This window comes from Streptosporangium sp. OZ121 (assembly GCF_051918885.1).
Classification (GTDB): Bacteria; Actinomycetota; Actinomycetes; order Streptosporangiales; family Streptosporangiaceae; genus Streptosporangium.
In genome coordinates this window covers 57,672-112,976 of the sequence record NZ_JBPXMC010000016.1, presented here as the reverse complement: position 1 = coordinate 112,976, position 55,305 = coordinate 57,672, and the positions used below count along the sequence as shown (strand labels likewise).

Here is a 55,305-nt window from a genome sequence, read left to right as displayed (position 1 = left end):
TCCCACCGTACGGCGTAGGAGACCTCGTTGCCGCGGATGCGGACCACGGCGATGGCCTTGCCGTTCTTGTCGCCGACGGCGGGACCGCCGCTGACCGGCACCTCGTTCTTACCGAGCAGGGTGCCCGCGAAGTAGGCGTCGGCTGTGCTCGCGGTATCAGACTGCGTGGCCGAGGCTGTGCCGGCCTGTGCGGCCTGCGCGGCCGGGGCGAGGGCCGAGGAGAGCAGGGCCGCGGCGATGGCCACGCCGGAGACGGTGAGGGTGCGCTTGGACATCGTGAACCTCTCGTAGCTGTAAGGGGCTGCTGCGTGCTTCTGCCGGTGGTACGGCGCCACGGCTACATATGGTTCAATCTTCAAATACGTAAAAAAGCACATGGGGAAACGGCCCCGGAGAGGCGCTCCCGTTCCGGGGAAGGGCTAGGATGCCCCGCTCAGACCATGACGGTGAGCAGCGTGTCGCCGCCGGTCGTGCGCACCTCGAAGCGGTCTATCCCGGCCGGCCCCCAGGCGACCCCGCCGTGCACGTAGAGCGGTTCGGGAGAGCCCGGCACCCCGTAGCCCCGCTCGGGCACCGCCCATCCGGTGACCACGCGCCGCTCGCCGCTCCGGGAGACGGCGACCAGCTCGCACTCCAGCGGCCCCTTGACGCCCCTGAGCTCCAGGGCGGCGTGGGTGCCCCAGCCCTTCGTCTCCAGCACCAGGCCGCCGGTGACACCGGAGGCACCCGTGCCCGCGAGCGGCGTGCCGGACCGGTAGGCGTCCTCGGCGGGGCCGTGCGCGGAGTGGCCGACGGGGGCGCTCCCGCTCTCGCCGGAGATCGAGGTGCCCACCGCGATCCCACCGGCGACCAGGGTGACGGCCGCGGCGGCGCCGATCACGAACGTGCCCCTGCGGGCGCGCCGGTCGGCCGCCTTGCGGCGGCGCAGCAGGTTGACCACCTCGGCGGGACCCCGGTCGCCGGTGTCGGCGTCGTCGCGCTCGTCTTCCAGGGGTCCGATGCCGGCGAGGGCGCCCGCCACCCCGGACAGCTCCTGAAGCTCTGCGGTGCAGGACGGGCACGAGGCCAGGTGGTTCGAGAAAGCCGTCCGGTCGGGCTCTTCGAGGATGCCCAGGGCGTACGCGCCCACGTCGGTGTGCTCCACCTGCGAGGTCATGCCGTCACCCCTCTCTCCTCAAGGGCGACGCGCAGCGCGCGGAGGGCGTAGTACGCCCTCGACTTCACCGTGCCCACCGGGATGCCGAGCGTCTCGGCGGCCTCGTTCACCGACCGGTCGCGCAGGACCGTCTCCCTGAGGATCTCGCGGTGGGCGGGAGACAGCGAGTCGAGCGCGTCCGACACGACGACCTGTCGCAAGAGATCTTCCATCTGATCGGGCATGGGCACACTCTCCAGTGGTCCCTCACCCGCCTCGTGGGGACGCGCGTCCTTACGGCGTTGGTCGTCGATCACGATATGCCTGGCGACCGTCGCCAGCCAAGGCATCAGGGACGACACGTCGGCGTCGAACCGGTCCGCGCTGCGCCACGCCCGGACCATGGTCTCCTGCACCACGTCCTCGGCCCACTGCACGTCACCGCGGGTGAGCCGTACGACGAAGGAGAGCAGCGGCCGGTGGTACGCCCGGTACAGCTCCGCGACGATCAGCTCGTCGTCGGGGGCGTCGACCGGTCGCAGACGGCGGGACCGGTTCCGCCGGTCACCGGGCCAGGAGGAGGCTTTCACGTCGAGGTTCTCTCCGGAGAAATCGGCCGGCGGGGAGGGGCAGGCGTCCTGCCGCGTCATCACGCGCGCCCCGCGGTTCGCGCCGGGGGGTCGTGACGGGTGCACGGGGCGGTATCGCCTGCCTCATCGTGGGCGCGGATGCCGGACGGCGGTTCCGCGATCACCGCGGTGCCCGCTGGAGCGGGCCGCCGCAGGGCGTTCACGATCACGCTGTGCCCTCCGGGGGTCGGCCGCCGGACGATTTTCCGGTGTCGGCAGGCAGTACGGCGCCGGATCCCAGGAGGTTCAACGGATCGCGTGGATTTTCGATTATTAGCCGAACTAGCCTCTCATAAGAGGAAAAATCGGTTAATTCCCGGCAAAGGCATCTCTCCGAACCGGTGAGCCACCATGGTGTCTCCCGGCCGGGCACGGCGGGTACGGGGTGCGGGACCGGCCCTCGTACGGGGCGCGACAGATCGTCGTGCGGACATCGGGTGGCCGGTCTCGTGCGGCGTGCCGCTCGGGCCGCGGCACGCCGTGAGGGGCGGGCCGCGGTGATGTCACAGGACCGGGCGGACGTGGGTGATGAGGCGGCCGCCGTCGAAGACGTGCATGGCGATCTGCGGCGGCAGGTCGTAGTCGACGGGGACCGGGGCGTCGAGCTCCTGGTTGAGCCGCAACGTGGAGACGACCCCCGGGGCGACCGACAGCGGCAGGCCCGCGAAGGTGGTGCTCGCCGCGGTGTGGGCGTGACCGGTGATGACGGCCACCACCTGCGGGTGCCGCCGCACGACCGCCTCCAGCCGCTCCGGGTTCCGCAGCCGGATCGAGTCCACGTACGGGGTGCCCAGCGACACCGGCGGGTGGTGCATGCCCACGATGACCGGGGTGTCCGGGGTCTCGGCGAGCACGCCGTTCAGCCAGGTGACCGTCTCGTCCTCCAGGAAGCCCTCCGGCCGCCCGGGGACGCTGGAGTCGCACAGCACGACGGTGAGCCCGTCGAGCCTGAGGACCTGGTTGATCGGTCCGTCGCCGTCCTCGTCGAGGTCGAGCAGCGCCTTGCGGAACGCCGAACGGACGTCGTGGTTACCCGGGCAGATGATCGTCGGATGGCGCGTGGTCAGCAGCTCGCGCGCGATCTCGTACTCCTCGATCAGGCCGTTGTCGGCGATGTCGCCGGTCACCACGACCGCGTCCAGGGGGCCGGGCAGGTTCTCCAGGTGTCGCATGACGGATCGGGTCCTGTCGATGCTGCGGGGGGAACCGTCGATGTGGACGTCACTTACGTGCGCCAGGATCAGCATCAATCAAGAGTGACATATCCGGCTTCCTGTCGCCGGGCATCCGGAACGGAGGCCGGGAACGCACCGGGCGAGGAAAGCCGGTGTGAGAGGGAGAGCCGGCGGAACGGGGGACGACGCGAGTCGGGCGGCGTCCGGATCGAACTCCTTCGTCCTCACCATGAAGGAAACGAGAACAACCTGGAATGATCGGTCGAACGAGCCGTGGCCCGTCTCTGCCCCTGGTAAGAGACGGGCCACAGCGGATCGGAGGCGGTGCCCACCGGCTACTCCCAACGGAAGAGCCGCGTGGCCAGTCCGACCGTGACCAGAACGGTCACCGCCATCACCACCAGGTGCAGCGGCTGCGGAGCCTGTCCGGCCCACGTGTCACGGAGCGCGTCGGCGAACGGCGCCATCGGCAGGAAGTCCCCGATCCGCCGCACCACCTCGGGCATGAGGTCCCGGGGGATCCACATCCCCGCCATGAACATCAGCGGGAACATCAGCAGCGAGCCGATGCCCGGCGCCACCTTCGCGTTGGGCGCCAACGCGGCGATCAGCAACCCCAGGCCCAGCATCGAAGCCGTGCCGAGCACGAACACCCCCGCGAAGGCGAGCGGGCTCTTGGGCGGGACCGAGCCGAGGACGAGATAGCCCAGGCCGACCAGGAGGAGGGTGGCGACGATCGCCACCGCGAGGTTGTTGACGATCTGGGCGACCAGCAGCCGGACCGGGTTGACCGGGGTGGTGGACATCCGGCGCAGCACGCCGCTCTCCCGGTAGGTCACCAGCGTCGCCGGCAGGACGGTCAGCGCCATCGTCACCACCGCCAGGATCACCATCATGGCGGGCAGTTGGGTGTCGATGACCCGCTCCCCGCCCAGCTCCGGGACCTTCTCCTGGTAGCCGGGGATCTGCCCGAGCGCGAGCAGGAGGACGAGGGGCAGCATTATCGAGAAGATCGGGCCGCCCGGGTCCCGCAGGAAGAGCTTGGCCTCGGTCAGGAGCATCTTGTTCATCGGATACCTCCAGCGTGGAGACCCCGGGGGGTAGCCCTGGGGAGGAAACGCGGCACGGTGCCGCTCGATTCGGTAACCTGCTCGACGGTGGCGATAACCAAGCCGCTGTTCACATGATCAGAAGCATTCTCGCCGCCGGGCTGGCGGAGAGGCGAAACGCCTGTGGAGGGCTGACAGGACCCGACCTGCGAAAGCAGCGAGGGCACGGCTCCGTGAAACAGGAAGCCCAACCCGCGAGGGTTGGAATCCCCTGGCATCGGCCGTGGGGAAGATGTCAAGAGGAGATCTTCTTTCCGGTGAGGCTGAGGAAGGCGTCGTCGAGGGTGGCCTGCTCCAGTCGCAGGTCGGTGGGCACGGCACCGGCGGCGGAGAGGACGGTCGTGACCGCGAGGAGCAGGTTGCCGGTGCCGGTGACCGCGACCTGCTCGCCGCTTCGGCTCACCCTGGTCACCTCGGGCAGGGCCTTGAGCCGGGAGTCGTCGAGCGGTCCGGACAGCCGGAACCTGATGGTCTGCTGCCCGCCGACCTGGGCGATCAGGCCGGACGGGCTGTCCATCGCGACCACCCGGCCGGAGTCGATCAGCGCGAGCCGGTCGCAGAGCCGCTCGGCCTCCTCCATGAAGTGGGTGACGAGCAGGATCGTCACACCGTCCTCGCGGACCTGCTCGATGAGCTCCCAGGTGTCCCTGCGCGCCTGGGGGTCCAGGCCGGTGGTGAGCTCGTCCAGGATCGCCACGCGGGGGTTGCCGATCAGTGCCAGCGCGATCGAGAGCCGCTGCTGCTGGCCGCCGGAGAGCTTGCCGTAGGGGGTGTCGCGCTTGCCGGTGAGCCCGACGCGCTCCAGCAGTTCCTCCCAGTTCGCCGGATTCCGGTAGAAGGAGGCGTACAGGTCGAGCGCCTCCGACACCTTGAGCTTCTCCGGCAGCGTGGAGCTCTGCAGCTGGACCCCCAGCTGCTCCTTGAGCTCGGCGCGGTGCAGACCCCCGAGCACGCTGACGGTGCCGGAGTCGGGGACGCGCAGGCCGGCGACGCACTCCACGGTGGTCGTCTTGCCGGCGCCGTTGGGGCCGAGAACTCCAAAGATCTCGCCCTCTTCCACGGTGAACGAGACGTCGTCCACCGCCAGCTGGTCGCGGTACTGCTTGCGGAGGTTGCTGACCTCGATGACCTTCATGCTCACCGACGCTACGAGCCGCGACGCGCCCGGAGAATCCGTCTAAACCCCCGGCGGGGACGGGCCAGGCACCCACCGGGGGTGTGGTTACCCCCACCCCCTCACGGCACCCGTCACCACTGGGCACGCCCGGCCGGATCACCGACACTTGACCCATGAAGACGTACGCGGTGACGGCCGGCAGGGCACTGGCCCTGGGAGCGATGGCGCTGCTGGACACGGTCCTGGTCGTCGTGACCCTGGTCGCGTTCGTGCTGGCGTTCGGCCTGGGGATGGTCTTCATGTTCCCCCCGGCGGCCCAGCTGATCAGGCACCGCACCGCGCTCGCCAGGAGGCTGAACGGCACATGGCTCGGGACCGCCGTGCCGGCGCCCTACCTGCCCCCGCCGCTGCCGACACGGCCCCAGCCCGACGGCTGGTACCGCCACGAGCGCCAGCTCTACAAGACGCCGCGGTGGCCCGACTGGAACAACCGCTGGAAGTGGATCGTCGGCGACCCGGCCACCTGGCGGGACGGGCTCTGGCTCTACCTCAACCCGGTGGTCGTCTGCGCCCTCCCGCTGCTGCCCCTCACCCTGGCCGGATGCGCCGTCCTGGCGGCGTGGTCCGCGGCTCCCCCGGCGCTGCCCCTGGTCCTGGGATGCGCCTCGGCCGTCGCGCTGGCCGCGACGCCGCGCCTGCTGCGGGGGTACGCGTGGTGGAACCAGCAGCTGCTGTCTCCCACGGACAAGTCCGTGCTCGCGGCGCGGATCCAGCGACTCGACCAGGCGCGCCTGGCGACGGTCGACTCCCAGGCCTCCGAGCTGCGGCGGATCGAGCGCGACCTGCACGACGGGGCGCAGGCGAGGCTCGTCGCGATGGGCATGACGCTCGGCGCGGTCGAGGAGCTGATGGACAAGGACCCCGCCGCGGCCAAGGCCCTGCTCACCAAGGTCAGGGAGGCCTCCTCCACGGCGCTCGTCGAGCTGCGCGACCTCGTCAAGGGCATCCACCCGCCGGTCCTGGCCGAGCGCGGCCTCGGCGACGCCGTGCGCGCCCTGGCGCTGGACAGCCCGCTGAAGGTCACGGTCACCGTGGACCTGGACAGCCGCCCCGACTCGCCCGTGGAGTCGGCCGCCTACTTCTCCATCAGCGAGCTCCTCACCAACGCGGCCCGCCACGGCGGCGCCGAGCGGGTGTGGATCGACATCAGCAGCAACGACCACGCGCTGCGCGTGGTCGTCACCGACGACGGCTCGGGGGGCGCCGACCCGTCCCTGGGCAGCGGCCTGCGCGGCATCGAGCGCAGGCTGGCGGCCTTCGACGGGGTGCTCGCGGTCAGCAGCCCGCGGGGCGGCCCGACCACGGCCACGTTCGACCTGCCCTACGCCCTTCTGAGCGAGAAGGGGCCGGACTGCAAGCCGTCCCTGCCCCGCGGCAAGGCCGCCGTCGTCGGGATCTGCTGGGGGATCGGCTGGCTCCCGCTCTTCCCGCAGGGACTGGTGACGATGATCATGAAGCTCGTCGACACCGACAACCGCAGCTGGTTCCTCGCGCTCTACCTGCCCGAGCTCCTGCAGTGGCCGCTGATCGTCTTCAACATCCTCCTGGGCCTGTCCATGTACGCCGCGGGCATGCTCATTCCCGTCATGCACGCCCGCCAGCAGCGGCTGGCGGATGCCCTGCCGGTCCGCCTATGGTTGGGCCGGTGAGCCTGAGAGTCGTCATCGCCGAAGACCTGTATCTCCTGCGGGACGGCCTGGTCCACCTGCTCCAGGCACACGACTTCGAGGTGGTGGCCGCCGTGGAGTCGGGGCCCGAGCTGCTGGGGGCGCTGACCGGGCTGCGGCCCGACGTGGCGGTGGTGGACGTGCGCCTGCCGCCCACGTTCACCGACGAGGGGCTCCAGGCCGCGCTGGCGGCGCGCCGGGCCGTCCCCGGCCTGCCGGTGCTCGTGCTGTCCCAGCACGTCGAGCAGCTGTACGCGCGAGAGCTGCTGGCCGACGGCTCGGGGGCGATCGGCTACCTCCTCAAGGACCGGGTCTTCAACGCCGAGCAGTTCGTCGACGCGGTCCGCCGGGTCGCCGCGGGGGGCACCGCGATGGACCCGGAGGTGATCGCCAAGCTGCTGGCCAGCACCGCCCGGCACCAGCCGCTCGGCGCGCTGACCCCGCGTGAGCGCGAGGTGCTGGAGCTGATGGCCGAGGGCCGCTCCAACGCGGCCATCTCCCAGCGCCTGTTCCTCAGCGAGAGCGCGGTCGGCAAGCACACGGCCAGCATCTTCGCCAAGCTCGACCTCGCCCCCTCCGACGACGACAACCGCCGCGTGCTCGCCGTCCTGACCTACCTCAACGCCGCCCGCGGCTGAGGCTGCCCGTTCCCTTTTCCCCGACCGGGTAGCGGTTCTGTCGGTCTCAGCGGATAACGTGCTGTTGAAGTACGGCTTCCGCGTGTGGGGGTGCCGTTCGGGACGAAGGGATGATCAGGTGAAGTTCCGGGTTAACCGTGATGTCCTGGCCGACGCGGTGGCCTGGGTGGCCCGGGTGCTGCCGAACCGGCCGGCCATTCCCGTGCTCTCCGGCCTGCTCCTGGAGGCCGACGACGCAGACCTCGTGCTGTCGGCCTTCGACTACGACGTCTCCGCCCGCGTCTCGATCGACGCGGTCGTGGCGGAGCCCGGCCGGGTGCTGATCCCGGGCCGGATCCTCGCGGAGATCACCCGCAGCCTGCCCGGCGAGGTGGTGGAGGTTCTCACCAGCGGTTCCGAAGCGGTCCTGACCTGTGGCAGCGCGGAGTTCGGCCTGCTGACCATGCCGGTCGAGGACTTCCCCTCCCTCCCCGAGATGCCGCCGAAGATCGGCGCGGTCGGCGGCGTGGTCTTCGCGAGCGCGGTCGGCCAGGTGGCTCCGGCGGCCAGCCGCGACGAGAGCCTTCCCATGCTGACCGGCATCCGGGTCGACATCTCCGGTGACGACGTGACCATGGCCGCCACCGACCGCTACCGCATCGCGGCCAGGGAGTTCGGCTGGCGCCCCGAGGTGGCCGGTGCCACGGCCGCCGCGATGGTGCCCGCGCGGGTCCTCGTCGACGTGGCCAGGTCGCTGCGCGGCGGCGAGGTGTCGGTGGCGCTGGGCGACGGCGTGGCCGGTTTCGAGAGCGTCGGCCGGGCCACCACGGTCCGCCTGCTCGACGAGCAGTTCATCGACTACCGCTCGCGGCTGACCGACGACTGGTCGATCCGGGCCGACCTGCCGGTGGCGCCGTTCATCGACGCGATCAAGCGGGTGACGCTGGTCGCCGAGCGCAACACCGCGGTCCGGCTCTCCTTCGGCCAGGGACAGGTCCTCATCCAGGCGGGCGACGGTGACATCGGCCGGGGCACCGAGGTCGTCGACGCCGAGCTGTCCGGCGCCGACATCCAGATCGCCTTCCAGTCCCAGTTCCTGCTCGACGGCCTGAGCGGGGTCGAGACCGAGCTCGTCCGGCTCAACATGGAGTCGCCGAGCCGCCCGGCCCTCATCACGGAGGTTCCCGGCGACGCCGCCCCCTCCTTCCGCTACCTCGTGATGTCCCTGCGCCTGACCTGACCCGTCCGGTGCCTCGGGCGCGAGGCAACGGACGGTGCTTCTCATGATGTGGGCCCCCTCACCGGCGGTGAGGGGGCCCACATCATGAGAAGGCGAAGGAGGACAGGGTCAGAGGGAGAGCTCCTGCTCCTCCGTCAGGGCGATCAGGATGTGCTCCATGCACGCGTGACCCGCGCGCTCGGCGGCGGCGGCGTCACCGACGGCGATCGCGCGGGCGATCGCCTCGTGCGGGATGTACGTGCTGTTCAGGGTGCTGTTCAGTGAGGTGCCCGCGGCGGTGATGCTGGCGCGCAGCGCCGCCGAGAAGTCCTCGTAGAGATCGATCAGCACGAGGTTGTGGGTGGCGCGAACGACCGCCATGTGGAAGGCGAGGTCGGCCTCGACGAACGCGTCGGGCTCTCCCCTCTCCCAGGCCCGCTCCCGCTCGGCCAGCGCCGCCTCGATCCCCGTGATGTCGGCGTCGGTGCGCCGGGTGGCGGCCAGCCTGGCGGCCTCCACCTCCAGCGCGCGCCGCACCTCCAGGATCTCGAGCTGCTCGGCGGTGCGCAGCCGCCGCAGCATGGCCCCGGAGAGCTCGCTCGTGGCACGGACGTACGTCCCGTCGCCCTGGCGACATTCCAGCAACCCGGCGTGTGTGAGGGCACGCACCGCCTCGCGCACGGTGTTGCGCCCCACCCCGAGCTGCTCGGCGAGCACGGTCTCGGTAGGAATCTTCGCGTGCATCTGCCAGGAGTTAGAAGTGATCTGCTCCTTGAGTTGGTCGATCACTTGGTCGACGAGGGATGCTCGCTGCGCCGTACGCAGACTCACCGTCCGCCTCCTCCGGAGAAACCAATCATCCTACGAGTCAATGACTGGTAGACCCTAGTTATTCCGGAGGTGCAAAAACAAATCTGGAACTCCAGAAGTGGGACCGTCTTAACGGACCAGAGCCGAATCGACTGTCATGCCCACCATCGCATCGCGCACTCCGGCAGTCTCAAGAGCCCTACGATACGCACTGGTCTGCTCCTCGACCACACCGGCCTGGCCGTACAGGTCTCCCAGGTCACGCCAGGTCCGCGCGGCCTCCCGGTCGGGACCGGAAAGCTCGTGCCGGACGCCGCTCAGCATCTGCTTGGCGGCGCTCAGGGCCGTCGTGGCGGCGTCGTCCTCGCCGCGGGTGAGCGCGGCACGGGCGAGGACCAGCTGCACGCCGGCCCCGACGGCACCCGCCTGGTCACCCAGCGTGTCGAGGGCGGTTCCGGCCAGGGCGGTGGCGCCCAGCACGTCTCCGGCCCCCAGCTGGAGGTGGGCGCGCACGACGAGACTCCTGACGTACTCGTGGACGTGCTCGGGGAACACGGCGAAGACCTCGCTCGCGGCGGTCGCGAGCTCGCGGGCCTCGTCGAGCGGCTCGTCACCGCCGGCGGCGGCGAGACGGGCCCAGTCCGTCGCGATGAGGGCGAGCTGCGAGGCCATCCGCGCCGGGCGGCCGGTCGCGATCGCGTCGTCGGCGAGGCGGACGGCCAGCGCCGAGTCCTCGCCGTCGGCGGCGGTGATGCTCGCCTGCCAGAGGGCGTGGATCTCCGCGGTGCGGTTGACCACGGCGGGAACGCCGTTGACCGACAGGATGTTCCGGACGTAGGACATGCTCGGCGAACCGGACCCGCGGGTGCCGCCGATCCCCACCAGGGAGGCGGCCAGCTCGATGGCGATCTCTCCCTGCGCCAGGGGCAGCCGGTTGATCTCCCCGAGCGCGTGGACGGCCAGGTCGCGGGCGCGGAGGATGTCTCCGGCGCGCTGGTAGCAGCGGCTCAGCGCCACCGCCAGCGGCAGGTCGGCCAGACGCTCGGGATGGGTGGCCGCCTCGCGCCGGAGGCGCTCGAACGCCTTCACCGCCGGGCCGATCCTGCCCTGGACCTCCAGGGCACGGGCCCGGCCGAACCGCGCGTGCGCGGCCAGCATGGCGTTCTCCTCGCCGGCGACCTTGACGATCTCGCCGAAGCGGTCCGCCGCGACGGACGGATTCCCGTGGAGGAGCTCCAGCTCCGCGTGGCGCAGGCCGAGTTCGGTGTCGATGCGCTGGCGCGGCTCGATCCCGTGCAGCAGGAACTCGGTGGTGCATCCCAGGCGCTCGGCCAGCAGGCGGGCGACCACGGGGGTCGGGGTCCGCTTGCCGGACTCGATGAGGGAGACGTAGCTGTCGGAAAGGTCCGGCCCTGCGAGCTGGGCCTGGGACATGCGCCTGCTCAGGCGCAGTCCGCGGACGCGGTCACCGATGGTTCCCTGACTCGGCATCTGATCTCTCAGGGCGGGGGATGGTCAATGTTCTCGCCATGATTGCATGAAGCGGTCGAATCAGGTAACCCCGAGTGAAAAATCTTCACCGGAAAGTGTCAACAGCCCTCATGCCCCGCGGATCCATGATTCCTGCGCCATTGCGGACGCAGGACGCTAATCATCTGAATCGTTACCCCCGGGGAAGAGCATCTGGCAGACCTCCAGATAGAGGGTCTCCGGGTACGGAATGTAATTGACCCTCGACAGGGCCTGGTCCTGGCCGGCCGACTCCAGGACGAACTCGCCGTAGCCCAGCATGCGGCCGAGAATCGAGCGCTGGAAACTCATGTCGGTGACCTTGCCGAGCGGCATCATGTCGACCTTGCGGGTGATGAGCCCCGTGGTGAGCAACATTCGCTTGGAGGTGACGACGAAGTAGTCGACGGACCACTCGGCGACCTTCCAGACAAAGCGGATCAGCAACAGCAGCCAGGCCCACCAGACGACGACGAGCGCGCCGCCACCGCCCTGGTCGCCGAACCACTTGCTCAGCAGTCCGGCGAGGATCAGGCCGCCGAAAACCTCGGCGACCGCGCGAAGCAGCACGGCCGGGTGGCGCCGCACCATGATGACCTGGTGTTCGTGGGGGAGCAGGTAGCGGTTGACCGACGAGGGAGCGGAGTCCCCGTGGGTCACGAGCCTCATGACAGATGTGAGACGAATTGGGCCAGAGAATCGGCCGCCGTGTAAACCGTGTCCATGGCACCTTTCACAGCGTTGGCCGCGTCACCTGGTCGTGTGAACAGGAAAAACGCCACGAATCCGACAGCGCCGTACGTCAGCACCTTTTTGACCTGCACCTTGGCCTCCTACTACCGCTCACCCACTGCACCCGCCATATACATTACCCAGGGCCATGCCGAGGTAAAGCGCATCGGCCGATTCGGTCTCGTGCGCGTCGCGAGAATCCTGTCCGGGGTCCTCGCGGGTCACGTTCCGCCGGCGCGCCCGCCATCAGTCCGCCGCCCGCGTCACCCGCGCTCGCTCGCGACCAGCGCGAGGACCTCGAGGTGCTTGCGGGCGATCCGCTCGACCAGTGCCGGATGGGCGTGGCCGACGACCTCCAGCGCTCCGTAGTGGGCCGCCTCTATGCAACGGGTCACCGTGGTCGCCGGATGGATCTCCGAGAACTCGTCCCTGAGCGCGGCGCTGAAGTCCGCGTACGGGTCCGGCTCGGTGTCCGGGATGATTCGCTCGCTCATGGTTCTCCCTGGTGTGCGCCCGCGGCCTCGGCGGACCGGGGACACAGAAGAGATGTCTTCGCCACGCTTAGTACCCGGGGAACCGCATTATGTAACGGTCGGTGGGTAGAAGAACCATCCTTTAAGGGAAAAGGATGGTGCTGGAATCTCGGAGGCGGGAGCCGCGGCGTCCGGACGGGCGCCGGACGGGATGCCGGGAGCGCTTCAGACGACGCCGTAGAGGCGGTCTCCCGCGTCGCCCAGCCCGGGGACGATGTAGCCGTTCTCGTTCAGCCGCTCGTCCAGGGCCGCGGTCACCAGGCGGATCGGCTTGCCGGTGCCGGCGAAGGCCTCGTCGAGGTGGGCGATCCCCTCGGGCGCGGCCAGCAGGCACAGCGCGGTCACGTCGTCGGCGCCCCGGTCGAAGAGGAACTTGATCGCGGCCGCGAGGGTGCCGCCGGTGGCCAGCATCGGGTCGACCACGTAGACCTGGCGGCCCGAGAGGTCCTCGGGCAGGCGGGTGGCGTAGGTCTCCGCCTCCAGCGTGGACTCGTTGCGGATCATCCCGAGGAAACCCACCTCGGCCGTCGGCAGCAGCCGGGTCATGCCGTCCAGCATCCCCAGCCCCGCGCGCAGGATCGGGACCACCAGCGGATACGGGTGCGCCAGCCGCACGCCCCTGGCGGGGGCCACCGGGGTCTCCACCGACCACTCGGTGACGCGGACCTGCCTGGTCGCCTCGTAGGCCAGCAGGGTCACCAGCTCGTCGGCGAGACGCCGGAAAGTGGGGGAGTCGGTGTTCACGTCCCGCAGCGCGGTCAGCTTGTGGGCCACCAGGGGATGGTCGACGACCAGGGTTTCCATGGTGGTCAAAGGTATCCTGGGCCGGCGGGCGGCGATGAGCCGGGGGGAAGACGGGCCACACCTGTTCGACATCGCCCGCTCACTCGGATTTGATCACAATTTGGTCGGAGAGGCCCACGTCGGTGCTTCGCTTCTGAAAGCATTGACCTCCGTAGAGAAAGCATTCGGTGGGGATGGCCATGTCAGACGAAGACTCGCTGGACTTTGCCATCGTGATCTACCGGGAGGACGACCGCTGGGAGGCGGAGATGCTCCCGGTGTCACTCACCTCCGACCTCGAGGGTCTCATCCACGCCCTGCGCCAGCAGCCGAGCATGAACGGCACGATTGGCCTGGTCGCCGTTGGGGATGAGTTCTTCGTGGCGCTACGGGTGTTCGGGGAGAGGGTCGAGGTGTTCCTCTCCGACATCGCCGCGTCCTGGGATTTCCCGCTCGCGCAGCAGGCGCTGGAATACCTGGACGTGCCGGTTCCCGACGAGGACGAACTCGACGCGATCCTCCAGGACGAGGAGACGGCGCTCCCCGCGGGCGACCTGTCCATCTTCGCCGACCTGGGCCTCGACGAGATGGAGCTCGGCATCCTGTCAGGGGATATCGACCTCCTCCCCGAGGACGTCCTGTCAAGCATCGCCGCGCGGCTGGGGTTCTCCGAGCCGTTCGAACGCGCCATCGACTCTGTGTTCGGCTGACCTCGGGAGATCGGCCATGCCCTCCAGACCATCCAACAGTGTGTTCTCCGCCGCCTTCGTCCGCACGACGGACGGTTGGAACGGTGCGGAGGTCGACCTCAGCGAGGCGGAGATCGCCGACGATCTCGGCGACGCCGTCCAGGAGCATCTGGGACTCACCGGTGACGAGCTGGCCCTGTTGTGCGTGGAGGTGGAGGACGAGTGGTTCGCGATCGTTCGCTATCAGGGAGACCTGGAGCCGCGCACGTTCCTGTCCGACGCCCACGCGGGTCTCTCCGACGACCTGGGTGAGCTCTTCACCGAGCTCGCCGGGGTGGCGGTCGACAAGGACACCCCCGACCTGGGCGTGCGGCCGGCGGGCGACTTCGAGCTGCTGAACGACCTCGGGCTGAGCTCCGAGGAGCTCGTCGAGCTCAGCATGGAGGAGGGAGCCCTCCCCGCGGACACGCTCTCGGTGATCGCCGAGCGGCTGGCCTTCGCCGACGAGCTCGACCGGCTGCGCTGACGGCGCGCCGTGACCAGCCCGATGTCGGCGGATGCACGCTGAACGGCCCGGCGCCGGTGGGCGTACGGTGACCGGCTCGGTGCCCGTGGGGTACGTCCGGGAGATGAGGCTCGCCCTGGCGCAGGCCGTCGAGGCCGGAGCCCGTGGAGAGGTGCCCGTCGGCGCGGTCGTCCTCGGTCCCGACGGCTCCGTGGTGGCGCACGCGGGAAACGACAGGGAGGTCTCGGCCGACCCCACCGCGCACGCCGAGATGCTCGCCCTGCGGCAGGCCGCGAGAGCGCGCGGCCAGTGGCGGTTGAGCGGCTGCACGCTGGTGGTCACCCTGGAGCCCTGCACCATGTGCGCGGGGGCCGCCGTGCTCGCCCGGGTCGATCGCGTCGTCTACGGTGCGGCGGACCCCAAGGGCGGCGCCGCGGGATCGCTCTGGGACGTGCTCAGGGACCGCCGCCTCAACCACCGTCCCGAGGTCCTCGGAGGAGTCCTGGCCGGTGAATGCGCGGCGGTTCTCACCGAGTTCTTCACCGCTCGCCGGATGCGCGAGCAATAGCGGTTATCCGGTAAGCTGCTCCGCGGTGGAGTCGCCTAGTGGCCGAGGGCGCACGCCTCGAAAGCGTGTGATGGGGCAACCTATCCGTGGGTTCAAATCCCACCTCCACCGCCACAGAAAGAGCCCCTGAGCCGCGTACGCGGCTCAGGGGCTCTTCGCGTATCACCGCCATGCTCGGGCGGCACCGATCCCGTCCGCCCGCGGAGGGGATCGGTTTTCCGCGGGCGGGTCCAGGATTCGCCCGCGGAGGGTTCAGCTTTCCGCGGGCAGTTCCAGGACCCGCGCGTGCAGGACCGAGCGCTGGTGCAGGGCCGAGCGCAGCGCCCGGTGCAGGCCGTCCTCCAGATAGAGGTCGCCGCGCCACTGGACCACGTGCGGGAACAGGTCGCCGTAGAAGGTGGAGTCCTTGGCGAGCAGGGAATGCAGGTCGAGCACCGCTTTCGTGGTGATCAGGGTGTCGAGCCGGACCTGTCGCGGCGGTATCTGCGCCCACTCGCGATGCGAGAGGCCGTGTTCGGGATAGGGCCGTTCGTCGCCGACCAACTTAAAGATCACGGTATGTAGTTTAGGAGAGAAACCCGCCTCCTGCCCGGCGGGTTTCTCTCGTCGCAGCTCACAGGCCGTTTTCAGATGCTCCCGGCGAAAGTGTCGCACCTGGCGGGGTCGCCGCTCTGGTAACCGGTGGTGAACCACTTGACACGCTGCGCCGACGTCCCGTGGGTGAAGCCCTCGGGATTGACCCGGCCCTGGGTCCGCTCCTGGATGCTGTCGTCGCCCACGGCCGAGGCCGCGCTGAGCGCCTCCTCGATGTCCGTCTTCGTGAACGGCTTCTCGAACAGGCCGGTCTCGTACGCGTTCTTGGCCCAGGCGCCCGAGTAGCAGTCGGCCTGCAGCTCCAGCCGGACCGAGCCGCTCTCCGGGCCCTGCTCCGGACCTTCCTGGGCCTTGGCGTTGGTACCGAGAAGGTTCTGGACGTGGTGACCGTACTCGTGGCCGATCACGTAAGCCTGGGCGAAGGGACCGCCCTTGGCGCCGAACTTGCTCTCCAGTTCCTTGAAGAAGCTGAGATCCAGGTAGACCTGGCGGTCGGCCGGGCAGTAGAACGGCCCGACGGACGAGTCGGCGGCACCGCACGCGGTGTCGACCTGACCGGAGAACATGACGGTCTTGGCCGGCTCGTACCCCTGGACCGCCTTCGGCCAGTAGTCCTGGATGCTGTTGACGACGCCGACCACCCGGCACTCCTCGTTCTGGTCGGCGTCCTGCCCCGTCTTGCACTGGGCGGTGAGATCGGAGCTCGGACCCACCGGGGCCGGTTGGGAGGAGCCGCCGGTGATGTCCCCGGGGTTGATCCCGAATATCAGGGCCACGATGAGCGCGATGATCCCCGCCGCGCCGCCGCCGATCGCGAGCCCACCACCGGGGATCCTCCCCCCACCGCCGCGACTCTCGACCTGCGAGCTGTCCAGCTGGGCGTCATCCTTGAAATCCATCGCCGACGTCCCTTCGATCCGCTTGAGACCCTCCGACTGCCCAGGGGAGGGCCGGCCATGCCGACGGGGCCGGACACCCCCTCGGGGAAGGCACCGTGGCTCGGGTGATGAGGTGATCGGGTGACCGGGGCGGGGCGCCCGCGGGTCCCGTCTCGTCCGCCGGGCCGCGATCGGGCGACCGGGCGGAGCGGACTTCTCCCTTCGCTGTCCTGGACGTTCCCCGCACGCGTTCGTCTACGCGGGCAACCGGCTGGTCAGGGCCTGCGAGGCGGCCGGAACGCGGCCGGAACGCGGCCCCGCCGGGCGGTTCGGGGGCCGTTACCGGTTTCGGCACTTTCCCGGCACGAGGGTTCGCCTATTTTCTGCTCGCCCGCACGGTACGGGGCCTCCCGGGCCGTGCATCGGTCGCACGGCGGCAGGGGCCGCCGGCGACGGCCTCGCCCGTGGCCCCTCCGGAAGAGAAGATGAAGACGTCCCAGCTGCGCGTATCGCCTGCCGTCCCGCCGGAAACCCTCCAGGGGAGGTCCCCGTCACCGGAAACCTCGCGGGAGCACCACCTCGGCGTACTCGTACGCGAACACGAGAAGGCGCTGTTGGCCTACACCGAGAAACTGCTGCACGACCGCCACCTGGCCGAGGACATCGTGCAGGAGACCTTGATCCGCGCGTGGCACCACGCGGAGCGCCTGCACGACTCGCAGGGGTCGGTGCGCGGCTGGCTGCTCACGGTCGCCAGGAACCTGGTGATCGACCGGTCCCGGAGTGGTTTCCACCGCTACGAGGTGATCGGCACCGAGACCCTGGACGTGCTGCAGCGTGACCACGCGGACATGGTGGTGGCGGCGGTGGCGGTCACCGAGATGCTCGACTCGCTCTCCGTGGAGCACCGCGAGGTGCTCGTCCACACCTACCTGCGGGGACGCACCGTCAGCGAGGCGGCCAAGGTCCTCGGCATACCGGTCGGCACGGTGAAGTCCCGGCAGTACTACGCGCTGAACCACCTGCGGACGCACGGGAGGTACGAGAGGCCGCGGGCGGCGGCCTGAAGGCGGGGCGGGCGGCCCGCCCGCGTCCGCCCTCGGCGGGTGGCCGGCCTGCCGTGTTCACAGCGGTCGCGGTTCCCCGCGGCCGAGGTTTCCCGCGGTCACGGTTTCGTACGGCCGAGGTTTCCCGCGGTCACGCCGGGGCCGTCACCGCCAGGCGCAGGACGGGAATCTCCACCGAGCCGTCCGGGCTCGCCCGCCAGCGCCAGTGGGCGCCGTCGGCGTCCCCGCACACCAGGGCGGTCCAGCCGGCCCCTCCGGGACCGCTCAGCGCGGCCAGGTCCGCGTTCTCCCGCGCCGCGGGCGTGCCGGGTACGACCAGCAGCGCCTCCAGCGGGCGGGGGTGGGCCGTGGCCCGCAGCGTGCCGGTCCCGCGCGCCGCGGCCGGGACGTCCGCGGTACGCCGGCCGGGGGGCTCGACCCTCGGCATGGTGGGGGGGAGGGCGACGGCCAGGCCGTCCGCCACCTGGATCACGGCCACCGGCACCGTCGGCCTGCCGCGGGCCACCCCGGCGAGCAGTCCCTGCACGACGTCGCGGGCCACCCCGCGGTCACCGGTGACGCTCAGCGCCCCGTCCAGCCGGCCGAGGTCCACGAAGACCTTCCCGCCCCGCTCGTCCACGCCCACCGCCACCAGGCACGGCGCGGGGACGTCCGGGCGGGGGGCGGCGGGACGTGCGAAGGCGCCGGCCGGGCGCCACCAGCGCGCCTCGCCCAGATCCTGCCAGGGGGCCGGCGGAGCGCCGGTGGTCGCCACCCACGCGGTGACCCCCTCGTCGCCGACGGAGACCGCGTGCACGGCGTGCTCCCCGGAGCCGGTGAGTTCGGCCAGGGCCCCGTAGGCCAGCCGCGGGGACTCGCCGTCCCCCGCGAAGGCCGTCGTCAGCGACCTCCTGAACCTGAGCCTGCGCGCCCGGCGGGCCGGTTCCCCGAGGCGATGGATCGCGCGCGCCACCGCGCCGAACGCGCGCCGCACCTGCCGCCTGGCCATGATCCCGGCGGTCAGCAGCGCCAGCAGCAGGGTGCCCAGCCCCGCGAGCACGGCCGGGAGCGGGAGCACGATCGCGGCGGAGTCCCGCTGCGGGGACCGGGCCCCGGCCGGTGCCGTGCCCGCGGTGTCCCCGGGCTGTGTGCCCGCGGTGTCCCCGGGCTGTCCCGTGTCGTCGGGGCGCCCCGAGGCGTCCGGCTGTCCCGCGTCGCCGGGCTGTCCCGTGCCGCCACCGGTCTCCCTGGCCAGCCGCACGTCGGGGCCGCGCGCGTCCGCGGGGAGCCTCAGGATCCAGCCGGCCCTGAGGTCGGCGGGGTTCCGCAGGGCGGATCCGTCGGCCTGGACGCGCCCGCGGTTGAGTTCGAAGATCTCGCCGGCCCGGTTCGGGTCGCCCAGGGTGCGCGCGGCGGCGTTCGCCAGGGTGTCCGGCGCCCCGCCGTTCTGCTCGGCCGTCTTGACCACGTACACCTTGACGAGGTCGTCGCCGTCCGCGGCGACCGCCGCCCCGGCGAGGCAACTGAGGTACAGGGCGGACCCCAGGGCCAGCAGCACGACGGCCGCCACCCGTCGCAGGGCCGCCCGTCCACGCCGTCCCGCCCGTCCGGACCCCGTACGGGACCGGTGGACCGCGCCGGAGCCGCCGCTCCTCACCATGTGGTTCCACCCATCTTCTCGGCGCCCGTCGTGCCCTGGTCCGGCACCCGGGGGACTGGACGCCCCACCGCGCCTCACAGGGCACACGTGGCGGACGGGAAAAGGGTTCGACGCGATTTCACTTAAGTCGGTTTTGAACCTTTTGCGGTAGAGAGTCCGTGTACGTCGGGCAAGCAGTCATCATCCGGGGGGATCAGGTGCCGCGACGACACAGCTCAGGGTTCGACGTGCTCGGCATGTCGGAGGACCCCACCCCGGGGGATCCCGACGAGATCCGGCGCCTCGCGGACCGCTACCGGCAGGTCGGCCGGCAGGCCGAGACCGCCAACCGGATCCTGGGAAGCGGCGGCGCCGTGGAGCAGGGCTCGGGAAAGGCCATGGACGCGCTGCGCAAGCAGCTGAAGTCACTGCCCGACAAGCTGAACAAGACGGCACAGTCCTTCTCCCAGGCGGCCGGCGCGTACGAGACCTACGCCGGGCAGCTGCAGGAGGCGCAGTCGCAGGTGGACAGGGCGATGGACCAGGCCGGACCCGTGGCGGGCACGGCCGGCCAGAGCGTCCCCACGCTCGCGCCGGACGCCACCGACCAGCAGCGGGCGGACGCGCGCCGGCAGCAGGACGGCATCGACGCCGCCCAGCAGACGATGTCGGCCGCCAGGCGCCTGGCCGAGGACGCCAGGAACCTCCGCGAGCAGGCGTCCCGGCGGGCGGGCCAGGAACTCGACGACGCGGCGGCGAAGGCGATCCCCGAGCGCAACTTCTTTCAGAAGATCGCGGACTTCTTCGCGGACTTCCCGTTCGTCAAGATCCTCATCGACATCCTCGTCGCGGTGGTCGCCGTCTTCTTCCCCGTGGCCGGTTTTCTCCTGGGCGCGGCGTTATTCGCCTTCCAGACCGCCCAACAGATCGTCACCGGTGATTTCAAAGCCGGTGACTTCGCGGCGGGGATCCTCGCCCTCGTTCCGGGCGCCGCTCTCTTCAAACTGGGCGGCAGGGCGGCCGGAGGCTTCGGCAAGCTCACCCCCGCGCTGGCCGGCGGGGCCTCGGCGCCGGGAGGCTTCGTCCGCGTGGTTCCCGGGAGCATCACCAAGTTCGCGGAAACGATCACCAGCTCCAGGGCGGTCGCGGTGGTCTTCGAGAGCCCGGCCGGGAAGCTGGCCGTGGGAACGGTCGGCGAGTTCGGCGTGCGGGTCGGCCAGGAGGCGGTCGTCAAGAAGCTCAACGGCGAAGAGATCACCGCCGGCAACCTGCTGGCGGGTGCCGCCGCGGGAGCCCTGGTCGGGGCGGGCATCAAGGGAGGGCGTGCCGCCAAGAACGGGGAGTTCGCCGGGGGCGCCTTCACTCCCCCGCCCGCGAGCGCCGCGAGCCCCGCCGGTGCGGCAGGTGCCACGGGTGCGGCAGGCTCCGCGGGGGCCGCCGGTGCCGCGGCCGGGGGTGCCGGGAAGGTCCAGGCTCCGGAGCCGCCTCCCAGCCTGGGCGACAAGGCCACCGAACAGGGGCTCGGCCTGATCCAGGAAGGCGCCTCCAGCGGTGCCAAGGTCGGTGTCGCGGTCGCGGAGGGCCAGGATCCCAATGCCGCGATCCTCAACGAGGCGGGCAACTTCCTCCCGCTGGCGGCCGGCCCGGTGGGCAAGCGCGCCGCCTCGCAGGGCATCGACTCGCTCATCCCGATCAAGGGCACCCCGCCACCGGCGCCCGCCGCCGCCAATCCGGCGGATGTTTCGTCGCCTCCGTCGCCGACGGGTGGGTCCAGACCTACTTCGGTCGATCCGGCGGATGTTTCGTTGCCTCCGTCGCCGACGAGCCCGAGTCCGCCTCCGTCGCCGACGGGTGGGTCCAGGCCCGCTTCGGTCGATCCGGCGAACGTCCCGTTGCCTCCGTCGCCGACGAGCCCGAGTCCGCCTCCGTCGCCGACGAGCCCGAGTCCGCCTCCGTCGCCGACGGGTGGGTCCAGGCCCGCTTCGGTCGATCCGGCGAACGTCCCGTTGCCTTCGTCGCCGACGAGCCCGAGTCCGCCCCCGTCGCCGACGAGCCCGCCCAAGTCCTCCCAACCTTCCCAGGGCGCCTCGGACTCCACCTAGCCGCAGAACACCCCCTCCCGCTCTCGCCGACCACTCCCTGAAGCTCCCATCGGGCAGCCCGGCAGGGCCTCACAGACCTCCACCGCCGGTGGACGGATGACAAACGAATCACAACAGGAGAAACCAATGCCCAACTTCGCAGTCAACTCCGACGAGACCGCCTCGACCTCCACTGCGCTCCTCAACGACTTCTCCCAGTTGCAGGACAAGCTCACCGAGGTGCGCGGCAAGATCCAGAACCTGCTGGCCCAGGGGTACAGCACCCCGGCGGCCCAGCAGAAGTTCCAGCCCTTCTTCGACGAGTTCGCCCGGGGCTTCGACCAGGTGAACCAGTCGCTGCAGGGCATCGGCCAGTACGTCAAGGCCGTCGGTGACGCGTTCTCCCAGACCGACGAGCAGCTGGGTTCCAACCTGTCGTAACGGGACCGGCCCGGTGTCCCGGGCCGGGACACGGCCGGCCGCGCGTCGTCGTCGAGGCACGCCACACCACTCACAGCGCCACACCACTCACATACGAGGAATCGATTGCCGTGCGTTTGAACATCAGCGTCCGGAACCCGCGGGACGACGGGGCCTCCACGGCCGTCGTCGTGGACGCCGAACCCTCCGCGCGAGTGGGGCGGCTGGCCGTGGAGTTGGCGCGGGCCGTCGATCCCGAGGGTGACGGGGGCCCTTCGGGAACCGGGCCGGTCCTCTACATCGGCTCCGACCCGGCCGACCCCGAGGCCACCCTGTACGCCGCCGGCGTGCGAGACGGCCTGGACCTCGGGCTCGGCGCCCCGGTACCCCGGGAGCCGGAGCCCGAGGGCCTGGTGGAGTTGAGGGTGGTCAGCGGCCCGGGGGCGGGAACGGCCTTCCGGCTGCCGCCCGGCGAGTACGAGATCGGCGGTGCGGCCACCTGCCGGATCCCGCTGCCGCCCGGAGCGCCGGCCATCGCCGCCAGGGTGCGCGTCCGGGTCGACCGGACCGTACGGGTGACGGCGGTCGAGCACGTCCTGCTGGACGGCAGGGAGTTGTCCGGCGCCGAGGACTGGGCCGACTGGTCCGAGGGAAGCCAGCTCGCCGCCGGTGACACCCTGCTGGAACTGGCCGTGCCGACGACCGCGCGGGTGCCCCTCACCCCGGCGGCGGACGGACTGGGGCTGGAGTTCAACCGGCCGCCGCGTTTTCGCGCCACCAGCGGTGCCGCCCGCTTCCGGCTGCCGGGCGCGCCGATCAAACCAGAGAAAAGGCCCATCCCGCTGTTGCCGATCCTGCTGGTCCCGGCGGGCGGGGCCCTGGTCTCCATCCTGGTCACCGGCAACTGGGCGTTCATCTTCCTCGCGCTGCTGTCGCCGATCGGCGCGCTGGCGGCCCAGTTCGGCAGCCGCAAGCAGACGCAGCTCAGCTACGAACAGAAACTCCGCGAGTACGAGGAGTCCATGACGCGGGTGCGCGCCGACGTGGACACCGCCGTGCTGCGGGAGCAGCATGTGCTCCGGCTGTCCCATCCCGACCCGGCGTCCCTGCTCCAGATGGCCTCCCAGCCCTCGGAACGGCTGTGGGAACGCCGGTGGCAGGACCCGGACTTCCTCGAGGTGCGGGTGGGCACCGCCGATCTGCCCTCCTCGCTGACCGTGGAGGACCCCGCGCTGGACGAGCACCGCCGTACCACGGTGCCGTCGCTGACCCAGGTCCCGGTGCCGATCTCGCTGCGCGGCGCCGGGGTGACCGGCGTCGCGGGCCGGGACGCCGCGAACCTGGCCGGCTGGATGGCGGCCCAGGCCGCTGCCCTGCACAGCCCCGCCGATCTGCGGATCCTGGTGCTCGCCGGTCCCGACGGCGAGGAGGGCTGGTCATGGGTGCGCTGGCTGCCGCACTGCCGGCCGCAGGGCGAGGACGCCTACGCGCTGGTCGGCAGCACCGCCGACTCGATGGCCCGCAGGATCGGCGAGCTGGGCCAGCTGGTCGCCGCCCGGATGGCGGCGGGTCCCGGGGTGCCCAGGGGCGGTGCCGCGGGCTCCCCGGACATCCTGGTGGTGCTCGACCAGGCCCGCCGGGCGCGGTCGCTGCCGGGAGTCGTCGCGCTGCTGCGCGACGGCCCCTCGGTGGGCGTCTACACGATCTGCCTGGACCGCGAGGAGCGGTTGCTGCCGGAGGAGTGCACCGCGGTGGTGGCCGCCGGCCCCGAGGGCGTCCTGGTGCGCACCGGTCCGGGAGCGCCGCCGGAGAACGTGCGCGTCGACTCTCCCGACGCCGGCTGGTACGAGCACCTGGCCCGGGCACTCGCGCCGCTGCGGGGGGTCGGGGACGGCGACGAGAGCGCGCTGCCCGGTTCGGTGCGGCTGCTGGACCTGCTGGGGATCGAGCCGCCGACCGCCGGTGCCGTCGCCGCGGGCTGGGCACTGGGCGGCCGTAGCACCCGGGCGATCCTGGGCGCCGGGTACGACGGCGACTTCTCGGTGGACCTGGTCCGCGACGGGCCGCACGCGCTGGTGGCCGGGACGACCGGCTCCGGCAAGTCGGAACTGCTGCAGACCCTGGTCGCCACGCTCGCCGTGGTGAACCGGCCCGACGAGATGACGTTCGTCCTGGTCGACTACAAGGGCGGCAGCGCCTTCGCCGAGTGCGCCGACCTGCCGCACACCGTCGGCCTGGTCACCGACCTGGACACCCACCTGGTGGAGCGCGCCCTGGTCTCCCTGGGGGCGGAGCTGCGCCGCCGCGAGCAGTTGCTGGCGGCGGCGGGCGCGAAGGACATCGAGGACTACCTGGACAAGCGGGCGCGGGGCGGCGACGTGCTCGGCCCGCTGCCCCGGCTGCTGCTGGTGATCGACGAGTTCGCGTCCATGGCCCGCGAGCTGCCCGACTTCATCTCCGGCCTGGTCAACATCGCCCAGCGGGGCCGGTCGCTCGGCATCCACCTGGTCCTGGCGACCCAGCGGCCCAGCGGCGCGGTGACGGCGGACATCCGCGCCAACACCAACCTGCGGATCGCGCTGCGCACGACCGACGCGGGCGAGAGCCGCGACATCATCGACGCGCCCGACTCAGGCGACATCTCCCCCGGCACGCCGGGGCGGGCGTACGCGAGGCTGGGCCCGTCGGCGCTGCTGCCCTTCCAAGCGGGCCGGGTGGGCGGCCGGCGGCCGTCCGGACTGGTCGCCGCGCAGGTGGAGGCGCCGGTACGGGTCCACGAGATCAGCTGGCGTGAGCTGGGCGGGCCGGTGCCGCGCGGTGCCGGGACCGCCGGTGCCGCGAGCGCACAGGAGGCCGTCACCGACCTGGCGGTCCTGGCCGGGGTCGTCGCGGAGGCAGCCCTGGTGGCCGGCGTGCCCCGGCAGCCCAGCCCGTGGCTGCCGCCGCTGCCGGAGGTGCTGCGCTGGACAGAACCGGCCGGGCCCAAACCATCGGGGGAACGGGATCCGGCCCTGCCGGCCGTGGAGTACGGCCTGGTCGACCTGCCCGCCGACCAGGCGCGCAGCGCGCTCGTCCTCGACCTCGACCGGTCCGGCCACCTGCACATCATCGGCTCGCCGCGCAGCGGGCGCTCCCAGACCCTGCGCACCCTGGCCGCCGCTCTCGGCCGGGCCCACGGTGTGGAGGACGTCCATCTCTACGGCATCGACTGCGGCAACGGATCCCTCAACGCGCTGACCGCCCTCCCGCACTGCGGCGCGGTCATCGACCGCAACCAGACGGAGCGGCTGGGCCGGCTGCTGGACCGCCTCACCGCCGAGCTGAGCGCCCGCCAGTCGCTGCTCGGCGCGCGAGGCACCGCCGACCTGGCCGAGTACCGCAGGATGGCGCCGGCCGGCGAGCGGCCGCCGCACATCGTCGTCATGGTGGACCGCTTCGAGGTCTTCGAGCGGGAGTTCGTCTCCTTCGACAACGGCAGCTACCTGGAACGGCTGATGCGCCTGCTGCGGGACGGCGCGGGGGTGGGCATCCACCTGGTGCTGGCCGGTGACCGCGTCCTGGGCTCGGCCCGTTTCGCGGGCACCACCGAGGACAAGATCGTGTTGCGGCTCAACGACCGTACCGACTACTCGGCGGTGGGCCTCACGCAGCGGAAGGCCCCGTCGGACCCGCCCCCCGGGCGGGGCATCAGGACGCAGGACACCAGCGAGGTGCAGATCGCGGTCCTCGGCCCGGATCTCTCCGGCACCGCGCAGGCGGCCGTCCTTGTCGCGCTGGGTGAGGAACTGGCGCTCCGCGAGGCCGGGGTCCCGCAGTCGCGCCGGCCGATGCGCCTGGACGTGCTTCCCGACCAGGTCTCCTACCCGGCCGCGTTCGCGCTGCGGGCGAACCCCGGGCCGATGCGTCCGCTGGCCGGTGTCGGGGGCGACACCCTGGCGGGGCTGGGACCCGATCTGGCGGACGTGCCGACGTTCGTCGTCGCGGGGCCGCCCCGTACGGGTCGCAGCACGGCGCTCGTCACGATGGCCCGCTCCCTGCTGGAACAGGGGACGGGGTTGATCGTGCTCGCGCCGCGGAGGTCGCCGCTGCGCGACCTGGAGGGCATGCCGGGGGTGGCGGCCGTCATCATCGACTCCGAGGTGTCCGCCGCCGCCTTCCGCGCGGTGCTCGGCGACGTGCCGCAGGAGAACGCGGTGATCATGGTGGACGACGCGGAGCTGTTCATGCAGTCGGAGATCGACGCCGACCTCGCGCTCCTGGCCCGCGGCGGCGCCGGGAACGGGTGGGGGCTGGTCCTCGCGGGCAACGCCGAGGCGCTCTCCTACGGCCTCGCCGGCTGGGTCGGGCAGGTCAAGCGCAACCGCTCCGGGATGCTCCTGTCCCCGCAGAGCCTGAGCGACGGCGAGGTGATCGGCGTCAAGCTCTCTCGCGGCCTGGTCGGACGGGCCCCCCAGCCCGGCCGGGGCCTGCTGCACCTGGGCGACGGGACTCTGATCACCGTGCAGGTGCCGAACACGGCGATCACCGGGTGAACGCGCCGGACGGGGGCCGGGGCGATCCCGCCGTCCCCGCCCCCGTCCGGCCCCCGGGGGGAGTCAGGCGCCCGCGGACGCCTCGGCGGGCAGGAACCGGAAGGTGCCGCTGATCGCGTCGAACAGCTCGTAGACCTCCTCGGCGAGCGGGAGGTTCGGGCTCGCGCAGGTGACGATCAGGTAGTCGCGCGCCGACTCGGGGATGGGCACCACGGTGTGCATGGTCAGCATCCGGATCGAGATGTCGGCGGTGAGCGGCGCCTCTTCGACGCCGGTGATCCTGGCCACCTGCCCGATGTCCGGAAGCGTCACCGCGGAGACGGTACGGTCCGCGGGCTCCTTGCCGCCCCCCTTCGGGGCGTTGCGGCTTTTCGGCCCGTTCGCGGCGGGCGACGACAGCTGGGCCGCTAGCACCGGAAGCGTCAGCTCGCGGCCCGGCGGCACGGTGACGGCGAAGACCATCGCGTAGCCGAGGAAGAGCCCGTCGTCGAACATGACGGCCGTACCGGCGGCGAACAGGGCGCCGCGACGGCGGGCGGCCCGGCTGATCTCGCGGGCCTGCCGGAACAGGTCGTTGACCGCCACCTGCTCGCGCGGGCTGCCGGCGAGGGCGAGGGCGGCGGCGCGGGTCTCGGCGAGCACGCTCCCGGACAGGTCGAGGTCGGTCCAGGAGTCCGGGACGTCCAGCACGAAGCGGTCGACGGTCGTCATCAGCCACCTTCCAGGTGGGCCACGGCCTTGTCGTCGGTGTCCTTGAACGTCTCCAGGATCTGGTCGACGGCCTTCTTGATGGCCTCGCACTGCCGGTGCAGCTGCTTGCGGCCGTCGTTCCAGCGGCTCTCGAAGTGCTCACCCTGGTCGACCAGCGGGTAGCCCACCGCCCTGTCGATGTCGATCCCGGACCTGTCGGTGTCGATGTGGTCGAGGACGAACCCGAGTGATCTCGACACCTCCTCGAGCTCCGATCCCGGAATCTTGATGTCGGCCATCGTGGCTCCCCTCGTGCGGTCGTGAGTGCGGTCGTGAGTGCGGTCTCCATGCGGAACACGAAAAAGAACGTGATTAGGTTCATAAAGGTCATATCCCCTTGAACCAAAGGGGCTGTTCGTCGCGTGTTCCGCAGGTGACACTCGAAAGCAACAGCAGCACGGCGCGCAGGCCGTACGCCCGCGCGCTGATCGTGACCACCCTTCTCTGCGGCCTGGCGGGTGCCGCCGGCTGCGGCAAGGTCATCACGATCGGTGACGCCGCGCCGGCCGGCGGGTCGCCGGCGGCCTCGGCGCCCGCGACCCCCCAGGCTCCGGCCCCCTCGACCCCCCCGGCCTCCTCCGCCCCGGCGGCCGGCGACACCGCGCCGCCGTCCAGTGGCGCGGCGCCGCAGCTGGTCAACGGTTCGGCCGCGGACAACGGCCTGAGCGGCGACGGCGGGACGGTGAGGGGGGCGGCGGTCCAGGAGCGGCCGCCGGTCTGGGTGGAGCTCTCGGCCGTCGCCTCCCCCGCGCTGGGCGCCCACCTGGTCGACGTCAACCGGTCGACGCTCTACAGGTTCGACAAGGACACGGCGGACCCCTCCCGGTCGAACTGCGAGGGCGACTGCGCCGTCACCTGGCCTCCGGTGACCGTCAAGGAGGGAGGCCGCGTCTACGTGGCCGGCGTCGACCCGTCGCGTGTCGGGGCGATCCGCCGGAGCGACGGCGGGGTGCAGCTCACCATCGGCGGGTGGCCTATCTACCGCTTCTCCGGGGACGAGAAGCCCGGTGACGCGAACGGCCAGGGCGTCGGCGGATCGTGGTTCGCGGTGGCGCCCCACGGCGCCAAGGCGACGCCGCAGTAGCCTCTCGCTTCCGAAAATATGGATAAATCACCCATAATGGACATGGTTGGGAAGGGAGGCCGCGCTCCGGACATCTCTGTGAGCGGGCGCTGACATCAGGGAAACCGATGCCGGGGAGCTGGGATGACGCCCACAGAGTCCGCGCGCGAGCCCGTGCGGTTCGCGATCCTGGGACCCGTGCTGGGCCGGCGGGGGGATGTGGAGCTGGACCTGGGACCGCCCCGGCAGCGGGCGCTGCTGGCCGTGCTGCTCGCCTGCGCCGGTCGCCCCATCGGCCTGGCCGAGATCGTCGACATCCTGTGGGGCGAGGACCCGCCGGACAGCGCGGTCAACGTGGTCCAGCGGCACATCGGCGCGTTGCGGCGGCTGCTCGAACCCGGCCTGCCACGCAGGGCGGTGGGACGGTGGCTGACACGCAGCGGCGGCGGCTACCGGCTGGACGTCGACGCCGACACGCTTGACCTCCTGCGGTTCCGTCACCTCGTCGAGAAGGCCAGGGAGGCAGGGCCGGACGGGCCACGGGCCGGACGGCTGCTCGTCGACGCCCTGGAGCTGTGGCGAAGACCGGCCGCCGAGGGGATCGCCGCCGAGGTACGGGCCCACCCGGTTTTCGTGGCGCTGGACCAGGAACACCTCGCCGTGCTGAAAGAGGCGGCCGACACGGTGCTGCGCGGCGGCCCGGTGACCCCGCTGGTGCCGATGCTCCAGCAGGCCGCGGCGCTCAACCCCTTCGACGAGCCGCTCCACGCCCGGCTGGTGCTCGCCCTGGCGGCCACCGGCCACCGGGCCGAGGCACTGAGCACCTACCGGGCCGCGTACTCACGGCTGGCCGAGAAACTGGGCATCAGCCCCGGCCCCGAGCTGAGCTTCGCCCACGAGCAGGTGCTCGGGCAGACGGCGTCCGAGGCGCCCCCGGCCACGCCGGTCGTCACGGGTCCGCCGCGCCCGGCCCAGCTCCCCGCCGACCTGCCCGCCTTCGCCGGCCGGAAAAAGGAACTCGCCCAGGTCTCCGACCTGCTCCCGGAGGGGCCGCGGCTCGCGGCGGCCGTGACGATCATCGCGATCGAGGGGATGGCCGGGGTCGGCAAGACCACCCTCGCCGTGCACTGGGCCCGCCGGGTCGCCCACCTCTTCCCCGATGGCCAGCTGTACGTCAACCTGCGAGGATTCGACGCCGGCGGGACGGTTCTGGACCCGACCGAGGCGATCCGCGGGTTCCTGGCGGCGCTGTGCGTCCCGTCGCGGGACATCCCCGCCCGCCTGGACGACCAGGCCGCGCTGTACCGCAGCCTGCTGGCCGACCGGAGGATGCTGATCCTGCTGGACAACGCCCGCGACACCGAGCAGGTACGGCCCCTGCTTCCCGGCGCGCCCGGCTGCCTGGTCATCGTCACCGGCCGCCACCAGCTCTCCGGCCTGGTGGCCGCGGAAGGCGCCCGCTCGCTCACTCTCGGCCTGCTCTCCGACGCCGAGGCGCGGGAGTTCCTCACGTTGCGGCTCGGCGCGGACCGGGTGGCGTCCGACCCCGCCGCCGTACAGGAGATCACCGACCTGTGCGCCAGGCTGCCCCTCGCGCTGTCGGTCGCCGCCGCGCGGGCCGCGAGCCGGCCGGCCTTCCCGCTCGCCGTCATCGCCGCCGAACTGCGGGCGGTCCACGGCAGCCTCGACGCCTTCACAGGCGGTGACGGCCCCGACGTCGGCGCGGTCTTCTCCTGGTCGTACCGTGCGCTCACCCCGGCCTCCGCCCGGTTGTTCCGCCTCATCGCACTGCATCCCGGCCCCTGCCTCAGCGTGCCCGCCGCCGCCGCGCTCGGAGCCGTCCCCGTCCACCGGGCGCGCCTCCTGCTCGACGAGCTGACCCGCGCCCACCTCCTCGTCGAGCGCGCCCCCGGCCGCTACGGCTGCCACGACCTGCTCCGCTCATACGCCGCCGAGCGCAGCCGGGACCAGGAGACCGAGAGCCAGCGCCACGCGGCGGTCCGCCGCCTGCTGGACCACTACCTGCACACCGCGCACCGCGCCGCCCTGCTGTTCTCCCCGCACCGGAACCCGATCCCCCTGACGGCCCCGGCGCCGGGGGTCTTTCCCGAGGATCTCGCCGGCTGCGAGCAGGCGAGAGCCTGGTTCGCCGCCGAGCACCCCACTCTGCTGGCGGTCCTCGGGTCGGTCGCCGACACCGAGTTCGGCGCCTACGCCTGGCGGCTGGCCTGGACCATGGAGCACTTCATGGACCGGCATGGGCACTGGCACGACCTGGTGACCTCGCAGCGCATCGCGCTGAGGACCGCGCGGCGGCTCGGCGACCCCGTCGGGACGGCCCACGCCCACCGGGGGCTCGCCCGCGCCGAGGCCGACCTGGGCCGCCACGAGGAGGCACGGCTCCACCTCGAACGCGCGCTGGCGCTGTTCGCCGAGGCCGGAGACGTCGACGACCAGGCGCACACCCACCGCCGGCTCAGCTGGGTGTTCGAACAGCAGGGCAGGTACGGCGGCGCGCTCGTCCACGCCCAGCGGGCCCTCACCCTGTTCCGGGAGGCGGGCCGGCGGGCCGGGCAGGCCGCGGCGCTCAACGCGGTCGGCTGGTACCACGCCCTGCTCGGCCACCACGAGCAGGCCCTCGGCCACTGCCGGCAGGCCCTCGTCCTGCTGGAGGAACTCGACGACCACTACGGCCAGGCCGACACCTGGGACAGCCTGGGGTACGCCCACCACCACCTCGGCCACCACGAGCAGGCCATCGCCGGCTACCGGTGTGCCCTGGAGTTGTACCGGCGGCTGGGGGTCCGCTACGCCGAGGCGGACACGCTCACCCGGCTCAGCACGACCTATCTCGCGGACGGCCGCCCCCGGGAGGCCCGCGCCGCCCTGGAGCGGGCACTGGCGATCTTCGACGACCTCGGCCACTCCGACGCCGAGCGGGTCCGCACCAGGCTGCGCGACCTCGACGGATCTCTCAGCAGGGACCGGAGGTGAGGCCACCTCTCCAGGCCGGGACCGGAGGCTCTCTCGACCAGGGCCGGAGGCGGGGCCGCCACGCAAGGGGAGGGCAACGCCAGAGGGGCCGGAACCGCGTGCGCGGTCCGGCCCCTCTCAGGTGGCGGAGGATAGGAGATTCGAACTCCTGAGGGGTTGCCCCCAACACGCTTTCCAAGCGTGCGCCCTAGGCCAACTAGGCGAATCCTCCGTGGAGAAGCTTACCCAACTTTCCGAGCGGCACGGACCATTAATTTCCGACACCGACCACTCTGATCTTTTCCGATACCGACCACTCGGATCTGAGGCTAGACTGGGGGCCGACCCCTCGCGCGGCGTCATCCTGTGAACCTCCCCAGGGCCGGAAGGCAGCAAGGATAAGCGGGCTCTGGCGGGTGTGCGAGGGGTCTCTTCGTTTGAGACCCCTCGCAGGTGGGATCGCCGCATGAGTCTTGCGCTGTACCGCAAGTACCGGCCCGGGACCTTCGCCGAGGTCAAGGGTCAGGAGCACGTCACCGATCCGCTGCGCCAGGCGCTGCGCAGCGGGCGCATCAACCACGCCTACCTGTTCAGCGGGCCCAGGGGCTGCGGCAAGACGTCCAGCGCGCGCATCCTGGCCCGCTCCCTGAACTGTGAGAAGGGCCCGACCCCCGACCCGTGCGGGGAGTGCGAGTCCTGCGTGGCGCTGGCGCCCACCGGCCCGGGCCACCTCGACGTCATCGAGATCGACGCCGCCTCGCACGGTGGCGTGGACGACGCCCGCGACCTGCGCGAGCGGGCCTTCTTCGCGCCGGTGTCGTCGCGCTTCAAGATCTACATCATCGACGAGGCGCACATGGTGACCCGCGAGGGTTTCAACGCGCTGCTCAAGCTCGTCGAGGAGCCTCCCCCGCACCTGAAGTTCGTCTTCGCGACCACCGAGCCGGAGAAGGTCATCGGGACGATCAAGTCCCGGACCCACCACTACCCGTTCCGGCTGATCCCCCCGGCCGCGCTGCGCGCGCTCATGGAGGAGATCCTCACCTCGGAGAAGGTCCCGTTCGAGCCCGCCGCGCTCCCGCTGGTGGTCAGGGCGGGCGCGGGTTCGGCCCGCGACTCGCTGTCGATCCTCGACCAGCTGTTCGCCGGTTCCGACGAGGCGGGCATCACGTACGCCCGCGCGGTCTCCCTCCTCGGCTACACCGACGGGGACCTGCTCGACGACGTGGTCGCGGCCTTCGCCGGTCGTGACGGGGCGCTGGTGTTCCAGGTCGTGAACCGGGTGATCGAGGGCGGCCACGACCCCCGGCGGTTCGCGATGGACCTGCTGGAGCGCTTCCGCGACCTGGTGATCCTGGCCAACGTGCCGGAGGCGGCCACCAGCGGGCTGCTCGACAGGCCCGGCGACGAGCTGGAACGGCTCCAGGTCCAGGCGGCCTCGATGGGCCCGGCCGAGCTGACCCGCGCGGCGGAGATCCTCAACGCCGGCCTGACCGAGATGCGCGGGGCGGCCTCGCCCCGGCTGCTGCTCGAACTCATGTGCGCCAGGATCCTCCTTCCCGGCGCCGCCCAGGGTGAGGCGGCGCTGCTCACCCGCCTGGAGCGGCTGGAGAGGGGGGGAGCCGTCGCGGCTCCCGCTCCCGCGTCCCTCCCGCACCAGGCTCCCGCCCCCGCGCCCGTGGTCCACGCGGCCTCCCCGCCGCAGGCGGAGGCACCCGCCGTCGCGCCCGCCATGCCCGTCGCGCCCGCCGAGCGGTCCGGCGGCCAGGGCGACGACTGGCCCGTGGCGGTCAGGCCCGGCGCGCCGGCTCAGGAACAGCAGGCACAACAGGCACGGGGAGAGCGGGCACCGGCCCCGGTCCAGCAGGCTCCCGGCACGTCCACGCCGGTCGACACGGCGCCGGCGTCCGGTTCGGGTGCCGGGGCCGTGCAGCAGGCGTGGCCCCAGGTGCTCGCGGCGCTCAAGCGGCGCAGCATCGTCGTGTGGGCCAACGTCAACACCAACGCCCAGGTCGTCGGGGTCGAAGGCAAGATCGTCACCCTCGGGTTCGCCCAGGTCGGCGCGATGAGGAACTTCACCGGCGGCGGCAAGGACGCGGTCGTCGCGGCGGTGCTGCAAGAGGTTCTGGGCGGCACCTGGAAGGTCGAGGCCGTCGTCGGCGGCGGGCCCGCTCCCTCGGGCGGGAGCCGCCCCCCGGCTCCGAGGCAGCCCCCGGCGCCGCAGCACCCCGCGCCCCAGAGCCAGGCCCCGCAGGCCCCGCAGGCACAGCCCCCCCAGTCTCCGTCCCAGGCGCCCGCTCCCGGGCCGTCGCCCGCGCCCGCGGACTCGCGGGAGGCCACGCCCAGGCAGGCGCCGCCCGCGACGGACGAGTCCTGGCCGGACGCCCCCCTGCCGGAGGACCCCGGCTCGCCTCCCCCGCCGAGCTCCATGCCGAGCCCCGGTCTGGCCGCGGCCCGCTCGGCGGCCAGGGCGGCGGCCCAGGCCGGGCCCAAGGCCGCGGTCAAGACCGGCGCCAAGGCGGCGGCCTGGCCTGACGCGATCCCCGCCCGCGGCACCACCCCCGACACCGACGAGGTCGACCCGCTCAACGACGCGGACGCCGACGTCGACGCGCTCACCGGCATGGCCCTCCTCCAGCGGGAGCTGGGCGGCCAGGTCATCGGCGAGATCGACCACACCTGACGGCCGGCACCACCTGAAGGACCTCACCTGAAAAGACCTCACATGACAGGTCTCGGCTGACAAGGCGCCATCCGACGAGGCCGCGCCCGGCGAGGTCCCGGACCCGCCGGGACGGCCGGCTCAGGGCAGGTCGACGCCGCTGAGGCGGATCCGGGCGGCCACCGCGCGGTGGTCGTGGCGGGGCAGCGCCGTGACGAGGCGTTCGAGGATCTGGATGTCGTTCCTGCCGTGCTCGGTCTCCGCGTACGCCCACAGGTCCTCGGGACCTCCCCGCAGCAGCAGCCGGGCCCGCACCTGCCCCTCCAGCTCCTCGCGTTCGAGGCGCAGGGCGGGCGACTCGGAGCGGGGCAGCAGGGGACCGCGGTAGGCGCGGGCCACCGGGGCGGCCTCGTCGCCCGCGAGCAGCCGCTTGAGCTCCAAGAAGTCGGCCTCCACCACGCAGGCCAGGCGGTACGGCTTGGCGGCGATCGTACGGCCGAGCTGGGCGCGGAGGCGGTGGATCTCGGCGCGGATGGTCACCGGGTTCCCCGCGTCGCCGTACAGGTGGAAGGAGAGCTGGGCGGCGGTCATCCCCCGGGGGTTGAGGGCGAGCATCGCGAGGATCTCGGCATGGCGCAGGGAGAGCGACAGGCGGGCCCCGTCGAGGTACGCCGAGGGATGCTCGGCGCCGAGGAAGGACAGGGCGAGCACGGGGCCCCTGGCCGGGCCCGCGAGGCGGAGCAGGAAGCCGTCGTCGCCGAGGACCTCCAGGAAGGCGCTCCGCCCGTCGGGCATGATCACCCGGTCGCCCGCCTCCGGCAGCCGGATGCGCGGAGCCCACTGGCGCGCGTCGTCGCCGGCGATGATCCGCCCGGTCGTGGTGACCAGGGCGCCCGGCTCGCCGCGCAGCGCGCTCAGGTGCCGCTCGTGACGGCGTCTGAGCCGCTCGTCGCGTTCGAGCATGCGCAGCGTGAGGTGGCTCTCCGCCAGCCGTGCCGCGGCCTCGACGAGGGCGACGCTCGCCGGGTGCATGGAGCGCGTCCTGCCGCTGATGTCGACACAGCCCAGCAGGTCGCCGCTGTCGGGGTCGACGATCGGCGCGGCGGAGCACGACCAGAAGTGGAGCGCCCTGACCAGGTGTTCTGCGGAGAAGACGTGCAGGGGCCGCCGGGTGGCGAGCGCGGTGCCCGGACCGTTGGTCCCGAACGCGTCCTCGCTCCAGTCGAAGCCGTCGGCCAGCCCCACCTCGTCGGCGCTCTCCATCGTCCGGTGGTTGCCGTCGCGCCAGAGCACCCTGCCGCGGGCGTCGGTGACGAGCAGGATCTGGTCGTCCGCGTCGACGGCCTCCAGGAGGGTCCCGGTGATGATCGGCAGGAGCCCGCTCATCGGGTGCGCCGAGCGGACCTCGCGGATGTCCTCGCCCTCGAAGGCGAGGGGGGCCGACCTGGCGTCGGGGTCGACCCCGGCGTCCAGGGACCGCCGCCACGACGCGGAGATCACGCTCCTGGGGCCCTCGCCCGTCGGCCGCTCGCCCCTGATCAGCGCCTCGTGCAGGCGTCGCAGTCGTGACGAGTAGGAGTCGAGATCGGCCGCCTGGACAGCTCCCCGGTGGCTGTCGCGCACATATCCCCCCGGAATAGAGCCGATGGCCGAAGCATCGGTGGTCGAGACCCCCGCCCGCAACCCGTTCGGCCAAAGAGGGTGTGCGAAGGGTGAGTGAACGATCGCAACGTGTGTGCAACCTTCGTAGGGTTACCTTCCGACCACACGCTGTCGTGTGCGGCCGCTCCGGCGCGTGTCACGTCGGGTCTCGGACGTCTGGAGGGGGGCCCGGGGCCCGACGGGGGTTTAATCCCCATACTGGGGGAACGCGTGCTCGCTGCAGTACAACACCCGGCCCGAACCCCGTAGGCTCGTGACGACCGATGTCACGGACGAGGAGCACAACGACGGTGAACCCAGGGGATGTCAACCTGCAGCAGCTGCTGGAGCAGGCACAGCTCATGCAGCAGCAGCTTGTGAGCGCCCAGCAGGAGCTGAACGACGCGGAAGTCGAGGGCTCCGCGGGCGGCGGACTTGTCGTGGCCACGGTCAACGGCGGGGGCGAGCTGCTCGAACTCAAGATCAGTCCCGAGGCCGTGGACCCCGGCGACCCCCAGGAGACGGCCGACACCATCGCCGACCTGGTCATCGCCGCCATTCGCGACGCCGTGCGCGCCGCCGCCGACCTGCAGCAGGAGAAGCTCGGTCCCCTCGCGCAGGGGCTGGGCGGCGGGGGCGGGCTCGGCCAGCTTCCCGGGTTCTAGGTCATGTACGAAGGGGTCGTCCAGAACCTGATCGACGAGCTGGGGATGCTTCCCGGCGTCGGTCCCAAGAGCGCGCAGCGCATCGCGTTCCACCTGCTGGCCGCGGAGCCGGCCGATGTGAAACGGCTCGCGCACGCTCTGCTGGAGGTCAAGGAGAAGGTCCGCTTCTGCCGGGTCTGCGGCAACGTCGCCGCGGAGGAGGAGTGCCGGATCTGCCGCGACACCAGGCGCGATCTCCACGTGATCTGCGTCGTCGAGGAGTCGAAGGACGTCGTGGCCATCGAGAAGACCCGCGAGTTCCGTGGCCGATACCACGTGCTCGGCGGGGCGATCAGCCCGATCGACGGCGTCGGCCCCGACGACCTGAACATCCGAGAACTCATGACCCGCCTGGCGGACGGCCAGGTCACCGAGCTGATCCTCGCCACCGACCCCAACCTCGAGGGGGAGGCGACGGCGACCTATCTCGCCCGTCTGGTCAAGCCGATGGGACTGAAAGTGACACGACTGGCCAGCGGTCTGCCGGTAGGCGGTGACCTCGAGTACGCGGACGAGGTCACCTTGGGCCGCGCGTTCGAAGGAAGAAGGCTCCTTGATGTCTGACGATGCGTGGAGCGCTCTGGCGGAACGGATCGCGGAGCACGCCAAGAACTACATCGACGGCCTGACCCGCCTGGCGGGCGGTGAGGGCGGCGACGCCATCCTGCCGCTGCTGCTGGTGGAGGTCGCGCAGGTCAGCTCGGCCGGCGCGCAGCTCGGCGCGAGCCAGGACGTGATCCTGTCGGGCAACTGGGAGCCGCACCTGGGCGAGGACCCGGACGTCGACGTCGTCCGTACGGCCCTCGCCGAGCGGCTGGGGCCGGTCGACGACTACGCCGAGGTCTTCGACCCCTACAAGGACACCGCGGTCACCCCGTACCGCCTGTCGGACGACCTGACGGCGGTGGCCGCCGACCTCCTGCACGGTCTGCGGCACCACAGGGCGGGGCGCCCCCTGGAGGCGCTCTGGTGGTGGCAGTACTCCTACTTCAACACCTGGGGCAACCACGCCGGCGCGGCGATGCGGGCACTTCAGGCGCTCGTCGCCCACACGCGGCTCGATGTCGCCGAGGAGCGCACGACGGTGTGATCGTCCACATACTGGTTTGATCAGAAGGCCTCAGCGAGGGCGCCAGTAGACTGTGAGCTCCACAGCCCTAGATTGCTTCGGAGACATCTCGTGGCGCTCGTTGTTCAGAAGTATGGTGGTTCGTCCGTCGCCGACGCGTCCTGCATCAAGCGGGTCGCGCAGCGGATCGTCGCGACGAAAAAAGCCGGCAACGACGTCGTGGTGATCGTTTCGGCCATGGGCGACACGACGGACGAGCTGCTCGACCTCGCCCAGCAGGTCTCTCCGCTTCCACCGGGCCGCGAGCTCGACATGCTGCTCACCTCGGGTGAGCGCATCTCGATGGCGCTGCTGGCGATGGCGATCGCCAACCTGGGTCAGGAGGCGCGCTCGTTCACCGGGTCCCAGGCCGGCGTGATCACCGACTCCTCGCACGGCCGCGCGCGCATCATCGACGTGACGCCCGGCCGGATCCGCGGGGCGCTCGACGGCGGCCAGATCGCGATCGTGGCCGGTTTCCAGGGCGTCTCGCAGGACACCAAGGACATCACCACGCTCGGCAGGGGCGGCTCCGACACCACGGCGGTCGCGCTCGCCGCCGCCCTGAACGCCGACGTGTGCGAGATCTACACCGACGTGGACGGCGTCTTCACCGCCGACCCCCGCATCGTCCCGGCCGCCCGCAAGATCCCCAAGATCTCGTACGACGAGATGATGGAGATGGCGGCGTGCGGTGCGAAGATCCTGCACCTGCGCTGTGTCGAGTACGCTCGCCGTTTCAGCCTGCCGATCCACGTCAGAAGCTCGTTCAGCACCAAGGAAGGCACGTGGGTCGTCTCCGACCCCGACAGCGAAGGAACAGAGATGGAGCAGCCGATCATCTCCGGCGTCGCGCACGACCGGAGCGAGGCCAAGATCACCGTTGTCGGGGTGCCCGACAAGGTCGGCGAGGCTGCGACGATCTTCAAAACACTCGCCGACGCCGAGATCAACATCGACATGATCGTGCAGAACGTGTCGGCGGCGACGACCGGGCGGACGGACATCTCCTTCACGCTGCCCACGAGTGACGCCTCGGCCGCGCTCACCGCGCTGAAGAAGATCCAGGAGCGCATCGGCTTCGAGTCGCTGCTCTTCGACGACCAGATCGGCAAGATCTCGCTGATCGGGGCGGGCATGCGCTCGCACCCCGGCGTCACCGCGACGTTCTTCGCCGCCCTCGCCGACGCGGGGGTGAACATCGAGATGATCTCCACCTCGGAGATCCGCATCTCGGTGATCGTCGGACAGGACGAGGTGGACACGGCTGTCAGCGCCGCGCACCGCGCGTTCGATCTCGACGCGGACCAGGTTGAAGCCGTGATCTATGGAGGTAGCGGGCGATGAGCCGCAAGCCCACCCTTGCCCTGATCGGCGCGACCGGTGCCGTCGGCACCGTGATGCGCGACATCATCTCCAACCGTGAGGACGTCTACGGCGACATCAAGCTCGTCGCGTCCGCCCGCTCGGCCGGCAAGGTCCTGCGGGTCCGCGGCGAGGACCTCGTCGTCCAGGAGCTGACCCCCGAGGTCTTCGACGGCGTCGACATCGCGATCTTCGACGTGCCGGACGAGGTCTCCGCGACCTGGGTGCCGATCGCCGCCGAGCGCGGTGCCGTCGTCATCGACAAGTCGGGCACCTTCCGGATGAACCCCGAGGTTCCGCTGGTCGTGCCGGAGGTCAACCCGCAGGACGCGCGCACCAGGCCGTTGGGGATCATCTCCACCCCCAACTGCACGACCCTGTCGATGATGGCCGCGATGGGCGCCCTGCACGAGGAGTACGGCCTGCGCGAGCTGGTGGTCGCCTCGTACCAGGCGGTCTCCGGCGCGGGCGTGGCGGGCTCGGCCCGCCTCTACGACGAGATCGAGGCCCTGGCGGGTGACCGTACGGTCGGGCAGACCGCCGGTGACGTGCGCAAGGTCCTGCAGAACAAGCTCGGGGACGAGGAGTCGCCGTTCCCGGCGCCGGTGGCGTTCAACGTCGTGCCGTGGGCGGGTTCGCTCAAGGACGGCGGCTGGGCCTCCGAGGAGATCAAGCTCCGCAACGAGTCGCGGAAGATCCTCGGGATCCACGACCTGAAGGTCTCCGCGACCTGCGTCCGCGTCCCGGTGATCACCACCCACTCGCTGGCCGTGCACGCGACCTTCGAGCGCGAGATCACCGTCGCCGACGCCCACCGGATCCTTGAGGCCGCTCCGACCGTGGTCGTCATGGACGACCCGGCCAACGGCGTCTTCCCGACCCCGGCGGACGTCGTCGGAACCGACCCCACCTACGTGGGCCGGATCCGCCAGGCGCTCGACTTCCCCAACACCCTCGACCTGTTCGTCTGCGGTGACAACCTCCGCAAGGGCGCGGCCCTGAACGCGGCGGAGATCGCCGAACTGGTCGCGGCCGAGTTCGCGTAGTTTCTCCGGTTCTCTCCGGGGTTCCCGGGGTTTCTCCAGGGCCGTACGGCGGCGCGGTGTCCGATGACGCCACGTCGCCGTACGGCCCTCGCGGTCACGGGGGCGTGAACGCCGGGGCGGCGGGTTCCACGCGACGGTGAGAAGGCCGAGGACCGGCACTTCGAGGATCGGCGATCCCGCGTGGTCGCGGGATCGAGGATCGCCGGCCCCGCGCACTCCAGGACCGAGGGCCGGCGACCTCGCCTGATCATGGATCGGGGGCCCGTGCCCTCGCGTGGCCGGGTGATCCGCCGGGTCAGCGGAAGAGGATGTCCCAGTGGTCCGCCTCGCGGGCGAAGAGGGGGCCCGACGTCGCTGACTGGCCGTACAGGCGGGCTCCGTCCCCCCGTACCCCCTGTGACGGATAGTTCTTCGTGATGTAGCGGTTGATGCATGCGTTGGGCTTTATGTCCAGCTTGTAGCCCGCGTAGTGGCTGTAGGGCCCGGGGGCGTGGCCCACCTCGGTGCCGCCGGTGACGACGAGGGGACAGCCGCTGCGCCGCTTCAGCTCGATGGCGCTGGAGACGGTCGCGGACCGTACGGCCTCCAGCGAGGTGCAGTTCCGCCCCTGGCGGTTCGCGCACTTACCCGAGGAGGTCCAGCGCAGGCCCGCCGCCCGCAGGAGCCGCTTGGCGTCCGTCTGCTGGAGCCGCGTGGGCTGCCGGGCCTGCTGTGCCTGGGGAGGGTGGGCCTCGGCCGGCTTTTCGAGGGCGGCGGGAGCCTGCTCCCCCGAGGTGACGGCGGCCGGAGGAGCCTGCACGCTTCCCTGGGCCTGGAACGCCCGTGTCTTCTCGGGGGTCCGGGAGGTGGTTCGCGGGGTCCGGGGGGCCGCGGGCTTGCGGGGTGCGCCCGCCAGGGCGGCGGTTCGTGTTCGCGCGGTGGTCTCGGGCGGTTGGGGGGCCGCCTGTTCACGGTGTTCGCCCGCCAGGGCGGCGGTCCGTGTTCGCGCGGTGGTCTCGGTGGTCGCGGTGGTCTCGGCGGGCCGCGGCGGCGTGTCCGCGGGAGCGGCGCTCTCCGGCCAGAGGGGAACCGCGGTCTCCCGGCCCCGCTGGGCGGCCGCCGGGTGACCCGGGTGACACAATTCCCGCATGTAGCGCCCGGCGGTTTCCAGGGTGCCGATGTCGTACACTCCGATGATCGTGGACCGGCGTCCTTCCGCCGGGCCTGCCGCGACGGGCCGGCTCACGATCGCGGCGCCGGCCGACGCGTTACCGCTTTCCGCGGTCGCGCTGTGGTGCGGGGCCGATGCGATGAAAGATAGCTGCAGAGCGAGCAGTGCTCCGGCGGCAAACCGGGCAGCCCGCTGTCTACAGGGACATGTCCCCATTTATGTATCCCTTGTCGTGGGAGCCCTTCCGCCAAAAGGATCAATCCCACTCCCGAACCCGGATGATCCCTCACGAAGAGTGATTTTTGCCCGGTAGTGGGAATGATCGGGCGGCCCGATGACCTGCTGAGACGGCAGTTCCAGAGATAGGAGACATGTCAGTATTTGCCGCGTACGGCACCATCGTCACGTCCTCGGCGGACGGTGCGGGGCGGGGCGGCATCGAGACGTGGGGGAGCGATCACGGATATGAGTGGCGAGGGCAATGTGGCGCGCTTAGGGTCGTTCACTGAGGCTCATCCCCGGTGGTGCGGGACGGATGATCTAGGGTTCGTTCAGCGGGAAAAGACCAGACGAGCCCGTTCTCCCAGCTCCAATCGACAGGTGACGAGCACCCCATGACCGAGCCGCCCCAGAGAACCCGTGGATCGGACAAGACCCGTGAGGTCATCGTGGAGACGGCCCTGCGGCTTTTTCGCGAGCGGGGGTACGAGGCGACCACCATGCGGGCCATCGCCGCCGAGGCCGGGGTGTCGGTGGGCAACGCCTACTACTACTTCGCCTCGAAGGAGATCCTGGTCCAGGCGTACTACGACCGGGCCCAGGCAGAGCACGAGGCGGCGTGCGAGAAGCTGCTGGCCACCGAGCACCGGTTCGCCGCGCGGCTGGCGGGGGTGTTGCGGGAATGGGTGCGGGTCTCCGAGCCGTACCACGAGTTCGCGGTGAAGTTCTTCAAGCACGCGGCCGAGCCGGGTAACCCGCTCAACCCGTTCAGCGCCGAGTCCTCGCCTTCGAGGGAGGCGTCGATCGCGATCTACCGACGGGTCGTGGAGGGGTCCTCCGACCGCATGGACAGCGAGCTGCGGGCCGAGCTGCCCGAGCTGCTCTGGCTGATGTCGATGGGCGTCGTCCTGTTCTGGGTGCACGACGAATCGGAGGGATGCCGCAGGACACACCGGTTCATCGACCTCACCGTGCCGCTGGTGGACCGCCTGGTGGGGCTCTCACACCTGCCCGGCCTGCGCGGGGTCGCCCGTGACTTCATCGCGGGGGTTCACGAACTTCGCGAGTGATTCCCGGCGGAACTCCATGAACAACCGTATCGATCTGATTACCCTGAGTAGCTGATTCGATGACGGATTCAAGGGAGTCCCATGGGCTGGGTAGCCGTGCTGGTGGTGGTGTCCGTCGCGATCGTGCTGATCGCGTTCCGCGTCCTCAGGAGGAAGGGGCGGGAGGACGGCGACCACGGCTCGTCGGCCGTCGACTTCTCCGCCAATCTCGCCCTCGCCGTCTACCTGCTGGTGCTGGCCTACGCCGCGGTCCTGTGCCGGGACGGGCTGTCGGTGTCGGGGGCCGACGTCCAGGCCGAGGCCGAGAGTCTCACCGAGATGTACTGGTCGGTGGCGCCCATCCCAGAGGCGGCACCCGTCCGGTCCCAGATCCGGCAGTACACCGCGCAGACCATCGACCTCGACTGGCCGCTCATGGCCGGGCGCGAGATGTCCCCGATTCCCGGCCAGACCCTCGCGGACATGCGGGCCACGGTGCTCAGGCTCCGCCCGGTCGGCGACGACAGCAAGAACCTCCAGCAGGCCACGCTCGACCGGATCTCCGAGGTCTTCCACGCCCGCATCGTGCGGAACGACGACGCGAGCACCGGCCTGGAGAACACCTTCGTGATCTTGCTGATCATCTCCGGGCTGCTGGTGATCGTGCTGCCCTGGACGATCGGGGCGCGGCCCACGACCTCGTCGATCATCGCCGACCTGGTCCGGGTGGGCGTCGTCGTCATCGGCGTGTGCTTCATCATCCTGATCAGCCACCCGTTCAGCGGGCTCGGCGCCGTCGAGCCCGACGCGTTCAAGGCCGCGCAGCGGCAGTACGACCAGATCGACGGTCACTTCCCCGCCCAGCCGTAGCCCTCATCGGCGATCGGGCCGCGGTCCGGCGCGCACGGCGGCCCGGAAGCCCGCCGGCGGGCTTCGCCGTCCGTGCCGCCCGGATCATCGCCGCCCGGATCATCCGCGGCTCCTGCGGTTGAGGGCGGTGACCGCGGCGACCGAGATCACGCCGGTGAACATCACCAGGAGGACCAGCTTTCTGTCGGTGCCCTTGCGTCGCTCGGCGTAGCGATCGAGCACCAGTCGCTGCCGTAGGAGAGGGGGCGCGCTGGAGGGTGTCGCCTTGGGCCGGGGAGTGCGGCTCCGGCTCGGCGTCGGTGTCGGCGTGACGACGACTTCGAGGACGGGGACGGGAAGGGGCGGGGGCGCGGGGACGCGGGGCCTGGGGGGTGCGGAAGGCTCCGGGGCGGGGGCGGTGGGAGGGACCGGCACGGTGGGCGTCGGCCGCTCAGGCTCAGGCTCGGGTTCGGGCGCAGGCTCCGGTTTCGGCTCCGGCTCGGGTTTCGGCTTGGGTTCCGGCTTTGGCTCGGGCTTTGGCTCGGGCTTCGGCTTCGGTTCGGGTTTCGGCTCCGGTTTCGGCCTGGCCGGGAGGTCCGCCGGATGGTCCGATGTGGGCTTCCACCAGTTCCACCAGTGCCACCAGGGGACCTTCCGGTCGCCCGCCCCCGGCGGGGGCGCGGTCGGGTAGTCCGGTTCGGGTTTCAGCGCGGCCGAGCGGCCGGTGTCCTGCGCCGGGGGAGCCGGGGATGACGGCTCGGGCTCGGGGAGCGCTGATCGGCCGGAGACCAGGCTCAGGGCCGCGTGCGAGACCCCGGGGGGTGGGGGCGGCCCCGAGCCGCCTTCCGCCGCGAGGGGATGTGTTCCGGCCAGAACGGGGGCCGCCATGCAGGTCGCGAGGACCGCCACGCCGAGCGGGCCCCGTCGTTGGTTCCTCCGCCGATGCTTCGTCACGTAAAGTTTCTAACATCATACGGAAAGTGATGAGGGGGTAAGCGGCCGGTCGGTGGAGATCATTCTTTTCTGACATACCGTCCGGTTGGTACGGTCAAGCTATTGACGGCGCCCCGAGCGGGTGCGGCAAGCTACATCAGAACATCGTTCTGGGGAAGGTCCCCGGCGGCGAGCACCGACACGGAGGCGGCACATGACCACGGGCCCACGCTGGGGTATGACGGTCCCCTTCTACGACCGTTCGCTGGCCGCTTCCAGGGATCTGATCGCCGAGCTTCCCGGACTCGGCTATACCGACGCCTGGTCCGCCGAGGTCAACGGCGTCGACGGTTTCGTACCCCTGGCGATGGCCTCGGAATGGGCCCCGGAGCTGCGGCTCGGCAGCGCGATCGTCCCGGTCTCCACCCGGGGTCCCGGCCTGCTCGCCATGTCCGCCGCCACGCTCGCCGACCTCGCCCCCGAGCGCTTCGTCCTGGGCGTCGGGGCCTCCTCCCCGGCCATCGTGGAACGCTGGAACGCCGGGGAGTTCGTCAAGCCGTTCGCCAGGACCAGAGACACCCTGCGCTTCCTGCGCAAGGCCCTGGCGGGCGAGAAGGTCAGCGAGCGCTACGAGACGTTCGAGGTCAAGGGCTTCAAGCTGGAGCGCGCCCCCAAGATCCCGCCGAAGATCGTGCTCGCCGCGCTGCGCCCCCGCATGCTGCGCCTGGCCGCCGAGGAGGCCGACGGCGCGATCACCAACTGGCTCTCGCCGCTGGACGTGCAGAAGGTCAGGGCCGAGGTCGGCGAGGAGACCGAGCTGATCGCCCGGCTGTTCGTGTGCGTCAGCGAGGACGCGGAGAAGGTGCGCGAGCTCGGCCGCCGGATGCTCGCGGGCTACCTGACCGTCCCGGTCTACGCCGCCTTCCACGACTGGCTGGGACGCGGCGAGGTGCTGCGGCCGATGCACGAGGCCTGGGCGGCCGGAGACCGGCAGGCGGCGCTCAAGGCCATCCCCGACGAGGTCGTGGACGAGCTCATCGTGCACGGCGACGCCGCCACGTGCCGGGCCAGGATCCGGGAGTATGTGCGCAACGGCCTGAACACGCCGGTCCTCGCCCCCATCCCCGGGGGCGGGGTTCCGATCGCCCAGGCCGTACGAGACCTGGCCCCCGTCGAGGAGTGACCCTTGCACGACCTGTTGAAGCTCGACGCGCTCGGACAGGCGCAGGCCGTGAGGAAGGGAGAGATCTCCCCGAGGGAGCTCGCCGAGGCGGCGATCGCGCGGATCGAGGCGTGCGACGGCGCGATCAACGCGGTCGTCCACCGCAGGTTCGAGCGGGCACTGGCGGAGGCGGGCGAGGCCGACCCCGACGCCCCCTTCGCGGGCGTGCCGACGCTGTTGAAGGACCTGGGCTGGAGCATGGCGGGGGAGCCGTACCGCGCGGGGTCGCGCACCCTTGACGGGATCTTCGCCGAGCGCGACGGCTACGCGGTGACCAAGCTGCGCCGGGCGGGGTTCACGATCCTGGGCCGGACCAACACCCCGGAGTTCGGCACCGCGATCACCACCGAGCCGGTGGCGTTCGGTCCCACCCGCAACCCGTACGACCTCCGTTACAGCAGTGGAGGATCGAGCGGCGGGTCCGCGGCTGCGGTGGCGGCGGGCATGGTCGCGGTGGCCTCGGCCAGCGACGGCGGCGGGTCGATCCGGATCCCGGCGAGCATGTGCGGGCTGGTCGGGCTGAAGCCCGGCAGGGGCAGGGTCAGTGCCGGCCCCTCCGGAGGCGAGCCCTGGGCGGGCTTCTCGGCCGCGGGCCTGCTCTGCCGTACGGTCAGGGACAGCGCGGCGACCCTCGACGTGATCGCCGGGACGATGCCGGGCGACCCGTACGGCGCGCCCGCCTGGAGGCGCCCGCTCGCCGAGGAGGTCGGGGCGGACCCCGGGCGGCTGCGGATCGGTTTCCTCACCGAGCACCCCGGCGGCGACGTCCCGTCCGACCCGGACCTGGTGGCCGCGGTCACCGGGGCCGCCGGGCTGCTGGAGGCGCTGGGCCACGACGTCGAGCCCGGAGGACCTTCCGCGCTCGCCGAGGACGGCTTCGCCTCGCACTTCGGCACGATCGTCGCCGCCCACGTGGCCGCCGACGTGCAGGACATCGGGCGCTGGCGCGGCAGGCCCGTCGAGCTCGGCGAGCTGGAGACGCGCAACCGCATCCTGGGAGCGGCGGGCCGTGAGCTCGACGCGGTCGGCTACGTGACCTCGCGCGACTGGATCGACGGGTTCAGACGGCGGATGGCCGCCTGGTGGGACTCGCACGACCTGCTGCTCACACCGTCCCTGGGGGTGGCGCCCTTCCACCTCGGCTGGCTGCCTCCCGACGACGTCAGCACCTCGCGGGGCCGCACCAACCAGGCGGTGTCGTTCACCTCGCCCGTCAACGCCACCGGGCAGCCCGCGATCTCCCTGCCGCTGCATCACACCGCGGACGGGCTGCCGGTGGGAGTGCAGCTGGTCGCCGCCGCGGGGAGGGAGGACCTGCTCATCCGGGTGGCCGCCCAGATCGAGGAGGAACGCCCCTTCCGGCACGCGGCGATGCGCTGACCGTCCTCGGGAACCCTGTCCGGAAGTCACGCGTTATATCGTGAGGCGGTGGGGTAGTACGCCGCCAGGCGAACGTGGTTCCGAGGAGGATTCCATGGCGAAGGCGGCGCGCGCGGCGCAGGCGTGGCGGACGTACAAGGACGTGACGAAGCCGGGCTCGCCCGGTCTCGGCGCTCGTCTGCGCGCCCTCCCCAGGATGGTCGGCGCGGTCATGCGCGGGGAGTATTCCGGCATGGGCAAGGGCAAGCTGGCGATGATGGGGCTCGGCGTGCTCTACATCATCTCGCCGATCGACGTCGTCCCCGACTTCCTGCTTCTTCTCGGGGTGGCCGACGACTTCGGCGTGTTCCTCTGGCTGATGGGCTCCCTGCTCGGCGAGGGCGGGCGTTACGTCGACTGGGAGCGCGAGCGGGTCAGGTCCGTTCAGCCCTGAGCCGAGGGCGCGGGCGGGTCAGGGCTGCTCCGCCCCTGGCGGGGAGCTCGAACGGGTCCGCGCGGGCCCCGTCCTGAGCCGGACGCGCGAACGGGTCAGATCTGTTCCATCCTGAGCCAGGCGCGCGAGGGCAGCGGGTGGCCGAACAGGCGGGCGGCGTTGCCGTAGGCCACCCGGGCGATGTCGGCGGGCGGCAGGCTGCCCAGGTTCGTCGCGACGGCCTGCTGGGTGTCGGGCCAGGTGGAGTCGGAGTGCGGGTAGCCGCTCTCCAGCAGCACGTGCTCCAGCCCGACGGCGAGCCGCACCCCGGAGAGGGCGTGGTCGTTGAGCGTGCCGAAGAAGAAGTTTCTCCGCAGCACCTCGCTGGGCTTCAGGCCGCCCTCCCACGAGGCCTCCCCCGCCACCGGGTGGTCGAGCGCGTAGTCGGCCCGCTCGGCCAGCATCGGCAGCCAGCCCACGCCGCCCTCCACGATCAGGATCCGCAGCGCGGGGAAGCGCAGCGGGACGCCCGACCAGAGCCAGTCGGCACAGGCGAACATGGCGCTCGCCGGCATCAACGTGGTGATCGCCTCGATCGGGGTGTCCGGAGACGGGACCGGGGCCCAGGAACCGGCGCCGGCGTGCAGGCAGACGACGGTGCCGGTCTCCTCGCACGCCTGGAAGAACGGATCCCAGTGGTCGCTGTGGATGGACGGCAGGCGCAGCCGGGTGGGGAACTCGGGGAAGAGCACCGCCTTGAAGCCGCGCGCCGCGTTGTCGCGGATCTCCTTGGCGGCCACCTCGGGGTCGGTCAGCCAGGGCAGTTGCAGGGCGATGATCCGCTCCGGGTAGGTGCCCGCCCAGACCTCCACGTGCCAGTCGTTCCACGCGCGCAGCACCGCCAGGCCCAGCTCCTGGTCGCGGGTCTTGGCGAAGACCATGCCCGACTGCCCGGCCAGCATGCCGGGGAAGCAGAGCGCGGCCCAGACGCCGGCGCGGTCCATGTCCTCGATCCGGGCCTCGACGTCGTGGCATCCGGGACGCATGTGCTCGAACCGCACCGGGTCGAGCGTCCACTGCTCGCGGGGCAGGCCGGCGCCCACGTCGAGCCCGGCACAGGGGTAGGTGGCCCCGCCGTAACGCCAGACCTGGTGACCGGAGTCGGTCTCGACCACCTTGGGCGCCTTGTCGGCGTATTTCTCCGGGAGCCGGTCGTCGAACATGTCGGGTGGCTCGATCAGGTGGTCGTCGGCTGAGATGATCACATAGTCCCGCCGCCTGGGCTCGGGGTCGGGGAGCAGCGGCGTAGTCACACGGTCAACCGTATTCCGCTGGAATAACACTCATCAAGCCGCAAGGTCTCCGCTTGGTATCTCTGTCTCCCACGACGTCTCCCGGGATGCTCGCCGTGACGTCCTTCACGACGCCTCCCACGTCTCCCGCGATGCTCGCCGTGACGTCTTCGGCAGGCGGCCGGGCGGGCGGGCCCCGGGGCCACCGGAGGGGGGGTAGGGCGGCCCCGGGGGGCGGGCCCGCCGGAGGGTGCTGCCCATGGCGGGCCCTGCGAGAGCGCCTACCCAGAGATCGCCTCAATATCGGGATTTTTCAAAAGATGATTCTTAAGAGCGGATATAACGCTCTCGTCCGCGCCCAGGGTCCGCAGGCAGTAGTCCCGTACCGGGCCCAGCTCGCCCAGGAAGAGGCGCATCGCCTCGGCGGGCGCCTGTCCGAACCCCGCCCACCGGGGCTCGCCCGGATGTTCCCTCTCCCAGTACGCGACCATCTGGGGCCTGGCCAGCCCGGTCAGCGCGTAGTCGGCGATCACGTCCTCCTCGGACACCCCCAGCAGCCGCAGGACCAGGGCGACCAGCAGCCCCGTGCGGTCCTTGCCCGCCGCGCAGTGGACCACCACGGGCGCGTTGTCCGCCTCGGCGATCACCTCCAGCGCGCTCCTGAGCTCGGCGTGACCGTCCTGGGCCACCTCCAGGTAGCGGTCGGCGAAGAACCTGGCGATCCCGGCGTCGGGGTGGTAGTCGCCGGCGGTGTCCCACCTGCGGTGCTCGACCGGGAGGTTGTGGTAGCCCGGCCCCTCCGGGGCGCGGCCGCGGTACGCCACCTCGTCGGGATGGCGCAGGTCGATCACGGTGCGTACGCCGAGCGCGTGGAAACGGTCGAGGTCGTCGTCGGCGAGCATGTGCAGCGAGGCGGAGCGGTAGAGCCGCCGCCAGCGCACCTCCATCCCGCCGTCCGTCCGGTAGCCGCCCACGTCGCGGAAGTTGTACAGCCGCGCGAACTCGATATGCCGGATCACGCCCTCTAACCTATCCAGCGGTGGGTCTCGCGTAATGGGGGCAGGGATGCGAGTGGTGATTCCGGCACGGGATGACATCCCGTACGCCGTGCGGGTGGCACTGCTGTTCGTGCTCGCGCTGTCCACGATCATCGTCCACATCAACCAGGCACCTCCCCTGCGACCCGCCGCGGAGCTCGTGACGGACCTGCGGGCGGGCGAGGTGACCAAGGTCGTCTACGACCGCAACTGGCCCGCCTACGGCACGCTGACGTGGTCCCACGGGCCGCTCTCCTGGAGCCAGGCCCGTTTCGACCAGCCCGACGACGTCTGGGATCCGCGGACCACCCGGCTGGTCCCCGAGGCCCTGGAGCGCCGCCAGGAGGCCTTCCTGGCCCAGGTGCGCGCCGCCGCCGACCCCTCCGTGGAGATCGTGCGCTCCAGCGGCTTCGGGGCCCTGGCGGGCTCGCCGGCCTACGCGCGGTGGTGGGAGCCGTTCGGCCCGGTGGCGGTGGCGGCGGAGATCCTGACCTGGCTGCTCATGCTGACCCGGCCGAACCCCCGCTACGCCAGCCGCTGGGCGTGGTTCTGGATGTTCCTCACCGGCGGCTCGCTGCTCTACGTCCTGCTGGAGCCGAGGCCCCTGTGGCGGGACCCGTACGAGACGCTGCCCGCACCGGCCAAGCTCGACGGAACGCGCGGGTTCGCGATCGCGGTGGCGCTTCTTTTCGGCATGGCGATGGTCAACGCGTGATCGCCGGGTAGTAAAGGGGGCATGACTTCCGAAGCGGTCGAGGTGCGTCGTGGCTGGCGGATCGTCGGGATCACCATCCGGTCGGTTCTCCTGCTCTGCCTGACCTTCGGAGTTCTGGTCTTCACGCTGAGCATCACGCCCCTGCAGGGGACGCGGGCCGAGCTCCGCGCCGCGGCCGCGGCCGACCGCGTCTCCTTCGTCGAGCACGACGGGTACGACGGAGGGGACGGGCAGAACGGCGCCATCTCCCGTGTTCTGTGGGCCCAGGGCCCGTTGCTCTGGCGCGAGTTCAGGCCGCAACCGCCCGCGGAGGGCTCGCCCGCCTACGTATGGGCGGAGTTGAGAAAGGACCTGGGACAGAGCCGGGCCAGGGTGGTCGAGCGGGACCACTCCGGCGGGACGGGGTGGATACCCGCCTGGGTCGCCGACATGCCGGGGCCCGTCGGCGGCCCGTGGCTGATGGGTGGCTGGATACTCGCGTTCCTGATCATGCTCGGCTCGACGCCCCGGCTGGGCAACCGGTGGGCCTGGCTCTGGCTCTTCACCGTCGGGCAGACCGGCGCGCTCCTGTTCCTGCTGCTCGAACCTCGCCCGCTCTGGTTCGCGGCCGGGCGGCGTCCCGCGCCGCGCGAGCGGCTGAGCGGTGGATGGGGCTTCCTGACGGCGATCGGGCTGGGCCTGCTCTCCTTCGGCCTGCTGGTGGCCGCGGGCTATCTCCTGAACCTCCTCAGGAACTAGGCGCGGAGGTCGGCGGGGTCGCCGGGCGTGGACGACTCGTCGGACGCGGAGGGCTTCCCCGGCGTGGCGGGTTCGCCGGGCCCGGGTTCGGGCCCCGGGTCACCGGGTGCGGGGCCGCCGGCCGGTGCCGAGGCCGCGGCCCTGAGGTCGGCGGCCTCCCTGCGGATCAGCAGCGCCCAGCCGCCGATCGCGACACCGATGAACAGCCACCACTGCACGCCGTAGGCCAGGTTGAGGCCGCCTCCCTCGCCGACGTCCGGCGTGGGGACGGGCGCGGGCGCGGCGGCCGCCGCCGGCGACTGCTCGATCAGCTCGACGTACCCGCCGAGGAGCTTGTACGGCAGGCGGCGCCCGATCGCCTCGGTGTTGATCAGCAGGACCTGTCCCGCGGGCAGGCCCGCCCGGTCGCGGATGCCCGAGCTCTCCTCGGTCTCGGTGGGACGTAACCTGCCGGTGACAGTCACCTCACCCGAGGAGGGCGCCGGGACCTCGGGGAGGGCGTCGGCGGTACTGCCCGCCTTGACCCAGCCCCGGTTCACCAGCACGCCGGTGCCGTCCGCCGTGACCAGCGGGGTCAGCACGTAGAAGCCGACCGCCTTGTCCTGGACGCGGCGCCGGACCAGGAGCTGGGCGTTCGCGTCGTATGTCCCCTTGGCAAGAACGGTGCGGTATTTGTCCTGCGTAGAGACGGTGCCGCCGGGTGAGGTGAGCTTCTCCACCGCGACGGGGACGGCGTGGAGGTTGCCGGTGATCTGGTCGCTGCTGGTGGACCTCTCCTCGAAGCGTCCGAACTGCCACTGGCCGAGCAGCACGAAAGCGGGGATGACCAGCAGCACCACCACGTGGAGGGCCAGCCATCGGGGAGTCAGCAGGAACCGGTACACGTCATCAAGGGTAGGCACCGGGGGCACCGCCCCGTCCTTCGAGTGCGCCTTTGGGAGGGGCCGGGTGCGTCTTTGGGCGTAGTAAGGTGCCCGGGACCGCCCGATCCTCGGATGTCGTGGAAAAGCTCGCCGGACACTCCGGACATCGCGTACGGTCGGGTGAGATTTCCCCCGGGATGTTCCACCACCTCCGGAGCCCGCCCCTGATGACTGTGCTCATGCCCGCCCCCCCGGCTCCGCTCGTGCTCCCCCGTATCGGGGCCCTGCTGCGGCACGCCGCCCCCAGGGTGTTCGAGAGCATGATCCTTCCCGTTCTCGTCTTCTACGTCGCACTGGTCCTCACCAACGCGAACATCGCGCTGGCGGTGGCGGCGGCCTGGGTCTACGGCGGCGTCGCCTGGCGGCTGGTCAGGGGTGACGAGGCGCCCGGCACGCTGCTGCTGGCGGCGGGCACGATCACTGTCAGGGTGGTGCTGACGGTGGCGACGGGCAACCCCATCGTGTTCTTCCTGCAGCCCTGCCTCGGGGTGTTCTGCGTGAGCATGGGTTTTCTGCTCACCGCGCCGCTGCAGAGGCCGCTGATGCGGCGGGTGGTGGCCGATCTCGTGCCGCTGCCCGACCAGGTGATGGAGCACCCGCGGATGCGTCGCTTCTTCGTGTCGCAGTCGGTGCTGTGGGGTTGCGCGCAACTGCTGAACGGGGCGCTGAGCCTCTGGCTGCTGCTCAGCCAGACCCTGGAGACCTACCTCCTCGTACGCACCTCCGCCGTCGCGGTGCTGCTCGGCGGCGTGGCCCTGGTCTCGGTGCTCAGCCTCAGGCACTGCCTGCGGAGGCTGGAGACGCGAGGGACGGAGAGCCTGGAGACGCGGAGGCCGTAGGGCGAAGGCGCACTCCGGGGCCGGGCAGCGGGGTGACCTCTCTCGGGCCGGCGACCTCGTGCCCTTCCGCGCAGCGGAAGTGCTGCTCGACCGGGGCGCCGCAGCCGCGGTGGGTGATGAGCACCGGCGGTCCCTCGTGGTCGCTGAGGTACCGGTCGCCCCACTGCATCAGGGCCACCAGGGTCGGATAGAGGTCGAGGCCCATCTGGGTCAGCCGGTATTCGTCGCGCTGCCGCTGGCCGGGCTCGCGGTAGGGGACCTTGCGCAGCAGTCCCTCCTCCACCAGCCGGGTCAGCCGGGCGCTGAGCACCTGCCTGGGCGCCCCCGTGGCGGCCTGCATGTCGGCGAAGCGCCGCACGCCGCCGAACGCCTCGCGCAGCACCAGGAACGTCCACTTCTCGCCGACGACGCCCAGGGCGCGTTCGATGGAGCAGTTGTCCAATCGCAGGGGCAGGTTGCCGGGAGCCGCCTCGTTCATGTGCGAATCGTAAGTCGCCATCGCAGCACCTCCAACGTTCACCTAAGTCTAGTTGACATACTCAGCTGTCTCGCGGGACTCTGAGTCCATGATGCGAACTCAGGCGGTGCCGCCGGGTGGTGTCCCGGCGACAGGGGACGCCCCGGCCGCGTGCGGTGGTTTCACACGGACGTCGGGGGACGTCGCGACCGTGCCCGGAGGGGCCGTCGACATCCGGCCCGCGCGGCCGGACGACGAGGAGGGGATCCGCCGCTTCCTCGGGGGGCTGTCGCCCCGCACCCAGGCGCGGAGGTTCTTCGCCGGGATGGGCCGTCCGAGCGCGAGCTTCGTCAGAACGCTGCTCACGGTGGACGAGCGGCGCGACGCCCTGCTCGCCGTGCACGGGAACCTTCTCGTCGGGCACGCGATGAGCTACCGGGGCGAGGAGTCCGACGTCGAGATCGCCGTGGTGGTGGGCGACGAGTGGCAGGGAATGGGACTGGGCTCCCGGCTCGTCCGCACGCTGATGCGCCGCGCGGAGGCCAGGGGGGCCAGGACCGTGGGGATGGACGTGCTCGGGGACAACCGCACGGTCCTGGCGATGGTCCGCAGGACGTGGCCGGAGGCGACCATGCGCGTCTCCTCGGGCACGGTCGAGGTGACCGCGAGGATTCTCCGCTAGCGCCGTCCTGGCCGGTTCCCGCGCGGGCCCCACCCGGGCTCGTCGAGCGGTCTCACCGGGGGCGTGCCGGGATGGGGCTCCGGACCGGGAGCCCGGAGGGCGGCGCCGCCGGACCGGGCGGACCGGTCATCCGGGGTGGCGATACGGGCTGCCGGATCAAGGCGGTACGATCGACGTGGTCCAAGCTGTTTCCCGAGCAGTTTGCGGAACAAGGTTCTGTTGCTCCACCATGGGATCCGTGAAGACTGCCAAGAGCGGACGCGACGGCCGCACCAGGATCGTCGAGGGTGCCCTGCGCCGATTCAGCCAGGACGGGGTCTCGGCCACCACGCTGGCCAGCCTCCGTGAGGAGAGCGGCGTCAGCGTCGGCAGTTTCTACCACCACTTCGCCAGCAAGGAACACGTCTTCGGCGTCCTGTACGCCGAGACCCTGCGCATGTACCAGGACGCGTTCCTCGCCGAGCTCCAGCGCCACGAGAGCGCGCGGGGCGGCATCGAGGCCATCGTCGCGCTGCACATGTCCTGGTGCGGCGAGCACCGCGAGCGCGCCCACCTGCTGATCAGCGAGCGGCCGCCCAGGCGCGACGAGCCGGGCGGCACCGAGGTGTCGGAGTCGCGCAGGGCGTTCTTCAGGAAGGTCTCCGACTGGTGGCGCCCGCACATGAAGGACGGCCTGCTCCAGCCCGTCCACCCGACGATGTGCTACGTGCTCTGGCTGGGACCGGCCACCGAGATGTGCCGCCTGTGGTTCGCCGGCGCGCACCAGCCCACCCCCGAGGAGATCGGCGGCCTGCGCGAGGCGGCCTGGCAGAGCCTGCGGCAGCAGGCCCCCCAGCAGACCCCCTGACCGCCGCCCGCCGTCGTCCCCGTCCGACCACTGCGAGCGCCGCCCGTCCGGCGGGTGTCACCGATACTCCGGCCCGGATCACGGGGGCTTTTCCGGGCCGGAGCGGTCTCAGTGTGCTCCCACCAGCTGGCGGGTCCGCGTCGACACCCGCCAGACGTCCTCGTCCAGCGAGATGTCCAACCGCAGGTCCTGACGCCGGCGCCGCAGGCCGGGCACCCGCACCCGGTCGGAGACGTCGAACCTGCCGCGCCGGGCGTAGCCGAATCCCAGCTCCCCCGGGAAGACCCGTAAATCATCCTGGTTGCCGCACCGCGGGCAGGTCCATGCGACCAGATCCTTGCCACGGTGGTAGTCGTGGCAAGCGCGGAAATATTCGTCAGGATGAAAACGGGACTCGCAGGCGAAACAGGGGATCAGCATCATGGATCCTTTGGAGCGGGTGGTGCGGCTACCAAGAAGTACCGCTTTCCACTTGAAGTCCGCTTGCAGAACGCTTACCCCGATGGGTAACAGTCTCATCACCGGGAGCATCCGGACGTGCCCGGTGCGAGGATTGCCCGGTGAACGATCTGCTCGGCCGGCTCAGGGGACTCCTGCTCGACACCGGCTACACCATCGACGGCGTCCGCGAGCGCCTCGGCGACGTCGCCGCCACCGCGCTCTCCCGTGAGGAGACGGTCCCCGCGCTGCGCGCCACCGCGGAGGGCGACCCGCTCGCCACCCTGATCCGGCTGTGGTGGCTCGGCGCTCCCGTGGAGGCGCGCGGGATGCCGGCGGGCCTTCCCGTGGAGGAACTGGCCGCCGCGGGCCTGGTGACCGTCGAGGGCGGCCGGGTCACCTCCACGGTCCATCTGCAGCCCTGGGAGACCGATGGCGCCGACGGCTCCGGTGGCCCCGATGGCTATGTCGTCTCCGACCGCAAGGTCAGGCCGGGCGACCCGGCCCTGCGCCCGGACCACGTCGTCGGCGCGGGCGGCGCCTCGGCGAACCTGGCCCAGCTGGCCTCCCGCCGCCCCGCCGGGCGTGCCCTGGACATCGGCACCGGGTGCGGGGTGCAGGTCCTCCACCTGGCCGGCAGGGCCGAGGAGATCACGGCCACCGACGTCAACCCGCGCGCCCTGGAGCTGTCCCGTCTCAGCTGGGCGCTGTCCGGGATCACCGGCGTCGACGCCCGGCTGGGCTCGCTGTTCGATCCCGTAGAG

54 protein-coding genes, 2 tRNA genes and 1 other RNA gene (2 of these 57 running past the window's edge) are annotated in these 55,305 nt (G+C 71.5%); 31 read left to right on the top strand and 26 right to left on the bottom strand.

Going from position 1 to position 55,305, the window contains the following annotated elements; translation table 11 throughout:
* The 6 genes from ACTOQ1_RS26110 to ACTOQ1_RS26085 form a co-directional block, all read right to left on the bottom strand.
* Positions 1 to 275, bottom strand: the start of a protein-coding gene (locus ACTOQ1_RS26110; protein ID WP_440070650.1) for a CHRD domain-containing protein. It extends 676 nt beyond the left edge of the window; only the first 275 of its 951 coding nucleotides appear in the window; it begins with the start codon at positions 273 to 275; the stop codon falls past the left edge of the window.
* Between the two features lie 158 nt (positions 276 to 433).
* Complete coding sequence (locus tag ACTOQ1_RS26105) at positions 434 to 1,156, bottom strand: zf-HC2 domain-containing protein (protein WP_440070649.1); 723 nt, start codon at positions 1,154 to 1,156, stop codon at positions 434 to 436.
* A complete protein-coding gene (locus ACTOQ1_RS26100) occupies positions 1,153 to 1,785 on the bottom strand; it encodes a sigma-70 family RNA polymerase sigma factor (protein WP_440070648.1) in 633 nt (210 codons plus the stop codon). Before ACTOQ1_RS26100 ends, ACTOQ1_RS26105 begins: the two co-directional genes overlap by 4 nt.
* A 482-nt stretch (positions 1,786 to 2,267) precedes the next feature.
* Entirely contained in the window at positions 2,268 to 3,011 is a 744-nt protein-coding gene (locus tag ACTOQ1_RS26095; protein WP_440070647.1) for a phosphodiesterase, read from the bottom strand.
* A gap of 263 nt (positions 3,012 to 3,274) precedes the next feature.
* Positions 3,275 to 4,009, bottom strand: coding sequence for an ABC transporter permease (locus ACTOQ1_RS26090; protein ID WP_440070646.1), 735 nt, complete (start codon positions 4,007 to 4,009; stop codon positions 3,275 to 3,277).
* Positions 4,010 to 4,283: 274 nt separating this feature from the next.
* Positions 4,284 to 5,183 (bottom strand): ABC transporter ATP-binding protein, encoded by a 900-nt coding sequence (locus ACTOQ1_RS26085; RefSeq protein WP_440070645.1) that lies wholly within the window; start codon positions 5,181 to 5,183, stop codon positions 4,284 to 4,286.
* A 155-nt stretch (positions 5,184 to 5,338) separates the two neighbouring features.
* Between ACTOQ1_RS26085 and ACTOQ1_RS26080 the strand changes: the two genes are divergently transcribed.
* The 3 genes from ACTOQ1_RS26080 (at position 5,339) to dnaN (ending at position 8,749) form a co-directional block, all read left to right on the top strand.
* Entirely contained in the window at positions 5,339 to 6,874 is a 1,536-nt protein-coding gene (locus ACTOQ1_RS26080) for a sensor histidine kinase (protein WP_440070644.1), read from the top strand.
* 2 nt (positions 6,875 to 6,876) lie between these two features.
* Positions 6,877 to 7,530, top strand: coding sequence for a response regulator transcription factor (locus ACTOQ1_RS26075; protein ID WP_329093772.1), 654 nt, complete (start codon positions 6,877 to 6,879; stop codon positions 7,528 to 7,530).
* 118 nt (positions 7,531 to 7,648) lie between these two features.
* Positions 7,649 to 8,749: a DNA polymerase III subunit beta gene (dnaN, locus tag ACTOQ1_RS26070; protein ID WP_440070643.1), complete on the top strand. Its 1,101-nt coding sequence runs from the start codon at positions 7,649 to 7,651 to the stop codon at positions 8,747 to 8,749.
* A 108-nt stretch (positions 8,750 to 8,857) separates the two neighbouring features.
* Here the strand turns inward: dnaN and ACTOQ1_RS26065 are convergent, their stop codons facing one another.
* The 6 genes from ACTOQ1_RS26065 to upp all read right to left on the bottom strand — a co-directional run bounded on the left by ACTOQ1_RS26065 (position 8,858) and on the right by upp (position 13,116).
* Positions 8,858 to 9,559 carry a FadR/GntR family transcriptional regulator gene (locus ACTOQ1_RS26065; protein ID WP_344742921.1) on the bottom strand — a complete coding sequence of 234 codons (702 nt, stop codon included), beginning with the start codon at positions 9,557 to 9,559 and terminating at the stop codon, positions 8,858 to 8,860.
* 108 nt (positions 9,560 to 9,667) lie between these two features.
* Positions 9,668 to 11,029, bottom strand: coding sequence for a helix-turn-helix domain-containing protein (locus ACTOQ1_RS26060; protein WP_440070642.1), 1,362 nt, complete (start codon positions 11,027 to 11,029; stop codon positions 9,668 to 9,670).
* A 156-nt stretch (positions 11,030 to 11,185) separates the two neighbouring features.
* A complete protein-coding gene (locus ACTOQ1_RS26055; RefSeq protein ID WP_329087979.1) occupies positions 11,186 to 11,716 on the bottom strand; it encodes a PH domain-containing protein in 531 nt (176 codons plus the stop codon).
* Positions 11,713 to 11,871: a hypothetical protein gene (locus ACTOQ1_RS26050; protein ID WP_362688081.1), complete on the bottom strand. Its 159-nt coding sequence runs from the start codon at positions 11,869 to 11,871 to the stop codon at positions 11,713 to 11,715. Before ACTOQ1_RS26050 ends, ACTOQ1_RS26055 begins: the two co-directional genes overlap by 4 nt.
* Positions 11,872 to 12,042: 171 nt before the next feature.
* Complete coding sequence (locus ACTOQ1_RS26045; protein ID WP_329087977.1) at positions 12,043 to 12,273, bottom strand: hypothetical protein; 231 nt, start codon at positions 12,271 to 12,273, stop codon at positions 12,043 to 12,045.
* 204 nt (positions 12,274 to 12,477) lie between these two features.
* Entirely contained in the window at positions 12,478 to 13,116 is a 639-nt protein-coding gene (upp, locus tag ACTOQ1_RS26040) for a uracil phosphoribosyltransferase (RefSeq protein ID WP_440070641.1), read from the bottom strand.
* Between the two features lie 179 nt (positions 13,117 to 13,295).
* Between upp and ACTOQ1_RS26035 the strand changes: the two genes are divergently transcribed.
* The 4 genes from ACTOQ1_RS26035 (at position 13,296) to ACTOQ1_RS26020 (ending at position 14,971) form a co-directional block, all read left to right on the top strand.
* Complete coding sequence (locus ACTOQ1_RS26035; protein ID WP_362688075.1) at positions 13,296 to 13,805, top strand: tRNA adenosine deaminase-associated protein; 510 nt, start codon at positions 13,296 to 13,298, stop codon at positions 13,803 to 13,805.
* A gap of 16 nt (positions 13,806 to 13,821) precedes the next feature.
* Positions 13,822 to 14,310 carry a tRNA adenosine deaminase-associated protein gene (locus tag ACTOQ1_RS26030; RefSeq protein ID WP_440070640.1) on the top strand — a complete coding sequence of 163 codons (489 nt, stop codon included), beginning with the start codon at positions 13,822 to 13,824 and terminating at the stop codon, positions 14,308 to 14,310.
* A 103-nt stretch (positions 14,311 to 14,413) separates the two neighbouring features.
* On the top strand, positions 14,414 to 14,857 hold the full coding sequence (gene tadA, locus ACTOQ1_RS26025) for a tRNA adenosine(34) deaminase TadA (RefSeq protein ID WP_440070716.1): 444 nt from the start codon (positions 14,414 to 14,416) through the stop codon (positions 14,855 to 14,857).
* A gap of 24 nt (positions 14,858 to 14,881) precedes the next feature.
* Positions 14,882 to 14,971, top strand: a tRNA-Ser gene (locus ACTOQ1_RS26020).
* Between the two features lie 138 nt (positions 14,972 to 15,109).
* On the opposite strand, the gene ACTOQ1_RS26015 is transcribed toward ACTOQ1_RS26020, so the two are convergent.
* Positions 15,110 to 15,412 (bottom strand): type II toxin-antitoxin system VapB family antitoxin, encoded by a 303-nt coding sequence (locus ACTOQ1_RS26015; RefSeq protein WP_362837946.1) that lies wholly within the window; start codon positions 15,410 to 15,412, stop codon positions 15,110 to 15,112.
* A 71-nt stretch (positions 15,413 to 15,483) separates the two neighbouring features.
* Positions 15,484 to 16,350, bottom strand: a complete 867-nt coding sequence (gene ypfJ / locus ACTOQ1_RS26010) for a KPN_02809 family neutral zinc metallopeptidase (protein WP_440070639.1) — start codon at positions 16,348 to 16,350, stop codon at positions 15,484 to 15,486.
* Positions 16,351 to 16,814: 464 nt separating this feature from the next.
* Between ypfJ and ACTOQ1_RS26005 the strand changes: the two genes are divergently transcribed.
* Positions 16,815 to 17,396 carry a sigma-70 family RNA polymerase sigma factor gene (locus ACTOQ1_RS26005; protein ID WP_440070638.1) on the top strand — a complete coding sequence of 194 codons (582 nt, stop codon included), beginning with the start codon at positions 16,815 to 16,817 and terminating at the stop codon, positions 17,394 to 17,396.
* Between the two features lie 130 nt (positions 17,397 to 17,526).
* Here the strand turns inward: ACTOQ1_RS26005 and ACTOQ1_RS26000 are convergent, their stop codons facing one another.
* Entirely contained in the window at positions 17,527 to 19,035 is a 1,509-nt protein-coding gene (locus tag ACTOQ1_RS26000) for a hypothetical protein (RefSeq protein WP_440070637.1), read from the bottom strand.
* Between the two features lie 197 nt (positions 19,036 to 19,232).
* On the opposite strand from ACTOQ1_RS26000, the gene ACTOQ1_RS25995 reads away from it, so the two are divergent.
* From ACTOQ1_RS25995 to ACTOQ1_RS25985, 3 genes are all read left to right on the top strand, one after another.
* The gene (locus ACTOQ1_RS25995) at positions 19,233 to 21,116 is read left to right on the top strand and encodes a putative T7SS-secreted protein (RefSeq protein ID WP_440070636.1); all 1,884 of its coding nucleotides are present in this window, start codon (positions 19,233 to 19,235) and stop codon (positions 21,114 to 21,116) included.
* Between the two features lie 126 nt (positions 21,117 to 21,242).
* Positions 21,243 to 21,536, top strand: coding sequence for a WXG100 family type VII secretion target (locus ACTOQ1_RS25990; RefSeq protein WP_362837936.1), 294 nt, complete (start codon positions 21,243 to 21,245; stop codon positions 21,534 to 21,536).
* Positions 21,537 to 21,646: 110 nt separating this feature from the next.
* Positions 21,647 to 26,047: an FtsK/SpoIIIE domain-containing protein gene (locus ACTOQ1_RS25985; protein WP_440070635.1), complete on the top strand. Its 4,401-nt coding sequence runs from the start codon at positions 21,647 to 21,649 to the stop codon at positions 26,045 to 26,047.
* A 63-nt stretch (positions 26,048 to 26,110) separates the two neighbouring features.
* Here the strand turns inward: ACTOQ1_RS25985 and ACTOQ1_RS25980 are convergent, their stop codons facing one another.
* Positions 26,111 to 26,758: a hypothetical protein gene (locus ACTOQ1_RS25980; protein WP_440070634.1), complete on the bottom strand. Its 648-nt coding sequence runs from the start codon at positions 26,756 to 26,758 to the stop codon at positions 26,111 to 26,113.
* Entirely contained in the window at positions 26,758 to 27,036 is a 279-nt protein-coding gene (locus tag ACTOQ1_RS25975; RefSeq protein WP_440070633.1) for a hypothetical protein, read from the bottom strand. Before ACTOQ1_RS25975 ends, ACTOQ1_RS25980 begins: the two co-directional genes overlap by 1 nt.
* A 134-nt stretch (positions 27,037 to 27,170) precedes the next feature.
* On the opposite strand from ACTOQ1_RS25975, the gene ACTOQ1_RS25970 reads away from it, so the two are divergent.
* Both ACTOQ1_RS25970 and ACTOQ1_RS25965 read left to right on the top strand, forming a co-directional pair.
* Entirely contained in the window at positions 27,171 to 27,881 is a 711-nt protein-coding gene (locus ACTOQ1_RS25970) for a hypothetical protein (RefSeq protein ID WP_440070632.1), read from the top strand.
* 123 nt (positions 27,882 to 28,004) lie between these two features.
* Positions 28,005 to 30,854, top strand: a complete 2,850-nt coding sequence (locus ACTOQ1_RS25965; RefSeq protein ID WP_440070631.1) for an AfsR/SARP family transcriptional regulator — start codon at positions 28,005 to 28,007, stop codon at positions 30,852 to 30,854.
* Between the two features lie 122 nt (positions 30,855 to 30,976).
* Here the strand turns inward: ACTOQ1_RS25965 and ACTOQ1_RS25960 are convergent.
* Positions 30,977 to 31,065 (bottom strand) — tRNA-Ser (locus ACTOQ1_RS25960).
* A gap of 108 nt (positions 31,066 to 31,173) precedes the next feature.
* On the opposite strand from ACTOQ1_RS25960, the gene ffs reads away from it, so the two are divergent.
* Positions 31,174 to 31,269, top strand: an RNA gene (ffs, locus tag ACTOQ1_RS25955) — signal recognition particle sRNA small type.
* A 30-nt stretch (positions 31,270 to 31,299) separates the two neighbouring features.
* Complete coding sequence (locus ACTOQ1_RS25950) at positions 31,300 to 33,516, top strand: DNA polymerase III subunit gamma and tau (protein ID WP_440070630.1); 2,217 nt, start codon at positions 31,300 to 31,302, stop codon at positions 33,514 to 33,516.
* Between the two features lie 120 nt (positions 33,517 to 33,636).
* On the opposite strand, the gene ACTOQ1_RS25945 is transcribed toward ACTOQ1_RS25950, so the two are convergent.
* A complete protein-coding gene (locus tag ACTOQ1_RS25945) occupies positions 33,637 to 35,118 on the bottom strand; it encodes a GAF domain-containing protein (RefSeq protein WP_440070629.1) in 1,482 nt (493 codons plus the stop codon).
* A gap of 329 nt (positions 35,119 to 35,447) precedes the next feature.
* Here ACTOQ1_RS25945 and ACTOQ1_RS25940 point away from each other — a divergent pair, with 329 nt between their 5' ends.
* The 5 genes from ACTOQ1_RS25940 (at position 35,448) to ACTOQ1_RS25920 (ending at position 39,359) form a co-directional block, all read left to right on the top strand.
* Positions 35,448 to 35,801: a YbaB/EbfC family nucleoid-associated protein gene (locus ACTOQ1_RS25940; protein WP_329087916.1), complete on the top strand. Its 354-nt coding sequence runs from the start codon at positions 35,448 to 35,450 to the stop codon at positions 35,799 to 35,801.
* A 3-nt stretch (positions 35,802 to 35,804) separates the two neighbouring features.
* The gene (recR, locus tag ACTOQ1_RS25935; RefSeq protein ID WP_362688050.1) at positions 35,805 to 36,404 is read left to right on the top strand and encodes a recombination mediator RecR; all 600 of its coding nucleotides are present in this window, start codon (positions 35,805 to 35,807) and stop codon (positions 36,402 to 36,404) included.
* Entirely contained in the window at positions 36,397 to 36,930 is a 534-nt protein-coding gene (locus ACTOQ1_RS25930) for a DUF5063 domain-containing protein (RefSeq protein WP_440070628.1), read from the top strand. Before recR ends, ACTOQ1_RS25930 begins: the two co-directional genes overlap by 8 nt.
* A gap of 90 nt (positions 36,931 to 37,020) precedes the next feature.
* Positions 37,021 to 38,295 carry an aspartate kinase gene (locus tag ACTOQ1_RS25925; RefSeq protein WP_362688044.1) on the top strand — a complete coding sequence of 425 codons (1,275 nt, stop codon included), beginning with the start codon at positions 37,021 to 37,023 and terminating at the stop codon, positions 38,293 to 38,295.
* Positions 38,292 to 39,359, top strand: coding sequence for an aspartate-semialdehyde dehydrogenase (locus tag ACTOQ1_RS25920; RefSeq protein ID WP_440070627.1), 1,068 nt, complete (start codon positions 38,292 to 38,294; stop codon positions 39,357 to 39,359). Before ACTOQ1_RS25925 ends, ACTOQ1_RS25920 begins: the two co-directional genes overlap by 4 nt.
* A gap of 295 nt (positions 39,360 to 39,654) precedes the next feature.
* Here ACTOQ1_RS25920 and ACTOQ1_RS25915 read toward each other — a convergent pair whose 3' ends face one another.
* Positions 39,655 to 40,527 (bottom strand): hypothetical protein, encoded by an 873-nt coding sequence (locus ACTOQ1_RS25915; protein WP_440070626.1) that lies wholly within the window; start codon positions 40,525 to 40,527, stop codon positions 39,655 to 39,657.
* Between the two features lie 596 nt (positions 40,528 to 41,123).
* On the opposite strand from ACTOQ1_RS25915, the gene ACTOQ1_RS25910 reads away from it, so the two are divergent.
* Both ACTOQ1_RS25910 and ACTOQ1_RS25905 read left to right on the top strand, forming a co-directional pair.
* Positions 41,124 to 41,798, top strand: coding sequence for a TetR/AcrR family transcriptional regulator (locus tag ACTOQ1_RS25910; protein WP_440070625.1), 675 nt, complete (start codon positions 41,124 to 41,126; stop codon positions 41,796 to 41,798).
* A gap of 81 nt (positions 41,799 to 41,879) precedes the next feature.
* The gene (locus ACTOQ1_RS25905; protein WP_440070624.1) at positions 41,880 to 42,647 is read left to right on the top strand and encodes a hypothetical protein; all 768 of its coding nucleotides are present in this window, start codon (positions 41,880 to 41,882) and stop codon (positions 42,645 to 42,647) included.
* Between the two features lie 99 nt (positions 42,648 to 42,746).
* Here the strand turns inward: ACTOQ1_RS25905 and ACTOQ1_RS25900 are convergent, their stop codons facing one another.
* Positions 42,747 to 42,869 carry a hypothetical protein gene (locus tag ACTOQ1_RS25900; protein ID WP_440070623.1) on the bottom strand — a complete coding sequence of 41 codons (123 nt, stop codon included), beginning with the start codon at positions 42,867 to 42,869 and terminating at the stop codon, positions 42,747 to 42,749.
* A gap of 904 nt (positions 42,870 to 43,773) precedes the next feature.
* On the opposite strand from ACTOQ1_RS25900, the gene ACTOQ1_RS25895 reads away from it, so the two are divergent.
* The 3 genes from ACTOQ1_RS25895 to ACTOQ1_RS25885 all read left to right on the top strand — a co-directional run bounded on the left by ACTOQ1_RS25895 (position 43,774) and on the right by ACTOQ1_RS25885 (position 46,594).
* Positions 43,774 to 44,742, top strand: coding sequence for an LLM class F420-dependent oxidoreductase (locus tag ACTOQ1_RS25895; protein ID WP_440070622.1), 969 nt, complete (start codon positions 43,774 to 43,776; stop codon positions 44,740 to 44,742).
* A gap of 3 nt (positions 44,743 to 44,745) precedes the next feature.
* Positions 44,746 to 46,161, top strand: coding sequence for an amidase (locus tag ACTOQ1_RS25890; protein ID WP_440070621.1), 1,416 nt, complete (start codon positions 44,746 to 44,748; stop codon positions 46,159 to 46,161).
* A 94-nt stretch (positions 46,162 to 46,255) separates the two neighbouring features.
* Entirely contained in the window at positions 46,256 to 46,594 is a 339-nt protein-coding gene (locus ACTOQ1_RS25885) for a YkvA family protein (protein ID WP_440070620.1), read from the top strand.
* A gap of 95 nt (positions 46,595 to 46,689) precedes the next feature.
* On the opposite strand, the gene ACTOQ1_RS25880 is transcribed toward ACTOQ1_RS25885, so the two are convergent.
* Positions 46,690 to 47,886, bottom strand: a complete 1,197-nt coding sequence (locus ACTOQ1_RS25880) for an amidohydrolase family protein (RefSeq protein WP_389908632.1) — start codon at positions 47,884 to 47,886, stop codon at positions 46,690 to 46,692.
* 260 nt (positions 47,887 to 48,146) lie between these two features.
* A complete protein-coding gene (locus tag ACTOQ1_RS25875) occupies positions 48,147 to 48,884 on the bottom strand; it encodes a tyrosine-protein phosphatase (RefSeq protein WP_440070619.1) in 738 nt (245 codons plus the stop codon).
* 46 nt (positions 48,885 to 48,930) lie between these two features.
* Between ACTOQ1_RS25875 and ACTOQ1_RS25870 the strand changes: the two genes are divergently transcribed.
* Positions 48,931 to 49,617, top strand: coding sequence for a hypothetical protein (locus ACTOQ1_RS25870; protein ID WP_440070618.1), 687 nt, complete (start codon positions 48,931 to 48,933; stop codon positions 49,615 to 49,617).
* Positions 49,618 to 49,638: 21 nt separating this feature from the next.
* A complete protein-coding gene (locus tag ACTOQ1_RS25865; protein ID WP_440070617.1) occupies positions 49,639 to 50,355 on the top strand; it encodes a hypothetical protein in 717 nt (238 codons plus the stop codon).
* Here ACTOQ1_RS25865 and ACTOQ1_RS25860 read toward each other — a convergent pair.
* On the bottom strand, positions 50,352 to 51,257 hold the full coding sequence (locus ACTOQ1_RS25860; protein ID WP_440070616.1) for an SURF1 family cytochrome oxidase biogenesis protein: 906 nt from the start codon (positions 51,255 to 51,257) through the stop codon (positions 50,352 to 50,354). The two genes, ACTOQ1_RS25865 and ACTOQ1_RS25860, sit on opposite strands and share 4 nt — an antisense overlap.
* Positions 51,258 to 51,445: 188 nt before the next feature.
* On the opposite strand from ACTOQ1_RS25860, the gene ACTOQ1_RS25855 reads away from it, so the two are divergent.
* On the top strand, positions 51,446 to 52,117 hold the full coding sequence (locus tag ACTOQ1_RS25855; RefSeq protein ID WP_440070615.1) for a VC0807 family protein: 672 nt from the start codon (positions 51,446 to 51,448) through the stop codon (positions 52,115 to 52,117).
* Here the strand turns inward: ACTOQ1_RS25855 and ACTOQ1_RS25850 are convergent.
* Positions 52,053 to 52,616: a winged helix-turn-helix transcriptional regulator gene (locus ACTOQ1_RS25850; RefSeq protein ID WP_440070614.1), complete on the bottom strand. Its 564-nt coding sequence runs from the start codon at positions 52,614 to 52,616 to the stop codon at positions 52,053 to 52,055. The two genes, ACTOQ1_RS25855 and ACTOQ1_RS25850, sit on opposite strands and share 65 nt — an antisense overlap.
* Before the next feature lie 67 nt (positions 52,617 to 52,683).
* On the opposite strand from ACTOQ1_RS25850, the gene ACTOQ1_RS25845 reads away from it, so the two are divergent.
* Complete coding sequence (locus tag ACTOQ1_RS25845; protein ID WP_440070613.1) at positions 52,684 to 53,256, top strand: N-acetyltransferase family protein; 573 nt, start codon at positions 52,684 to 52,686, stop codon at positions 53,254 to 53,256.
* Between the two features lie 238 nt (positions 53,257 to 53,494).
* On the top strand, positions 53,495 to 54,103 hold the full coding sequence (locus ACTOQ1_RS25840) for a TetR/AcrR family transcriptional regulator (RefSeq protein ID WP_362687993.1): 609 nt from the start codon (positions 53,495 to 53,497) through the stop codon (positions 54,101 to 54,103).
* A 108-nt stretch (positions 54,104 to 54,211) separates the two neighbouring features.
* On the opposite strand, the gene ACTOQ1_RS25835 is transcribed toward ACTOQ1_RS25840, so the two are convergent.
* A complete protein-coding gene (locus ACTOQ1_RS25835) occupies positions 54,212 to 54,523 on the bottom strand; it encodes a hypothetical protein (RefSeq protein ID WP_440070612.1) in 312 nt (103 codons plus the stop codon).
* Positions 54,524 to 54,663: 140 nt separating this feature from the next.
* Here ACTOQ1_RS25835 and ACTOQ1_RS25830 point away from each other — a divergent pair, with 140 nt between their 5' ends.
* Positions 54,664 to 55,305, top strand: partial view of a DUF7059 domain-containing protein gene (locus tag ACTOQ1_RS25830; RefSeq protein ID WP_440070611.1) — the 5' end (the start) only. Its footprint extends 837 nt past the window's final position; 642 of the gene's 1,479 nt are visible here — the first part of the coding sequence; its start codon is at positions 54,664 to 54,666; the stop codon falls past the right edge of the window.

Coding starts and splice junctions, on each gene's coding strand:
- ACTOQ1_RS26105 (WP_440070649.1), bottom strand. CDS start 1,156: ATGACCTCGCAGGTGGAGCACACCGACGTGGGCGCGTACGCCCTGGGC.
- ACTOQ1_RS26100 (WP_440070648.1), bottom strand. CDS start 1,785: ATGACGCGGCAGGACGCCTGCCCCTCCCCGCCGGCCGATTTCTCCGGA.
- ACTOQ1_RS26095 (WP_440070647.1), bottom strand. CDS start 3,011: ATGCTGATCCTGGCGCACGTAAGTGACGTCCACATCGACGGTTCCCCC.
- ACTOQ1_RS26090 (WP_440070646.1), bottom strand. CDS start 4,009: ATGAACAAGATGCTCCTGACCGAGGCCAAGCTCTTCCTGCGGGACCCG.
- ACTOQ1_RS26085 (WP_440070645.1), bottom strand. CDS start 5,183: ATGAAGGTCATCGAGGTCAGCAACCTCCGCAAGCAGTACCGCGACCAG.
- ACTOQ1_RS26080 (WP_440070644.1), top strand. CDS start 5,339: ATGAAGACGTACGCGGTGACGGCCGGCAGGGCACTGGCCCTGGGAGCG.
- ACTOQ1_RS26060 (WP_440070642.1), bottom strand. CDS start 11,029: ATGCCGAGTCAGGGAACCATCGGTGACCGCGTCCGCGGACTGCGCCTG.
- ACTOQ1_RS26055 (WP_329087979.1), bottom strand. CDS start 11,716: ATGAGGCTCGTGACCCACGGGGACTCCGCTCCCTCGTCGGTCAACCGC.
- ACTOQ1_RS26045 (WP_329087977.1), bottom strand. CDS start 12,273: ATGAGCGAGCGAATCATCCCGGACACCGAGCCGGACCCGTACGCGGAC.
- upp (WP_440070641.1), bottom strand. CDS start 13,116: ATGGAAACCCTGGTCGTCGACCATCCCCTGGTGGCCCACAAGCTGACC.
- ACTOQ1_RS26035 (WP_362688075.1), top strand. CDS start 13,296: ATGTCAGACGAAGACTCGCTGGACTTTGCCATCGTGATCTACCGGGAG.
- ACTOQ1_RS26030 (WP_440070640.1), top strand. CDS start 13,822: ATGCCCTCCAGACCATCCAACAGTGTGTTCTCCGCCGCCTTCGTCCGC.
- tadA (WP_440070716.1), top strand. CDS start 14,414: ATGAGGCTCGCCCTGGCGCAGGCCGTCGAGGCCGGAGCCCGTGGAGAG.
- ypfJ (WP_440070639.1), bottom strand. CDS start 16,350: ATGGATTTCAAGGATGACGCCCAGCTGGACAGCTCGCAGGTCGAGAGT.
- ACTOQ1_RS26005 (WP_440070638.1), top strand. CDS start 16,815: ATGAAGACGTCCCAGCTGCGCGTATCGCCTGCCGTCCCGCCGGAAACC.
- ACTOQ1_RS26000 (WP_440070637.1), bottom strand. CDS start 19,035: ATGGTGAGGAGCGGCGGCTCCGGCGCGGTCCACCGGTCCCGTACGGGG.
- ACTOQ1_RS25990 (WP_362837936.1), top strand. CDS start 21,243: ATGCCCAACTTCGCAGTCAACTCCGACGAGACCGCCTCGACCTCCACT.
- ACTOQ1_RS25980 (WP_440070634.1), bottom strand. CDS start 26,758: ATGACGACCGTCGACCGCTTCGTGCTGGACGTCCCGGACTCCTGGACC.
- ACTOQ1_RS25975 (WP_440070633.1), bottom strand. CDS start 27,036: ATGGCCGACATCAAGATTCCGGGATCGGAGCTCGAGGAGGTGTCGAGA.
- ACTOQ1_RS25965 (WP_440070631.1), top strand. CDS start 28,005: ATGACGCCCACAGAGTCCGCGCGCGAGCCCGTGCGGTTCGCGATCCTG.
- ACTOQ1_RS25950 (WP_440070630.1), top strand. CDS start 31,300: ATGAGTCTTGCGCTGTACCGCAAGTACCGGCCCGGGACCTTCGCCGAG.
- recR (WP_362688050.1), top strand. CDS start 35,805: ATGTACGAAGGGGTCGTCCAGAACCTGATCGACGAGCTGGGGATGCTT.
- ACTOQ1_RS25930 (WP_440070628.1), top strand. CDS start 36,397: ATGTCTGACGATGCGTGGAGCGCTCTGGCGGAACGGATCGCGGAGCAC.
- ACTOQ1_RS25920 (WP_440070627.1), top strand. CDS start 38,292: ATGAGCCGCAAGCCCACCCTTGCCCTGATCGGCGCGACCGGTGCCGTC.
- ACTOQ1_RS25910 (WP_440070625.1), top strand. CDS start 41,124: ATGACCGAGCCGCCCCAGAGAACCCGTGGATCGGACAAGACCCGTGAG.
- ACTOQ1_RS25905 (WP_440070624.1), top strand. CDS start 41,880: ATGGGCTGGGTAGCCGTGCTGGTGGTGGTGTCCGTCGCGATCGTGCTG.
- ACTOQ1_RS25895 (WP_440070622.1), top strand. CDS start 43,774: ATGACCACGGGCCCACGCTGGGGTATGACGGTCCCCTTCTACGACCGT.
- ACTOQ1_RS25885 (WP_440070620.1), top strand. CDS start 46,256: ATGGCGAAGGCGGCGCGCGCGGCGCAGGCGTGGCGGACGTACAAGGAC.
- ACTOQ1_RS25870 (WP_440070618.1), top strand. CDS start 48,931: ATGCGAGTGGTGATTCCGGCACGGGATGACATCCCGTACGCCGTGCGG.
- ACTOQ1_RS25865 (WP_440070617.1), top strand. CDS start 49,639: ATGACTTCCGAAGCGGTCGAGGTGCGTCGTGGCTGGCGGATCGTCGGG.
- ACTOQ1_RS25855 (WP_440070615.1), top strand. CDS start 51,446: ATGACTGTGCTCATGCCCGCCCCCCCGGCTCCGCTCGTGCTCCCCCGT.
- ACTOQ1_RS25850 (WP_440070614.1), bottom strand. CDS start 52,616: ATGGCGACTTACGATTCGCACATGAACGAGGCGGCTCCCGGCAACCTG.
- ACTOQ1_RS25845 (WP_440070613.1), top strand. CDS start 52,684: ATGATGCGAACTCAGGCGGTGCCGCCGGGTGGTGTCCCGGCGACAGGG.
- ACTOQ1_RS25835 (WP_440070612.1), bottom strand. CDS start 54,523: ATGCTGATCCCCTGTTTCGCCTGCGAGTCCCGTTTTCATCCTGACGAA.